The following is a 57671-nucleotide window of genomic DNA, read 5'->3' as shown; positions in this document are numbered from 1 at the left end:
AATAATTATGCAAGATACACCAAGCAATTCTAATACTACATTTGATGCCATTGTGATTGGTTCTGGTATTAGTGGAGGATGGGCTGCTAAAGAACTGTGCCAAAAAGGCTTAAAAACAATAGTTTTAGAAAGAGGTAGGGATGTGGTACATATCAGAGATTATCCTACCGCAAATCTTAATCCTTGGGATTTTAATAATGGATTGCACCATACTAAAACAGATATGGATCAAAATCCAGTACAAAGCTTTGTTTCTGATGCCGGCGACCAGCATTTTTATGCAAGTGATAGCGATCATCCCTATCAGCAAGAAAAGTCATTCAATTGGATTAGAGGCTATCAAGTAGGGGGAAGATCGCTAGTGTGGGGTAGGCAATGTTATAGGTTAAGCGATTTAGATTTTGAAGCTAATTTAAAAGATGGGCATGGGGTAGATTGGCCCATTCGGTATAAAGATTTGGCTCCTTGGTATGATTATGTTGAGGAATTTATTGGTGTGAGTGGTCAGAAAGAAAACTTAAGTCAGTTACCAGATGGAAAGTTTTTACCGCCCATGGAACTGAACTGTATCGAAAACCATTTAAAGCTTTCGGTTCAAAAAAATAGTGACAAAGTGTTAACCATAGCAAGAGTAGCCAATTTAACTAAAGGTTGGGATGGAAGAGGTCCTTGCCAAAATCGTAATTTATGTACCAGAGGTTGTCCATTCGGAGGCTATTTTAGTAGCAATAGCTCTACCTTACCAGCTGCTGAAGCAACTGGTAATTTAACGCTTCGCCCTAACTCTATTGTAAAAGAAATTATTTATGATGACGAATTGAAAAAAGCTACTGGTGTGGTTGTAATTGATACGTTAACGCATGAGGTATTCACTTTTTATGCCAAAATCATATTTTTAAATGCTTCAACCATTGCAAGTGCAGCTATTTTATTAAATTCTAAATCTGAAAGATTTCCGAATGGTTTAGGCAATGATAGTTTACAAATTGGACATAACTTAATGGATCACCATTCTTCAGCTGGTGCTTATGGGGTACATACAGGTTATTTAGATAAATATTATAAAGGTAGAAGGCCAGCTGGATTTTTAATCCCGAGGTATAGAAATTTAAAAAACGAAAAGTCTGAATTGCCTTTTTTACGTGGCTATAATTTACAAGGCCATGGCGAGCGACAAGAGTGGCAAGACCGTTCGTATAATTTACCGGGTTTTGGAAAAGATTTTAAGGAGCAATTGACCAAGCCTGGGCCATGGACAGTTTGGATGGGTGGCTGGGGCGAATGTTTGCCTTATTATGATAATCAAGTAAATTTAGACTATACTAAATTAGATCAATGGGGATTACCAACGGTGAATATCAATTTTGCATTTAAAGAAAATGAAGCTGCTATGATGGAGGACATCAAAGAAACTGCTGGCAAAATACTAAAGGATGCAGGGTTTATTAATATAGAAACCTTTAATTATCATAAGCCTGGTGGCTCTACCGTGCATGAAATGGGTACGGTAAGAATGGGGCGTAATCCTAAAACATCCGTGCTCAATCAATTTAACCAAATGCATGAGGTGAAAAATGTGTTCATTACAGATGGAAGCTGTATGACTTCTTCATCTTGCCAAAACCCTTCATTAACTTATATGGCTTTAACAGCAAGAGCTTGTGATTTTGCTATCAAATCAATAAAAAATTATCCGATGTAATTTAGTCAATAGCAAAAATTTTTCTAATCCAATTATCGAGATTTGAGATCTCTTTTGGCTGATGAACTGTTTGATCAAGTAAAAAATATTTTGGGATTTCAATGTTGTTGATATCTATGATGTGAATTTGTTTTTCGTCATAAATTTCATCATTTTTTATCCATTTATTAGTTGTTACAAGCTTTTTACCAGAACCTAGCACATCAATTACTCTCATTGCCATTCCTGTTTGCTTTTCATTACTAACGTCTACTATGGCCTTAGATTTCAAGAACAAATTGATATATTCTTTACGGTTCATTGGCTTAAATTTAATTAGCTTCCAATCAATTTTAGCACCTTTAAGCCTTTCAATTAAATAATATCTTATTGGCATATAGAAATATGTTTTTAGCCTGATATTATTTTGTTCAGCGTATTCAATAAACCTTAGTAATCCCTTGTATCTTTCTGGTAGGTAAGAACCAAAGTAAAATAAATCATATTCATAATCAGCTGGTCTTGGAGCCATGCCAATTTTCTTAATTTCGTCGGTATAAAAAATGGGGCAATATTCTATATCATCATGCTCTTTAACATCTTTATAATCAAATGAAAATTTCGCATCGAATTCTGGCAAGATATTAATTTTAGAATCTACGTCAATAAAAGGACTATTAGTATTAGAATCCCATTGGTAGTTAATTGTTTTAAGACCTGGATTTAATTCTTTTACTTTTTGAACAAACCATAGTGGCATCTGAAAGCCTCGGATAACTAAAAAATAATCAAATTTCTTCTCTTTAATTTTTGATAAGATTTTTTTATAATAATATTCCTGATAGCTTTCTAACATATTTGGCGCTAGCCTGTTTACTATGCCATATTTAATGGATGTATCTCTTTCTGGGAAATAAGTAACAGATGAACAATAATCTTTAGTTAACTTGTGAATAACCTCTTGATGATAATGGTAAAACTTAACGCCTATGAAAAGGATTTTTTTTTGATTTAAAATATTTTCTGTCATAAAAATCTAAAATTGTTTGCGTATTAACTAAGAATAGAGATGATAAGTTTTAGAAATCAGTTTTATTTTAGTGATTATAAAAAAAAATAACCCAAAAATTGAGAATAAAATTATCTTTTAATCTGCTAATTAAAGACAAAAATCAGTTGATTTATTTATTTAAATAAACCTTTTGCTTTCATTTCCTCAATTGATTGCATATACTTATCTTCCTGCACTTCTTGCGTTTCGACCCATTCGGTAAATCGTTTTAAACCTTTTTTAAAATCAAATTTTGGTTCAAATCCTAGCTTACTTTTAATTTTGTTTAAATCTGCATAATTATGACGGATATCGCCAAGTCGATAATTTCCACTTATGTTAATAGGCACTTCAACCCCATAGTTGGATATTAAACCATTTGCCACCTCAATTACATCTGTAGGAATACCAGTTCCAACGTTAAAAACTTCATTATTTGCTTCATCTTTTTCAATACCCAAAATAGTGGCGTCAACAACATCATCAATAAATACAAAGTCTCTGGTCTCTTTTCCATCTTCAAAAATATTGATTGAATTACCATTTTTTATTTGTGTAGAGAATATCGAAAGAATACCTGTATATGGATTTTTTAATGATTGTCCTGGTCCATATACATTCTGGTAGCGGAAAGCAACAGGAGCAATGCCTAAGGTAGGGCAAACCGTCATGATCATTTGTTCCTGATTCTGTTTAGTGATGCCGTATACAGAAGATGGATGTATTTTGGATTCTTCATCTGTAGCAACCAACTCAAGAGCCGATGAGCCTTCATACTTTACTTCAAAGTCACCATCATCCATGTAGTTTGCAGTGCGGTGTTTAGGATAAACATATCCCAGTTCTTTACTCTTATATTTACCCTCTCCGTAAATTGACCTTGAGGACGCAATGACTATTTTTTTTACTTGATGCGGTTCGTTTGCCAATAAATCTAATAATATTGCAGTTCCGTTGATATTTACATCAACATATTTCTGAATTTCATACATGGACTGTCCAGTTCCAGTTTCTGCTGCATAATGAACAATAACATCTTGTCCTTTGATTGCTTGTTGCCAATCCTCTTTAGAAGTTACGGTTCCTTTAATAAAGTTAACTTTATCTTTTATGCTCAAAAATAATGGTGAAGCAATTTCCGCATTTTTACCATGGATTTGTACCGATAAGTTGTCTAAAACGCTTATTTTATGACCTTTATTTATTAATTTTAATGCTAAATTACTTCCGATGAATCCGGCTCCACCGGTGATGAGTATGTTGGACATTGCTTTTTATAATAGGGTTTATTGAAATAGAGTTTAGGGCGTTAAATCTGCGAAGATAAATAAATTAGAAGTTAATTTTAGTTAAAAAACACTTTTAAAGCTTTAGCTATTTATCTACAACTAATATTTTTCTCATTTTCTTTTTGATGCTATTGTATTTTGAGCATCATTTAAACAATAAAAAAGGTCTGTTCACAGTATATTGGTAATTAGACAAATCTATCTTAACGGAGATAAGATAGAAACAAGCTACTGCCTAAATTAGTTTTATCAATAGTACATAAATATTTAAAAATTTTTAAGGAATAGCAAATTGAAATAATGCTATAAATAAAAATTACTGTTTTACTTTAACAAAAATAGCTATTGAATTAATTTACCTGATTGCCCCAACTCCACTAACTAATGATTTAAATGTAGTGAAATCTGAAACGGCTTCTGCTGCATTTGATTTGTAAATATTATTAGAGTTTTTGATTATTAATGTATTTATATCTGAAGACATTTTATTGATAGTTAAAGCATCAGAATTATTAAATAATAAATTATTGTATACTTCAACAGTACCATAAGTATCATATAAATCTAAAAGTCTACCTTCAAAGTATTTGGGTAAACCAGTGTTTAAATTTCCAGTCGTATTGTTATAAACTTTAGCAGTTACTGCTGGCTTAAAACTATCCATAGCTTTTAAAAAGGGAGGTACTTGTAGCTCAAAAGCTCCATATCGAGTTGAATTCCAAACTATATTATTATAAATCTCAACACTGCCTTCTTTGGTAAAGCTGCACAGCCAAGCTCTTACAACATTACCTTGGTGATTGGTGCATTTATTGTCGAAAACCTTCCCATTTCCTATGAGATGAAAGATCCCATTATGATTGTTTTGTTTCGAATTAACGTTGTCAATGATGTTATTTGAAAATTCGTAATCCTCAGCTGCTGCTAAATAAACTCCATTAGATAATGTTGGACTGTTAGTTATAGCACATCCACTCATTTTAAAATTTTTAATTAAACCTGAATAGCCGTCATTTGTATGTCCGCCAGAAGATGCAAAAAAAGTACCTACATTATTCGCTTTAATGTTGATGAGCTGGATGTTATTAGAAAAACTTGATGGAGTTCCATCATATTTTTTATTGATGTGAAAAACTATGGCAACATCACCAATATTATTTAATGTAATATCTTTTAACACTAAATCATTAGCGTTGGTATAAATGTTAAATGCCCTATAAGTACTGTTCTCTATAGATAAACCATTTAAAGATAAAGCATTAACATTTGTTAAACTTACATTTCCACCCTCAATTTTAACATCGTAGGCATCAATATTGCAATTGCTTATATTTTCAAATTGAAAATAACTATAAGTGCCTGGTTTTATTCTGAAATTTTTATCACTTTCATTTTTAATTACCAAAGCGCCTGAACCCGTACCAATTTCTGTAGCTTGTGCAGCTGGTGGTTTCACAATGGTTGGTAATGTAATGGTAGGTTCTGGCAATGGTTCTGTTTTTGCCTTTTTACAAGATGAGCAACTCACCAATAAAAATAAACTTAATGCCAAAAAATTTTTAGGGAAAACTTTTGAAAACATGCTGATACAATTTAGATGAAAGTTTGTTTTAATAAATATTAATTTTTTTTAAACATATAAATATTTATCCACATTTCAATAAAAGATTGTTAATGAGGTAAGTTAAAATTTGTTAAAATGATAAAAATTGTTGTTTTAACATTTGAATAGTATATTCGTAAATATTTTCATCCCAATAATGATCAAAAAAATCGCTCTGATATCTAGCTTTTTTGTAATTGCTATGGTATTAATTTCTTGTCAAGAGGAATCACAAATTGCACATCCTGCAAAAAAAATCACTTTAAATAGCCAATTCGGTATCAATGCTTTTGAATGGGATTTTTTACAAGATCCAGTTAATCCAGCAGATGGTAGCAAAATTTTTGAACCAAAAATGAACTTGATGACCTCTTTTGGTCAGTTTAGGCATTATTTAGATTGGGAAAAGTTAGAGTACACATTAGGTAATTATACCTTTAACCCAACAAGGAGTGGCGGTTGGAATTTAGATGTAATCTATGAAAGGTGCAAAAAAGAAGGCATTGAGCCATTGGTTTGTATCAAAACCATACCGAATTGGTTGTATAAATCTTATCCAGTAAGTGAACAGACTAATGAAAATTTGCCTTTAGAATATCCTGCAGATCGTCTTTTACCAGCATCTTATATAAAAATAGCTAAAGTTGGCTTTCAGTTTGCAGCCAGATATGGAGCAAACAAGGATATCAATAGTAATCTTGTTCAAATTGACACCAGCTTAAGATGGCCAGGTGACAATGCGAACATAAAAAAAATAGGCTTAAATACAGTAAAATATATTGAATGTAACAACGAGCCTGATAAATGGTGGAGAGGTCGTCCTGCAGAGCAATCTCCGGAGGAATATGCAGCAAACTTATCGGCCTTTTATGATGGGCACATGGGCAAGTTAGGTAAAAATGTAGGTGTGAAAACAGCTGATCCGAAAATGATGGTGGTAATGGGTGGATTAGCAACTCCAGATGTAGAGTATGTTAAAGCTATGGTTGAATGGTGCCGAAAAAATAGAGGCTTAAAAGCAGATGGCAGTGTAAATCTTTGTTTTGATGTTATCAATTATCATTTGTACGCGAATAATAATAACAATTGGTTTGTAAAACTATTTAAAAAGCATAGAGGACAAGCACCTGAAAATTCTGATATAGCTCAAATTGCAAATAATTTTGTAAAATACGCTCGTTCCATCAATAACAATATGGAAGTGTGGAATACGGAATCGGGTTATGATATTGATTTGACTAGTCCGCAAAAGGCAATTGCCATAAAAGAAAAATCAGCGTTGCTTACCCAAGCAGATTGGACTTTAAGGTCTAGTTTGTTGTATGCTCGTCATGGGATCAACAGGGCTTTTTATTATATGTTTACAGATTTAAACCCTCCTACAGGCAGATTTGCCTCATCAGGTTTTGTAGAAGGCGATAAACGTAGACCCGTAGCAGATTATTTTTATCAAGTGAAAAACTTAATGGGCAATTACCATTATGAAAGTACCATCAATAAAGATCCATTTGTGGATGTTTATGCCTTAGGGGATAAAAAGATGTACGTATTGGCAGTGCCTGATGAAGTGGGTAGAGAAGAAGAATTTACCTTAAATGTTTTCGGTGCTACAAAAGCAGACATTTTTACGCTAAAACCTGGGAATGATCAAATGGATGTAAAAAGGGTAAACGTGGTGGATGGTAAAATTAAATTAACGGTAACTGAAACCCCAATTTTTGTAAGGGCTTTGAAAAAGTAATTTCAGCGCTTAAGCTAGCTGAGCAATAAAATAGATGAGTTTGACTTCAATAATCACTGTAAATTTTAATCAACCAAACGTAACAATAGATTTTTTAAAGTCGGTTAAAACGCATACGCAAGAAAATGAAGTAGAAGTAATTTTAGTTGACAATGGTAGCAATGAAGACTGCGAAGCACAATTTAAAGCAGTTTATCCAAATGTAATTTATATACGTTCGACAAAAAATTTAGGTTTTGCTGGAGGTAATAATTTAGGCGTTGCCAAAGCCAAAGGAGAATATTTACTCTTTTTAAATAATGATACTGAAATTACCCCTGGATTAATTGAAGTACTTGTTGCAGAAATGGTAAAAAACCCAACAATAGGATTGATTTCTCCCTTGATTTTGTATTATGATGAGCCGACAATAATTCAATACGCAGGTTTTACACCCATGAATTATTTAACCTGCAGAAATAATGAAATTGGACATAAAGAAGTAAATCAAAATCAATATTTAAAAGATAGCCGAGAAACAGGTTATTGCCATGGTGCAGCAATGATGTGCAAAAGGGCTGATTTAGCTATTGTTGGCTTAATGCCTGATCAGTTTTTTTTATATTATGAGGAAATTGATTGGTGCGAAAGGTTTAAAAAAGCAGGAAAAAAAATCTGGTTTACCGGGAAAACAAAAATTTACCATAAAGAATCGATGAGTGTAGGTAAAGAGAGTAAAATTAAAACCTACTTTATGACGCGAAATCGCTTATTGTTCATTAGAAGAAATACCTCTTTTTTTAATACCATACTTTTCACCATTTATTATACCTTCATTGCTTCTCCCAAACAAATATTGGTTTATTTGGTCAAAGGTCGTACAGATTTAATTAAATATGTATTCAAAGGTTTAATCTGGAATTTTACCCACCACAAAAACAGCAAAAACTTAGGTTTTAAAATTTAAAATTAATGATCATCATATTCTGGATTGCCTTATTTTTAATCGTTTATACTTTTGTTGGGTATGGATTTTTACTCTATATTTTGATCAAAATCAAACGAATGTTTAAAAAACCGTTTGTATTTAAAACCGATCAATTATTGCCTTCTGTTACTATTCTTATTGCGGCATGGAATGAAGAAGACATGATCGTAAAAAAGATTGAAAATACACTAGCAATTGATTATCCGAAAGAAAAGCTTCAAATTATTTTTGTAACGGATGGATCTACAGACCGTACGCCAGAACTCATTAAGCCTTATCAGGAAGTTGTATTACTTCATAACAATGCCAGAGACGGTAAAATGGCAGCAATTAAAAGAGCAATACCATTTGTTGATGGGGAAATTATGGTGTTTACCGATGCCAATACATTTTTAAATGATCAGGCAATTAAAAATTTGGTTAAACATTATCAAAATGAAAAAGTTGGCGCAGTAGCTGGAGAGAAAAAAGTATTTATCCCAACGGTTGCAGATGCAAGTTCGGCTGGCGAAGGATTTTATTGGAAGTATGAATCTTTACTTAAAAAGTGGGATTATGAATTATATTCTAATGTGGGTGCCGCAGGCGAATTATTTAGTATTAGAAAAGCACTTTACCAACCAGTAGAAAGTGATACCATTATTGATGATCACATGATTGCGATGCGAATTGCCGAAAATGGTTATTTAATTGCTTATGAACCTGAAGCTTATGCCATGGAAACAGCATCGGCAAATACCAAAGAAGAACTGAAGAGAAAAATTAGAATTGCTGCAGGTGGTATGCAGTCGATCTTTAGATTGGGTAAGGCTGCTAACCCTTTCAATTATCCCGTTTTAACTTTTCAATATATTTCGCATCGGGTTTTAAGGTGGACTATTGTTCCCTTTTTACTAATGTTGGTGTTGATATTGAATCTTTTAATCGTTTTAAATACGGATTTATTAGGCTATCAATTGCTACTTGTTGCGCAAGTGTTATTTTATATTTTAAGTTTAATAGGATGGTTTTTTGAAAGCAGAAACCTGAAAATAAAAGCATTTTTTATTCCCTATTATTTCTGTTTAATGAATTATGCAGTAATTGCAGGCATTGGTAGATACATCAGTAAAAGCCAAAGTGCAGCCTGGGAAAGATCTAAGAGAAAAGTTTAACTACATGATATAATTATGGATAATTACTTCATCACCCAACCCCCATACACTAGAGCAATTAAACCGTCATTTATTAAAAAATGGGTTGGTAAAGGTCTAAGATATTTAAAATTAGGTGATTTAACACCTTTGATAGATCCTTTTAGAGACATGAATAATGTGGAGCAAAGAATGAACTATTATCATTTAGTTAACCAAATTATAGCTGCCAATGTAAAAGGCGATTTAGTAGAACTGGGTGCATTTACTGGTTTTTCTGCCATGTTGTTCCAAAATGTATTGCAGCAAAATCAATCTGATAAAAAATTACACCTGTATGATTCCTTTGAAATTCAATTTTCTGAACATGGAGATATTCAGGAGATCTTAAAAGCCAATTTTCTAAAGGCTGGCCTTAATTTACCTACGCTACATAAAGGTTATTTTCAAGATACTCTGCCTACACAATTGCCAGAGGAGATTGCGTTTGTGCACATAGATTGTGGGCATGGTGGAGATAAATTTGAACATAGAGATATCATGATTTACTGCTTGACAGAAGTTTATCCTAAAATGACAAAGGGTGCAATTTGTTTGCTAACCGATTACATTGATAGAAATCAATTTCCTAACGGCTTTGATTGTAATCCTGGGGTTTATTTGGGAGCTAGCTCGTTTTTAAAAGATAAACCAGAAAAAATGGTTGCGCTTTATGGCAATCAACTACATCATGCTTATTTTAAAAAAGAATAAAGCTAAATAAAATTCGATATGCTTGAGAGTCCGTCATGCTCAGCTCGACTGGGCATCGTAATGCATAAGTAGGATATGAAAAACAAAGAATAGCTACTGCATTAGGATCCCCACCTGCGTGGGGATGACGCAGAAGTTAGGGATTCGTCATGCTCAGGGGTAATTTATTTCATAAAAATCATTATAAATGACGCTAAATTTAAAGCGATTTGTCATTCTGAGTGCAGCGAAGGATCTCATAAATAAATTCAAACTATGAGATTCCTCCGAAGTCGCCTGCCTGCCGGCAGGCAGGGAATGACAAAACTAGGAGTTTAGAATTTTAAAAAAATTTGATTTATAAACCTTAACAAATAATGTCAATGGTAGCTTCCCGAAGTAAATTCGGGACAAGCTTTCTGGGCATCGTAATTCTTGAGTAAGATATGAAAAACAAAGAATAGCTACCGCATTAGGATCCCCACCTGCGTGGGGATGACGCAGAAGTTAGGATTCGTCATGCTCAGGGGTAATTTATTTCATAAAAATCAATATCAATGAAGTTAATTTAGCTCGTTATGTCATCCAGAGTGCAGCGAAGGATCTCTTAAATAAATTCAAACTATGAGATTCCTCCGAATTCGCTTGCCTGCCGGCAAGCTACTATTAGGGCACAAGTATTCAATTTTCACTCAGCCTCTTTGCCGGCGGGCATCAAACTTTTGAAGCATCAAAAGTATGCAAAAATGCTTATCAATCCATCAATGTGCCTTTTCACAAGCCTCCGCTCATCAAAAAAACAGCGGCACTTTGTTTTGTTCGGTAGTGAAAAATTAAAGTATCTGCCAAATTGAACACAAAACCACTGCGTTTTAGGTTTGCTAGTGCATTTTTTTCTGTTGTGCTACTGTTTTTTTGATTTGGCTGGCACTGAGGATTGACGGTCGTCCTTGGCTCTAGCTTCTACTTTTATCAATGTAGCCTTGTATAGTTCAATATTCCAGCGCACAAAAATGTGTCCTAATAGTAGCTGACGGCAGGGAATGACAAAACTAGGAGTTTAGAATTTTAAAAAAATTTGATTTATAAACCTTAACAAATAATGTCAATGGTGGCTTACCGAATTAAATTCGGGACAAATTTTATGGGCAGCGTAATGCGTAAGTAGGATATGAAAAACAAAGAATAGCTACCGCATTAGGATCCCCACCTGCGTGGGGATGACGGGAAAAAGAGGAGTTGGTCATGCTCAATTAATAAATAAACTCCGTCATGCTCAGTTCGACTGGGCATCGTAATGCTTAAGTAGGATATGAAAAATAAAGAATAGCTACCGCATTAGGATCCCCACCTGCGTGGGGATGACGCGAAAAAGAGGAGTTCGTCATGCTCAATTAATAAATAAACTCCGTCATGCTCAGTTCGACTGGGCATCGTAATGCTTAAGTAGGATATGAAAAACAAGAATAGCTAACGCATTAGTATCGCCACCTGCGTGGGGATGAAGTGTAAGAAGAGAATTTTGTCATGCACAGGGGTAATTTATTTCATAAAAATCAATATGAGTGACGTTAATTTAGCTCGTTTTGTCATCCAGAGTGCAGCGAAGGATCTCTTAAATAAATTCAAACTATTAGATTCCTCCGAAGTCGCCTGCCTGCCGGCAGGCAGGGAATGACAAAACTAGGAGTTTAGAATTTTTAAAAAATTTGATTTATAGATACTTAACAAATAATGTCAATGGTAGCTTCCCGAAGTAAATTCGGGACAAGCTTTCTGGGCATCGTAATGCTTAAGTAGGATATGAAAAATAAAGAATAGCTACCGCATTAGGATCCCCACCTGCGTGGGGGTGACGCGAAGAAGAGAGTCCGTCATGTTCAGCTCGTTCCGATAGCTATCGGAAGGTCATCATAATATTCTAATACGTCCAAAAATTAATTTCTTGCACTAAACTACTTACTGCTATACTTGCAACATAATGTTTTTCTACTAAAAAACTAAGCAAGTTAAAAGTTTCGTTTTTTCTAGTGATTTGATTTGGTAAGCAATTTATTTCTGGTAATTCCTCAATCAAACCTTCGCCTGTAGCTTTTAGTATCGCTTCTTTTCTAGTCCATAAGCCATAAAAGCAAGTAAGCTGATCTTGAGAGTTTTTTATTAAAACAGTCTCATTTGGATGAAAGCAGTCTGCCAAAAGCGAAGTAAAACTAAAATCTTGTTTCATCAACTCCACATCAACACCTACTGGTAAGGAACCTACTGCAATTAGTATCAAGTTATTGCTATGGCTCACATTAAACTCTAAGCCTTGCACAATCGGTTTTTGATTTGCCGCTTTATCATATTGAATTTCATTTTGCGGCACATTTAAAAAGCTTGACAAAATTTTCTGAGTGATATATTTGCGAACGATATAGCTATCGCGGTCTTTTTTATGCCTAAACCTGTTGCTTTTTAAAATTTCACGTTCTGTTAAAAAATCTTTGTAAATCGCTTCTATTTTTTGAAAATGCTCATCAACAGCAATTTTAAAAATGTGCAAACCCCCATTTAATTTTTCAGCCAGTAGCTGATACGCTGTTTTCCAAACGATATTTTCTTTTAATGGTAAACACTCCATATACAATACTTGTTATTTTTGATTTAAAGTGCGTTGCAAAATTTCTGCAAACATTTTAACATTGGGCTCAAAAAGAAAAGTTTTGTGATCTCCAGGTACTTCGTGAACTGATACGCCCTTTTTAGCATAAGAATTCCAACCTAAGTATTTTAAATCATCTAAAAAATATAAACGTTTTTTTACTCTAAACAAATCTACGTGTATGGGTAGGGGTTTCAACTTGTAGTTATTGTAAGCGATGTCGTAACTTTTAGAAAGTTTTTCTTTATTTGATAACACATCATCAGGCGTTTTGTTATTAATATTGAAAAATTTATTAAATCTAGTTGAAATGCCATTGAACTGATAGCTAATGGTTTCTAAAGGATATTCTATAAAAGATTTCGAAAAAAAGAGTGGTTTATGAATTTGTCTGGTAAATTTTTTCATCAATTCATCAGCCTTGCTCTTATAAAGTTCTTTACCCGTAGCATTGGTGTCTAAAAGCCCTAACATTTTAATTTCTTTACCCATTTGCATTAATTTACCAGCCATTTCGTAAGCAAGTAATCCACCAAAAGAGTATCCTGCTAAGGCATACGGGCCAGTTGGGTTATGCGCTAAAATTTCAGCAAGATAAATGTCTGCCAATTCTTCCATGGTGTAGCCAAATTCTCTATCTTCATCTAAACCAATAGCTTGCATGCCATAAACTGGCTGTTCTTTATCTACATATTTACTAAGCAGATTAAATATGAGCACATTTAAGCCTGCTCCATGAATGAGATAGATGGGGATTTTATTGCCAGTTTTTTTAATGGGCACTAGCGAATTCCATTTAATTTCTTTTTCATCAACAATTAGCATTTTAGCCAAACTTCTAATAGTAGAATTTTCGAAAAGTGTAGCCAAAGGTAATTTGCGTTTGGTTTGCTGCTCAATCTCCATCATTACACTAACGGCTAATAAAGAATGCCCACCAATTTCAAAGAAGTCATCATCTGGCTTTAAATTTTCGAGCTTTAAAACTTTAGACCAAATATTTGCTACCAATAATTCATTTTTACTTAAAGTAGGTTGATGGTCATCGTCATTTTCAGTTTTTATAGTTGGATAGGGCAGTTTATTTCTATCAATTTTACCATTTGGTGTTAGCGGAAATTCAGTCAAAGCAATGTATTGATCGGGGATCATAAAACTTGGCAATAACTCATTGAGTGCTGTTTTCCAATGATTTGTTATTTTTTTATCAATAATAGATGGCTCATTATCATTTATTTTCTTGTTGTGATTTAAAATTAGGTAAGCCACTAGCCTTTGCTGTTCGTTTAAATCTGTTTTTGCGGTTACCACAACTTGTTTCACATCAGGTTGTTTGGCAAGTGCAGCTTCAATTTCTTCCAATTCTATTCTGTAACCACGAATTTTTACCTGATGGTCAATTCTGCCTAAACACTGAATTTCACCATTGGGTAGATATTTTCCTAAATCGCCAGTTCCATACATTTTTTGCCCTTCAACATCACTAAAAGGATCAAAAATAAATTTTTCAGCAGTTAGTTCAGGTCTGTTCAAATAACCATCAGCAACCCCTTCGCCAGCAATAAATATTTCGCCAATAGTATTTACGGGAAGCTGCTTTTGATGTTCGTCAAGAATATAGATGGCGGTATTATTTACAGGTTTACCAATGGTGATCAATTCATCAGTAATACTTACTTGCTTAATGGTAGAATAAATGGTTGTTTCTGTAGGTCCATATAAATTCCACAGTGCTTTTGTTTTTTGCAGTATTTGATGCGCCAATTGTTTTGTTAAAGCCTCGCCAGCTGTAAATGCAGTAATTGGATATTGTTTTTCCCAACCAGCGCTCAATAACATTTTCCACCTTGATGGTGTGGCTTGAAGAATGGTAATGTTTTCTTTTTCTATCAATTCTAGCAGTAATCGTCCATCTTTTCCATCTTCTGCTGTGGCAATAACTACAGTAGCCCCTGCTAATAAAGGCAAAAAGATTTCTACCGCGGCAATATCAAACGAAATGGTGGTTAAGGCTAGAAATTTATCTGCTGTTTTTACACCAGGTTGATTTTTTATACTTGTGATTAAATTAGCAAGATTTTTATGAGTGGTTTTGGTACCCTTTGGTTTTCCGGTAGTGCCAGATGTGTAAATGATGTTAGAAATCTGTTTTAGATTGATATTAATGGTAAAATGAAGCGCTTCTTGCGCTAATTCTTGCCAAATGTTTTCAATGTAAAGTTCATTTTGGCTTGCATTAAATTGATGGGCATATTTTTTATTTAATAGCAATAATTTTGCGCCAGCATCGGCTAGCATAAATTCAATTCTATCTTTTGGGTAAGATGGATCTAAAGGCAAATAAGCAGCTCCAGCTTTTAAAATGCCTAAAAGCATTACCACCATGTGTATAGACCTATCAGTAGATAAAGCAACGATATCTCCGCTACCAACCCCATTTTTAACTAAAATTTGAGCTAGCTGATTTGATTTTTCCAGCAGTTGCTGATAGGTAAGCGTTTCATTTTTAAACTTAACAGCAGTTTTACTTTTATTTGCTACACAAGATTCATTAATGATAGCAACAATATCCCCGCCTGTATAATTACGCGTTACTTGCTGCTGTATTGGTAGTTTTAGTTCCGAATTAGTTGCTGCAAACTCAACAGCACTTTCGGGGTTTTTAACAAAATCTTGCAATAATTTTTCAAAATCAGTAACCCAATGTTTAATGGTACTTTCCTTAAATAATTGAGTATTGTAATTCCATTCTAAAATTAAAGTTTCTTGGCTGCCTGTGGCGTTTAAAAAAAGTTCAAATGTTTCATAGGCTCTATGGGCCGAGCCCAACTCTAATGCTAATCCATTAAATTCTACGGCTTGATCCATTCCCATGTCTATATTAAAAACAACAGGTACTAAAGGTATTCGAGCAGGATCTCTCTTAAAATTGAGTTTCTTTAACAGTTGCCCAAAACTGAGTTGCTGATGCTCATAAGCATCTAAAAAACTAGTTTTGCTTTCTTTTAGGTACGATAATAATGTATGCGAGCCATCTATTTTACTACGTATGGGGATGATATTTACGCAATGTCCAACCAATTCATAATTTGCGGTTGCGAGTTGTCCGGCTGCGGGTAAACCAACCACAATATCACTTTGATGTGTTATTTGTGACAAAAAAACTTCAAAAAGGCCAAGCATGGTATTTACCAAACTACAGCCTGCTTTAGCTCCAGCTAATTTTATTTGTTTAACTAATGCTGAATCTAATTTATGGTCTATTCGGTTTGCTTGATAAGTTCTACTTTTACCTCGCTCAAAATCTGTAGGTAAATTTAAGGATGGAATAGGGCCAGCGAATTTTTTTAACCAAAATTGTTCTGTTGCTTTAAATTGCTCACCTTGTAAATAGTTAAATTGTTCTTTGGCATAACTACTGATTTGATTTACGGGAGGTAGTGTTGGTTCTTCATTATTTTGGTAAGCATTATAAGCTTTACTTAGGTTTTCTAAAATGATGCCAATAGACCAGCCATCGCCAATAATATGATGAATAACTAGCGTGAAAAAATACTCATGTTCATCTTTTTTATGAAGGTAGAATCGAAATAATGGCTCATTTACCAAATCAAATGGTTGTAACATTTGACTTTTTAAGAAATTACTGATTGTATGCTCCTGCTCTTCGTCGGTCTCATTGCTAAGATCGTGATAAACCAGCTCAAAAGCTAAAGCTTTATAAATGATAAAATGAGCCCCATTTGCACTAACAGTACTTCTTAGGGCTTCGTGCCTATGAACAACGGTTGATAAAGCTTTTTTAAAGTTTGGGAGAGAAAAATCTCCTTTAAATGCTAACGTGACAGATTCATTATAGGCCAAATTAGCCTCCACTCCGCCAATTAAGCAAGATAACCAGATTTCTCTTTGAGACTCATTGATTACAATTATTTTATCAATTTCCCTTTCAATTTCAAAAGGGTTATAATCTACTGCAATGAGGTTTTGAGGTAGCGTTTGATCTGTTTCCATCAATTAATTTTATCTCCTAATTGTAAATATTGATGTTCATTTGATGGATCTTTGATAAACCAAGCCGGATTGCCTTCTTTATCTTTACCTAGTTTAGCGCCAGCAAAAGGAGGGTTGCTCGAATCGATTACTACAGCTAAAGGATTATAATTTTGATTGGGTTGATGAAGTGATGGGAAAAATCCTGCTTCAATCATTTCGTCTAAACTTTGTACAAAAGCATTGATGATCATTTCGATATCATCATTCGAAGTAGCCTCTGTAATAAAGCACGGGAAACCATCTAAAATGTGAATTCCTTTTATTCTTAAAAGCACAAACAGCAATTCGCTGTAAGGCAATTCTTGATGATATTTTAATTTCCACAACGATCCATAATTTGCAATAAACATGGGTAGTTGCCTTTTTTCTATGGCTTCGTTTAGTTTTTTGCTCAGATATTCTCCCTTAGTATTTAAACTTTTTTGCAACTCAGGTCCCTTTTCTTTCATGTATTTAAGAGAGGCGTAAGCAGAAGCTAAAGCTAATGGGTGCCGAACAAATGTACCTGCAAAATAGGTTACCCCAATTTCTGGAATAGATTCATCACCATAGTTCCAATTGCCGCCGTCAAGAGCGTCCATCAAATAACTATCGCCTGCAATAACGCCAATAGGAATACCTCCGCCAACAACTTTTCCATAAGCTGCCAAATCTGCTTTGATATTAAATATTGCTTGCGCTCCACCAGGGTGAAATCTAAAACCAGTAATCACTTCATCAAAAATCAGTACCGCTCCAGTTGCTTTTGTAATTGTTCTCAATTCTTTTAAAAATTCAATTGGTACAAATTCTGGTCGCCTGCTCTGAATTGGCTCCACTAAAACAGCAGCAATTTCATCTCCACGCTCTTTGATGATGGCAAGAGTTTCGGGAGTGCCGTAGTCTAGTATTAAAATATTTTGTACCGCTTCTGGCATAATTCCAGCAGCAGCAGGAAATGATTTTAGTTTTTTTGTACCTCTTACTAAAACCTCGTCAATTATACCATGATATGAGCCACTAAACGCAACAATTAGCGAACGGCTAGTTACTGTTCGGGCAATTCTTATGCAACCTAAAACAGCTTCTGAGCCAGTGCTGCATAAAGCTGCTCGTTCAAAACTAGTAAAATCACAAATTAATTTACTTACTTCTGATGCCAGTTCATGTTGGGGCCCAACTTCATAACCTTTTTCTATTTGCTCATGCATAGCCTCTTTGATTACATCAGGTTGATAGCCCAACATATTAGATCCAAATCCATTAAGCGCATCTAAGTATTGATTGCCATCTATATCCCACAATTTGCTCCCTTTAGATTTGTTAATCACGATAGGGTATACCAATTCTTTTGTAACGGGTTTAAAGCCCGAAACTACTCTAGGATCGGCCATAAATGACCTACTTGAAGCTGCATATTGTTTACTCTTAAAAGTTTTTTTGTTATAGCGTAAAGTAAGATCTTTTAAAAAAGAAACTTGTTTATCATTTAAGGTTGATGCCAATCGCTCTATTTTTGGTGTAGCGCCAAATGGTTTTTTAATTTCTGCTTTTTCTTCTTCTGAAAGCTCGCTAATAGAAGAACGATCAGTAACAGTTTGTAGAACTGGTATTGGTACATGAGCAGTAGGATTGATTTGGGCTGATGCATGGTTAGGATTTTGGCCCTGCATGAGCATCACTTGTTTACTTAAGATGTTTAACTGCTGTGCAATTAAGCCCAAAGCACTATTGTCGGTAGTTATAGCTGGTAATGACTGATTTGGCAAATGATCAATTGTTGAACTAACCTCTGCTAACGTAGCAAAATGCGATTGTGGTAAATTTTTATCTAGATAAGCAACTAAACTGGCAATGCTTGAAAACTCTTCGTTTAGTTGCCTAAAAGTTATCGGTAAGTTAAACTGGCGCTTTATTGATGTGGCTACTTGAGTTAGCAATAACGAATCGAACCCTATTTCTAGGAAATTACTTTCTGATGCTACATCATTCATGTCAATACCCGATGCATCTTCTAGTACTTTTTTAACTTGTTGAGTAAGGGCGTCTATTCTCATGTGCGTATAATTTTTTGGAGCATTAATTTCTACAGGAATAATCGGAGAAGGAATTTCCTGAGTTAATATTTCTTGAGTTGGTTTTGGCTCAAGCCAATATTTTTGTCTCTCAAATTGATAGGTAGGTAGGTCAATAATTGACTGTTCTTTACAGAGAGCTTTCCAATCCACACTTATGCCATTGGCCCATAAATGACCCAATGTATTTAAGATAGATTCTAGTGCGTCCTTCTGCGGATCTAAGCTCGAAATAGCTTTCAATGTTTGGCCTTTAAATGCAGCAATCTGTTTAATCAAACTTGAAGTTACTAAGCCAGGGCCAACCTCTAAAAATAGGGGTTGGTGATAAGATAATGCGGTTGATATGGCAGCTAAAAACAATACTGGTTTGCGTAAATGAGCAGTCCAATAAGCTATGCTAATCGCTTCGCTATCACTTAAAATCTTACCAGTAACGGTAGAAATAACAGGAATATTTGGCTTGTTTAATTTAACCTCGGCTACAATCTTTTGATAATCATCTAAAACAGGATCCATCATTGCCGAATGGAAAGCATGACTGGTGAACAAAGGCTTATTGATGATTTCCTTTTGAGATAGTTGTTTTGCCAATCGTTCTATTTGAGCAGTTGGCCCAGCAACCACTACTAATTTTTGACTATTGATGGCTGCAATACTTAAATCGCCAGTAAGTAAATTGTTTACTACTGCAGCTTCAGCTCTTACAGAAAGCATGCTACCTTTTGGTAAATCGCTGATTAATGCCCCTCTAGTGGCTACAAGTTTCAATGCATCAATTAAGCTAAATATACCAGCTAAATGGGCTGCTACATACTCACCAACACTGTGTCCGCATAAAAGGGTAGGATTTATGCCCCAACTAATCCACAGTTGTGCCAATGCGTATTCAGTTACAAATAAAGCGGGTTGGGTGTATTTGGTTTCTTTTAATAGGTTAACTGCGGTGTCACTTTCTTCTTTGGCAAAAATAATCTCCTTGATGTTGAGTTTAAGGTAGGGAGTTAAAATTAATGCACATTCATCAACTGCTGCACGGTAAATAGGCTCATTTTCGTAAAGAGACCAGCCCATGTTTAAATACTGTGCTCCCTGACCAGGAAAAGTAAAGACAATTTCGCCAGAGATTTCTCTTAATAAATTCGGATTAAATGAACCGATAGAGTTAGTTAATAAGCTATCACCCAGTTGCGAAGAACTTACGGCTACTGTAAATGCCCGATGCTTATAATCAGCTTTGCTATGATATAAAGTGTATGCAACAGCAGCTAAGGATGGATTTAGATCGTCTTGTAAATAATTTCCTAATGCCTTGCGATATGAATCTAAACTATCTTCTGAATTTGCAGACCAAGCGATCAATTGAAATGGTTTATCAGAAACAGGGGGTGTAGCTTCTGGATTTTCATAGGCTTCCAAAACCACATGTACATTGGTGCCACCAACTCCAAATGAACTTACTCCTGCTATTCTTTTGTCGTCATTCCAATTGGCCAATTTGGTGTTTACATAAAATGGACTGTTAACAAAATCTATATGCTGATTAGGAATTTTGTAACCTAAAGTGGGTGGTATTACTTTGTTTGCTAAGGCAAGGCAAGTTTTTATAAATCCAGCTACACCAGCAGCTTGTGTTAAATGCCCAAAATTACTTTTGATAGCGCCAATGGCACAATATTGGTTTTTGTTTTGTTCTCCAAACGCTGTTGTTAAACCTTCAAACTCTATCGGATCGCCAATTGGAGTACCGGTGCCATGGGCCTCAATATAGGTAATTTCGCTAGGATCAACACCTGCATTTGCAATGGCTTCGCTAATAGCATGAGCTTGTCCGCTAGAGCTTGGCGCAGTAAAACTACCTTTGCCAGCACCATCATTATTTACGCCAACACCTTTAATAATGGCATAAATATGATCTCGATCTTGCTGTGCAGTCGATAATGTTTTTAAAAGAACAACTCCAGCGCCATCGCTAAAAACAGTTCCAGTAGCCTCATTGTTAAAAGGCGCACAATGGCCATCTGCACTGAGTATACTCCCTTCTTGGTATAGGTGCCCACTATTTATGGGAGATGTAATGCTTGCTCCACCCGCCAATGCTGCATCGCATTGCCCTGCACGTAAACTATTAACTGCTTCGGCTATAGCCAACAATGAAGTAGAACAGGCCGAATTAACACTAACTGCCGGGCCATGAAGGTTTAAGTGATAGGCTGTTCTAGAGGCAATATAATCTTTTTCATTAACCGAATGTACCTGTAACTTACCCTGATTTTCAATTAAATCAGGATGTGCCAATACATTGTTTTCATAATAGGTATTGGTTCCTGCTCCTGCAAAAACGCCGATTTTGCCAGTATAGTTTTGATGAAGGTGTCCAGTTTTTTCTAGTGCCTCATGTGCAATTTCTAAAAATATGCGTTGCTGAGGATCCATCAATGCGGCCAACTTGGGATTGATCCCAAAAAAAGCAGGGTCGAAATGGTCAGCTTGATCAATAATGCCCCTTGCATTTACATAAAATGGATCGTTTTTTAATTCATCAGGAATTTCTTTCGCAATCTCCTCTGGTTTAAAAAAGGTAGTCGTTTCTTTACCATTAATTAATACATCCCATAACTCGTTGATGTTGTTAGCGCCTGGAAATCTACCTGCCATCCCAATTACCGCAATAGGGGCATTGTTGTCTAGTTCTCGCTGGTTTTGAACTTGTTTTTGTGAAGTTTGAGGGGTTAAAAACTTTGTTAAGCCTTGTATAGTTGGACTTTGGTATAATTTGGTAACAGGAATGGCATATTGATGTAATTCACGCAGAGCAATCAACACCTTTTTTGCCATCAGCGAATTGCCGCCTAACTCAAAAAAGTTATCGGTAGTGCCTACTCTGTTTACATGGAGTGCGGCTTTCCAAACGGCAGCTACATTTTTCTCAATTTCGGTTTTTGGATGTACATAGGCATTGGAAAGTAACATGGAAGCATCAGGAACGAGCAAAGCTTTTTTATCAACCTTTCCATTTTTTGTTAAGGGTAATTCGCTTAATGTTACAAATAATTGCGGAACCATGTAATCAGGCAAATGTTCCTGAAGGTAAGTTCTAATTTTTTGCTGATTAGAGTCTTTGTTGTTCGGTACATAAAAAGCCACCAAACGTTTGCCGCCATCTCCATCATCAGTAGCGATAACTGTGCAAGCCTTGGCCAAACCAGAATTTACTACCGAAATTTCAACTTCTCCCAATTCTATCCGATATCCCCTAATTTTAACCTGATCATCAGCTCTGCCCAAATAACTTAAATTTCCGTCGGCTTGCCAAGCACAAATATCTCCAGTTTTATAAAGTCTACCCTGCTGTAAATTACTTTCAATAAATCTTGACCCTGTTAAATCTGGTTTATTGATGTATCCACGTGCAACTTGAGCACCACCAATATGCAACTCGCCACTTTCGCCAATGGGTTTTGGTTGTCCATCATCGCCTAATACCAAAGCAGTCGTATTGGCAAAAGGCGTTCCGATAGCTATTTTCTGTTTTAAGTTGCCTGAAGGAGAAAAAGCATAAAAAGTACAACCAATTGTGCACTCTGTTGGCCCATATTCGTTGTAAATGGTAAGGTTTTGGTTTTCGTTTAGGTTAACAATGTTTTCTGGTTTTAATTCCTCTCCTCCAACTACTAATTTGTTGGTTAAAAATAAATTATCACCATATTTTAAATTTAGTAAACCCAAATGAGCAGGTGTAATTTTAATAAAATCATATGGCGCATGGGCTATTAAGTTTGGGTCTTCGAAAATATCTACACCTGTTTTAGTGCTAATTACGATTTTTTTTCCTGTGATTAAGGGTAAGAACAATGCAGTAATTGATGCATCGAAAGTAAATGGCATATAAAAATAAGTGCCACTTTTTAATTGGTCTGTAAATAATGATTGACTAAAAAGTAAATAATTCACAATATTTCTATGCTCAATCATTACCCCCTTTGGTAAGCCTGTAGAACCTGAGGTGTAAATTACATAAGCCAAGCTGTAATCATTTACATTTGTATGTGGTACTGAGGTTGGATAAGCCGAGATTACTGCTAAATCTTTGTTGAGGTTTACAGGTATAATATTGGTGCTTATTGCCGGAAGTGCCGTATGATCGATTAAACAAATTTTCATACCAGTATCTTCCAAAAGATAATTGATACGGTCTGCTGGGAAATTTGGATCTATAGGAACATACGCAGCTCCAGCTTTTAAAATGCCCAAAATGCCTACTACCATGTTAAATCCAGGCGCTAAGAAAACGCCTACTAATGCATCATTACACGCCCCAAGTTCAAGTAAATGATGTGCAAGTTGATTGCTTTTGGTGTGCAATGTTGCATATGTCATCTCTAAACCACCGTACACAAGCGCAATGGAATTATCATTTTTTAAGGCACCGTTTATCAGAAGATCATTTAATGTTTGACCAATTGGATATGGCACACTTGGGCCATAGCATGTTTTAGCACTTATTTGAGGTGAGAGCTCATTAGACGGTTTACCGCTTATCATAAATATAACAATAGGGATATTTTGTTACTTATTTATTCTAATAAAGCAAAATATACGGTTTTTAAATCATCTATCAGCACGGATTTGCTTGTATTTCGTTGCAAGATAATTAATTTCGCTTCAATTAACAATTAAATCGTGTTAAAGATGGTAGTTTAGGGCTATTGTATTGTGGTTTTTTTCATTTACTTTCGTGATAAAAAAAATACCCAATCAGTACAATTACATTGCAGCTGATTTAACGATATTTAAATTAATCCCTAAATAAAAATATAATAAATGAAAATAGCTGTAATAGGTACCGGTTACGTAGGACTGGTAACAGGTACTTGTCTGTCTGAGACGGGCAATGATGTAATTTGCGTTGATATCAACGAAGCGAAAGTTAAGAAAATGCAAAATGGCGAAGTGCCAATTTACGAACCTGGATTGGATCTTCTTTTTCACCGTAATATTGCGCAAAAGAGATTAACTTTTACTACAGACTTAGCTGCTGCAGTTAAAGATGCACAGATTATTTTTATGGCATTACCAACTCCTCCGGGTGGCGATGGTGCTGCAGATTTATCTTATATTTTAGGTGCTGCAAAAGATATTTCGAAATTAATAACCGATTATAAAGTGATTGTGAACAAATCTACGGTGCCAGTAGGTACTGCAGATAAAGTGAGTGCAGTTTTTGCCGAAAATACAAATGTTGAGGTTGATGTAGTTTCTAACCCAGAGTTTTTAAGAGAAGGTGTAGCGGTAGATGATTTCATGAAACCTGATCGTGTTGTTTTGGGTACAAAAAGTGAAAGAGCTAAAAAACTAATGACCGAATTATATGGTCCTTATGTTCGTCAAGGTAATCCAATTTTATTTATGGATGAACGTTCTTCTGAATTAACAAAATATGCCGCAAACTCATTTTTAGCTACCAAAATCACTTTTATGAATGAGGTAGCGAACCTTTGTGAAATGGTTGGTGCAGATGTTGATGCGGTACGCCGTGGCATTGGTTCTGATGAGCGAATTGGTAAGCGTTTCCTTTTTCCCGGCATTGGTTACGGAGGCTCATGTTTCCCGAAAGATGTACAGGCATTGGTAAAAGCAGCAGATGAAAGTAAATATGATTTCCAGATTCTTAAATCGGTAATGGAAGTTAACGAGAGACAGAAAACCATCTTGGTAGACAAAATTCTTAAATACTATAAAAACGATATCAAAGGCAAACATTTTGCACTGTGGGGTTTGGCATTTAAGCCAGAAACTGATGATATTCGTGAAGCACCAGCCTTGTATATTATTGATGCATTGGTTAAACACGGCGCTACATTAAGCGTTTTCGATCCAGAAGGAATGGAGAATGTTAAAAATATCATTGGAGATAAAGTAGTGTACGTAGATAATCAATATGAGGCTTTGAAAGATGCTGATGCATTGTTAATAGCAACAGAATGGTCAGTTTTCCGTAACCCAGATTTTGATAGAATGGATGAAATTTTAAAGAACAAAATCATTTTTGATGGTCGTAACCTTTATGATTTAGAAAAAATGGTTGACATGGGTTATTATTACAACAGTATTGGTAGAAAATTAATTGGATCAAATGAAAGGTAAAAGAGTATTGATTACAGGTGCAGCCGGATTTTTAGGTTCACATCTTTGCGATAGATTTATTAAGGAAGGCTTTCATGTGATAGCCATGGATAACCTGATTACAGGTGATTTAGCTAACATCGAACACTTGTTTAAATTAGAAAATTTCGAGTTTCACCACCATGATGTTTCTAAGTTTGTTCACATTGCAGGTGAGCTAGATTATATCCTACATTTCGCTTCGCCAGCAAGCCCGATAGATTATTTAAAAATTCCAATCCAAACTTTAAAAGTGGGCTCATTAGGAACACACAATTTATTAGGGCTAGCCAGATCTAAAGGTGCTAGAATGCTAATAGCATCAACCTCTGAGGTATATGGTGATCCAAACGTTAATCCGCAACCAGAAGAATATTGGGGCAATGTAAATCCAGTTGGCCCACGTGGGGTATATGATGAGGCCAAACGTTTTCAGGAAGCGATCACTATGGCTTACCATACTTTTCACGGTGTGGAAACGAGAATTGTGAGGATCTTTAATACCTACGGCCCCCGCATGCGACTAAATGATGGAAGAGTATTGCCAGCTTTTATTGGTCAGGCCATACGTGGCGAAGATTTAACAGTTTTCGGTGATGGTAGCCAAACTCGCTCATTTTGCTATGTAGATGATTTGGTTGAAGGTATTTATCGTTTATTATTTAGCGATTATGCTCAGCCAGTTAACATTGGTAATCCAGATGAAATTACCATTCAACAGTTTTGCGAAGAGATCATTAAATTAACGGGTACAGACCAAAAAATTGTCTATAGAGAATTACCGCAAGATGATCCGAAGCAACGTAGACCAGATATAGAAAAGGCAACTCGATTATTAGGTTGGACACCAAAAGTAGCTAGAGCAGAAGGTTTAAAAATAACTTACGATTATTTCAAATCGCTGTCTCAAGAAGCATTGGCTAAAATTGAGCATAAAGACTTTACTACATTTAATAAATAGTAAAATTTTAAATCTTATTAGCAAGGAGACGTTTCGAAAGAAAGTCTCCTTTTTTGCTTTAAAACCTCCTACAATACATATTTAACAGATTAACAACAGATTGTCGATTTGTTAAAATTAAAACATAATAACGTAATTAGTAGTTAAGGGCTATTGTGATCTAGCTTGTACACACCTACTTTTGTAATGTGAAATTTTTACCATAACGTAAAGTTGTAATTACTGTTAATAATAAGTTTCGCAACAACCAATTTGATAGTTAATTTAATCATTAAAATTTCAGCTATCAACCAAAAATATAAATGGAAAAACTAAAGCAGATCTATTATAGAGCAAGGTATCACGGCCCTTTTCAAGATTGGAAAGTGAACAAAGGAAATTTTAAAGGAAGAATTGTTTTGTTTCTTTTTAGAATTGCTTCCTTTGTAAGAAAAAATCCTGTATTAACTGTTTTATTTATTTGGTATTTAGCCCTTTATAGAATTATCATTGAATGGATATTTAATATTGAAATTAATTGGCACGTTAGAGCAGGTAAAAGCCTTAAATTAAATCACGGACATGGTTCTGTAATTGAAGCGAGTACGGTATTTGGTAACAACTGCACCATTCGCCATTTAACAACAATTAGTAATAAATTATTGCCAGATGGTACCTATAGTTTATCACCTCGTATTGGTAACAATGTTGATATTGGTGTAAATGCCATCATTTTAGGCGATATTGAAATAGGCGACAATGCAATTATTGGAGCCGGAGCCGTAGTAACTAAAAGCGTGCCGCCAAATTGTGTAATGGTAGGTAATCCGGCAAGGCTATTAAAAAAAGTTTACAGCCAACACTCTATCAACTAGTTGTTTAATAAACTAAGCTAAACTTATTTGGTCAATAGTAGCATTGGTAATCAAAAGTAAATCTTTTGGATTAAGCTCAATTTCAATGGCTACTTCACCTGATCCAACCATTATAGTTTGATAATTTAACAGTTCAGCATCCATAAAAATTGCAATGTTAGCTGTTAAACCAATAGCGCAAACTCCAGTTGGTGGATAACCAATCATTTCTGCCAACTCATTTTTATCTGCTACTTCTAGTTTATTCACCTTTGCCAATTGGGCTAATTTTGCAAAGTCTAATTTTTTATGGCAAGAACAAACTGCCATAATGTATTTATCCTTTGTTTTTGCTCTCAAAAAAACCGATTTCGTGATACGACCTATTTCATAGCCTAATGCTTCCGCAAAATCCAAAGGCGAGTGGATCGGTTTGTCAAAAGTTGCGTGTTTAATTTCTTTATAATTAAGCTGCGCTTCAGTTAATTTATCTTTAATTTTTGGATGCATTTTTATTCTTTTTTTGTGCCAAAATTAATCTTGCCAAAATTTTTCTGGTAAGCTTGTTCTAAAACTTTATCTCCTTCTAAAAAAGGCCAGTCTGTTTCTACCATGTACCTAATGGCTAATAAAGGTACTGGCGATTGTAAAGGTCTAAAGCTAGAGTTTCTTAATCCTCCTTGTTGGCAATTTTCATAAAATTGTCCAATCATCATTCCTTGTTTTACAAATTCTGGTTTTAGTTTTAATTGTACACCATCAATAATATCAAGTACCTGATTTTCATTTAAAGTAGGAAATAATATGGTAATTGCTTTAAATTTCTCATCTTTTTTATTGGTAGGATTCATCGTTATAAAAAGTTCCTTCAAATCTCTAATAAGCGAAATAATTAGCTCTTGTTTTGGATCTGGTGCATCAAAAACACCAACTTTAAAATATTCTTTTTCCTCTGCATATTGTACATAAGGGCAAACAGCGCCAGTACGACCTAAGTTTGCATTAGATTTTGCTAAAAAATTAGCTACCCAATCAGAAAATAATTCCAATTCTTTTTGATAAGTAAGGTAAGTTTCTGGTATGTTTTTTTTACCAATTTCTTTTAGGTTAAAGAGTTTAATTGACGAAGCATTTTCTGTAATCACGGCAAAATAATTTAAGGATGATTGATTTTGTGAATTATTATTCTAATTCAACGTTTAAATAGGAATAACCAAAGATATTGTTTACTTTTTAGCTTATGAATTTTAAACAAATATTTATTTAAAACAAACAGTAGCCCGTTTTGTTAATTAAAAAGAAATTTAGTTGTATCTTAACATCAATTATATTTTTTCAATAACATTCTCCTACTATACGTTCAATACGCCTCTATTTATGGTTAATTATTTTGGTGAAAAGACCATTCCGTTTCTTATTAAGCAACAAGCTCAACAATTACCAAATCAAGTTGCCATTCAGCATCATGCTAAAAAAATTTCTTATAGTGATTTAACGCTAGCTTCAGATCAGCTCGCTGCTTGTTTTTTAAGTAAAGGGTACAAACCGAATGATATTGTAGCGGTAGCAATGGATAGATCCATTGAAATGTCTGTCTGTCTGTTAGCCTTACTCAAAGCAGAAATTACCTATGTTCCAATAGATCCAACACTTCCTGTAGATCGGATTTCGTTTTTAATGGAAGATTCTGGTGCTCGTACCATCATTACTGCAAATGCTTATTCAGCAACTTACAGCGCTTTTCCGTTGCTTTTGTTTGATGAATTATGGGCGGTTAGAACGCAACACCATTATGTACCGAAAATATTTAATTTAGCTCATTTAGTTTACATCATTTATACCTCTGGCTCAACAGGCTTACCAAAAGGAGTAGGCATTAGCCATCAAAGTTTATTAAATTTATTATTACACCGTTTAACAGAACCTGGCGTAACTTACACAGATAATATGCTGGGTTTAACTACCATGTCTTTTGATATTTCTGAGGAAGAACTCTATCTACCATTAATTGCAGGGGCCAAGTTAACTATAGTTGATCAGGATGTGGTTAGAGATGGTTTCGCATTGCTGGAGATTGTTAAAAAGGAAAAAATAACCTTAATGCAAGCAACGCCCTACATTTGGCAAATGATGATTGAAGCTGGTTGGAAAGAAAAACTACCAATCGTTGCTTTTTGCGGTGGCGAAGCTTTAACTAAACAATTAGCTGAGCAATTATTGGCTAGATGTAAGGCGCTATGGAATATGTACGGGCCTACCGAAACCACCATCTGTGCTTTGGCAAAGCAGTTAAGTATTGATGATGAGTTAATCAGCATTGGCAAACCCATTACAAATACGGAAATTTATATACTAAATGAAAGTCTTGATGCGGTAGATAAAGGAACCGAGGGCGAATTATATATTGGTGGTTTAGGTGTGGCCAATGGCTATATCAGCAGACCAGCTTTAACTGCCGAAAAATTTATACCAAATCCTTTTTTAATGCCAAAGCAGCTGATGTATGCAACTGGAGATTTGGTTAAACAATTGCCAAATGGTGATTTACAGTTTATTGGAAGAAAAGATACACAGGTTAAAATTAGGGGCTATCGCATTGAAACAGAAGAAATTGATTTTCAGCTTAAAGCCCAACCATTGATTAAAGATGCTTTGGTGATGGTACACCAAGATAAAGTAGAGAATGCTAGATTAGTAGCCTATTATACGCTCAAAAATCCACAGAATAAATTAACAGCTGTAGCAATTGAGACAATATTAAAAGAGAATTTAGAGAAATTGCTTCCGGCATATATGGTGCCTGTAGATTACGTATTACTGCCAAATATGCCCTTGTTGCCAAGTGGTAAAATTGACAGGAAGTCTTTACCTAAACCACTCATTAAAAATAATACCTCCAACTATGTTGCCCCATCTACTCCAAATGAAGAAATTGTAGCTCAAATTTGGATGCAAAATACTGGCATCAATAAAATTGGGGTTGATGATGATTTTTTTGAATTAGGTGGTACTTCACTTATTGCGTTAAAAACAAAAATTCAGATTGAGAAAAAATTAGCTAAGCGACTTTCTCCATCTATACTCTTTAAGTATCCTACCATCAAACAATTGGTAAATGCCATAGAAAACAATGCTGCAGAAGAATTTAAATCCTTAATACCTATCCAACCAAATGGAGATAAAGTGCCGCTGTACATTGTCCATGGTATTGGTTTAAATGTATTGGGTTATAGAAGCATGGTTGCTCACCTCAAAGCCGATCAACCTGTTTATGGTTTGCAAGCTTTTGATGATGACAACGAGAAAACTATTTACAACAATATTGAAAGTATAGCTGAATTTTATAACAGTGAAGTATTAAAGCATAATCCCACTGGGCCTTATGCAATTGGTGGTTATTCTATAGGCGGCATAATTGCTTTCGAAATGGTTAAACAATTAAAAGCAAAAGGCAAAGAGGTAAAACTATTGGCCATGTTTGATACCAATGTTCAAATACCAACCCATCAATTTCAATTTGGAAAAAAAATAGCTGTTAAATCATTGCGCCAGTTCGAAAAGCTAAAGTTTAGGTTAAAATCAATCAAAAAGGCACCAACAAAAAATATTAGTTATTTAATTCAATCTAACATAGATGGCGTTAGAAAATTAATTAATAAACAAACAGATTTTCCTAATTACCCAAAGTATATGCTTGTATTAATGAAGGAAATCATGAATGCCTTTTATAGATACAAATTGGTTCCAATCGCTGTTAAGATTGATGTTTTTAAAGCAAATAATCTTTATTTTATTGATGATCCTAAATATTTGGGATGGAATGATTATGCGCTTGAAGGTGTAAATGTTCACGATGTACCTGGTAATCATGCAGAGATCTTTAAGGCTCCTCATGATAAGGAATTAGCAATTAAGCTGCAATGCAGGTTAGATGAAATTAATGTAACTTAATAAGCTGAGCTAGATAATTAAACATTGGTTTTCAAGTTATAAATTAGGATTTGGGTTAGCTTTTTCCTCACACTGAATTTATTTTACTGCGTAGCTTTCCGCTTCACTACAGGTCAGGTTCTTTCGTGCTAAATAGATGCTGAAATAAATACGATAGCTATCGGATCAACATGGAGAGTCTACCAAAATAGACGTATTAAAGCGATAATTTCGTTGAGTAATTATCGAACTTAGGTAAATAAGCTACTTACGTAAATTGTATTAAATAAAAAAAGAGGGCATGGTCCCTACACCAAAATCCCTCTTATCTATTGTTTGTTTATTGTTATCTACCTTATGTGTTTTGCTAAACAATTAGTGCATTAACAAAATGTTGTTTAAAAAATCTTATCATCTTTTAAACAAAGCAAATAATAGATAAATCAATTAATATTTGTTTAACAAACTTCCTACATTTTGCTGCTAAAAACAATAGCCCATTAGGGCTATAAAATTGATTGATAAAGAGAGAGAATAAGGATTACATGTTATTGAACTTATTTAAAGCCTCAATTTTGTTTTGAACGTGTAATCTCTTATAAATATTTTTACAGTGATTTTTAACCGTATTTGCGCTTATATTTAATTTATCAGATATTTCTTTATAAAGTAAACCCTTACTGAGCAAATTTAAAACCTCTAACTCTCTTTTGCTTAAGCCAAAATCATTTGTTTCTGGTTTATGGTACAAGCTAATTACTTTTCGAGCAATGTATGGGCTCATTGGCGAACCACCTTGGTGTAGTTCTATAATTGCGTTCTGAATTTCTTGAGTGGTAGATCCTTTTACAATATATCCTGAAGCTCCTGCCCTTAAAGCATTAAATATATTTTCACTATTCTGAAAACTGGTGCACATTAAAAATTGAGTATCGGGTACTGTACTTCTAACTTTTTCTATAAACTCAATCCCAGACATGTCAACTAATTGAATATCTACAAGAGCAATGTCTGGTGGATTAATTTCAATTTGCAACAAAGCATCTTCAGCCGAACTGTAAACGCCGATAATATTAAATTCTTCATTTTGTTCAATTGCTTGAACCAATGAGTTTCGATAATTCTCGTGATCTTCAATAATGGTAATAGAAATCATTTGCTTAGAACATTAGGGATGTTTAATCTTCTAAAGATAAGACCAATTATTTAAAAGTGAATGATTTAATTTAATAGTTAATAGATATTTTAACTTATTTTAAAGATTTTTAACTATTAATAAAAAATATTTATGTTAATTTAAACTTTTAAAAAGAGCTTAAATCATTTTTGGATAGGTTTTTGTTTTAATCATCATGTTAAATCCCATGTGCTTTATTTACTATTAGTGATAGGGAAATGATTATTAATTTTTAATTAATATTTACATAAATTAAAACATTTAATACACAATATTAGTTTAGATGCCAAATACGCTGTCAATTTATAACATTATGCCTCCAGAATTCCTCTTAGTTTTAATTATTATTGTTTTAATTTTTGCTGGAATTATCTATTTTTTGATTAAAAAAAACAACAAACTTAAAGAAAAATCGAAAGCTGTGTACTTAGAACAGCAGCAGTTTATCAGAAAAGAGCGACAAAGAATTAGCGGAGAAATACACGATGATATAGGTTCTGGCTTATTCTCTATACAATTGTTTGCAGATTTAGCTAGTAAAAAAAGAACAGATATTGCAGAGCTTAAGCAAATAAGCGGTATGGTAAATGAAATGTCTGAAAAAATTAATGAAATTATTTGGAGTACAAATACGGAAAGCGATAATTTAGAAAATTTATTGTACTACATCGAGCATCAAACCATTAAATTATTTGAGTATACAGAAATTAACTACGAGCCTAATTTTCCAATGGATGTAGATAATTTGATAATTAACAGTCAAAGTAGAAGAAACATTTATTTATTAGTTAAAGAAATTGTTTACAACGCAATTAAACATGCTAAAGCTACTAATGTTTACCTTAATGCAACAATTAGCAATGGCTTGTTAATTTTCGAAATTAAAGACAATGGTGTTGGCTTTAACCCAGGTGAAGTTAGACAAAATGCTAGAGGTTTAAAAAATATTAAAGCTCGTATCCAAAGCTTAAATGGCAATTTAGTAGTAGAAAATTACAAGGGTACTATTGTAATGGTTAAAATTCCTTTAAACAAAGCTTTAGCCTCTACTTACGCTGGCTAGGCAGCACAATGCAAGCGTTGCAAAATTTCATATTCCTAATGTGTTTAGCTTTTAATTAAACTACGGATTAATCTTTCTCTAATTTATCTTGTCATAAGATTGTAATTGGAAATTGTCATGAGAAAAATTCGCAGTTTTTACATCAGTATTTTTGCTTTTAGTTTGGCATTGGTGTTTTCATCATTTGTTAGAGTTTCAAATGATAGAGAAAAGTTTAATTTGCCTTATAAACAAGCCGGATTAACGCCACAACAAGCAGCCGCTCATTTATTAAGTAGATTTACGTATGGCGCAAAACCTGGCGATGTAGCCGATGTGCTAAAAATTGGCTTAGAAAAATGGCTAAATCAACAATTTGAAGGTAATTTAAAAGATGATGATTTAACTGCCAAACTAAAAGTTTTTGATGCAATAAACCTAAGCAATACCGAAGTAGAAAATTTATATCCGCGTAATGCGCAATTGGTGCGTTTCGCAGTTAGAGATGGTGCAGTGCATAAAGATTCAGTAAACGGAAAGGCCTATAGAAATTTGCTTGCCGCTTACATGAAAGAAAAGGGTTACAGACCGCAGCAAGACTTATATCGCCAATTTATCAATCAAAAAATATTAAGGGCAACTTATACCAATAATCAGTTTCGCGAATTGATGACAGATTTTTGGTTCAATCATTTTAATGTAGCATTAAGTAAAAATCAGTGTGCTTCTTATGTGCCTGCTTATGAGCGAGATGTTATTCGTCCGAATGTGTTTGGTAGTTTCGAAAACCTAGTTTTAAGTACGGCTAAATCTCCAGCAATGCTGATGTATTTAGACAATTTTACAAGTTCTGGCACTAATGTTCCCATGAGTTTGCCCGATGATATGATGATGGGAAATGCTAAAAATGCAGCAAATCCTCAACAGAAAAAAGCTAGAGCAGCTGCATTACAAAAAATGCAAGCCAATAAAAAGAAAAACGCTAAATCTGGCTTAAACGAAAATTACGCTCGTGAGGTAATGGAGTTGCACACCATGGGGGTTGATGGTGGTTATACGCAAAGCGATGTAACCCAAGCAGCTCGTATTTTAACTGGGTGGACATTGGCGCCAATGGGCGATAATGGTTATGGCGCACCAATAAAAAAGATGATTGAAAACATCGGCGAAGCCAATTTAGCAAAAAGAGGTTTTGTACGCGAAGGAGATTTTATGTTTGTGCCTAACAGACATGATAATGGAGAGAAAACTGTTTTAGGTAAAAAATTTCCGGCTGGCGGAGGTTATGAAGAAGGTGTAACATTATTAAAAATGTTAGCCCACCATAAAGCAACTGCTCAATTTATTTCTGGCAAAATTGCAACACGTTTTGTAAGTGATCATCCGCCTAAAAGTTTGATAGATCAAATGGCGAAAACATTTACTAATAGCAAAGGCGATATTGCAGCAGTTTTAACCGCCATGGTAAATTCACCCGAATTTTGGTCGACAAATGCCTTAAGAGAAAAAACAAAATCACCTTTTGAATTGGCCATAAGTGCAGTAAGAAGTTTAGATGCAAAAATTAATCAACCTTACCAATTGTATACTTGGATTAATAAAATGGGCCAACAAATGTATTATTACCAAGCGCCAACTGGTTTTCCAGACCGCGGACAATACTGGATCAATACGGGTTCATTGTTAAACAGAATGAACTTTGGTTTGGCTTTGGCTTCACAAAAAATACCGGGCATCAGTTTTAATTTGGCGGCAATGAATAATAACCACGAGCCAGAAAGTGCCGAAGCTGCATTAAAAATATACAGCAAATTATTAATGCCTGAGCGAAAACTTGAGGAAACCATTGCAAGGTTAAAGCCAATGTTAAATGATCCCAATTTGGAAAATAAAGTAATGCAAGCGGCAGAAAAAACTGCACCGCCAATGCAAATGAACACCATGGCTAACGAAGATGCCAATATTATGGATGATGCAGAAAAGATGAAAAAAGGTAAAAAAGCCTTAGCCAATGCTAATCCCACCCAAAAAGCAGGCACAGTAAATATGCTTTCGCAAGTTGTTGGGGTAATTATAGGTTCACCAGAGTTTCAACGTAAATAGATCAGATCATGACATCAAGAAGAGGATTTTTAAAAGCAGGCGGCTTAGCCCTATTCGGAATTGGATTAAGCGGCGGTATGCCAAGTTTTTTGGCTGATGCTGTTGCGGGAACCACAACACCGGCTTTGTTCAAGAAAAGAAAAATCATGGTTTGTATTTTTCAACGCGGAGCGATGGATGGATTAATGGCAGTAACGCCATTTACCGATCAATATTTAAAAGCAGCCAGGCCAAGTATATTTATGAGTGCTGCACAGGGTGGAAAAAATAAACCGTTGATAGATTTAGACGGCAAGTTTGGCTTACATCCATCAATGACTGCCTTTGAGCCGATGTTTAGAGAAAAACGCATGGCAATTGTACACGGAATTGGTTCGCCAAATAACACGCGTTCACATTTTGATGCACAAGATTTTATGGAATCCGGTACGCCGTTTAAAAAAGGTACGGCTAGTGGTTGGTTAAACCGTGCAGTTGGTTTGTTAGGTCACGATGCAGCAACTCCTTTTCAAGGTGTAAGTTTAACTACTTCATTACCTAGGTCTTTTTATGGAGATCATCCGGCAGTTGCCATTAACAATTTAGCAGATTTTAACATTCAATTGAAAGGAAATCAAGCTGGTGCTAATTTGGCATCTAAAAGTTTCGAAGATTTATACGATCAAACTTCATCTGGTTTATTAAAAAATACGGGCAAAGAAAGTTTTGATGCCATTAAAATGCTACAAAAAACCGATACCAAGAATTACAAACCAGAATACAATGCGGTTTATCCGAATACGGCTTTGGGTAACTCGCTAAAACAAATTGCCCAACTCATAAAAATGGATGTGGGTATGGAAGTGGCTTTCACCGAATCTGGTGGTTGGGATACGCACTTTAACCAAGGTACAGATACTGGTATTTTTGCCCGTAATGTTAACGATTTGAGCAATAGCATGATGGCATTTTGGACTGATATGGGTAAATACCAAGATGAAGTTACAGTAATGACCATGACTGAATTTGGAAGAACAGTTGCACAGAATGGAACTGGAGGAACTGACCATGGCCGTGCTTCATGTAATTTTATTTTAGGTAATTCGGTTAACGGTGGCTTGGTACATGGAGTAGTAAATCCATTGGTAAAAGAAAATTTAGAAGATGGTAGAGACTTAGCCGTAACTACCGATTTTAGGGCAGTGTTTAGCGAAGTAGCAGATAAACATTTGGGTATTAGCAATGATCAAGTATTATTTCCAGATTGGCAGGGCAAGCAAATAGGGGTGATGAAATAAAGCCCCACCCAACCTCCCCCGAGGGGAGGAGTAGTGTTAAATGAGAAGTTATACTTTGAGTTTTTATGAAGATTGAAAGAGGCTGTATCATAAATCATTTTTTAAAAAACTAAACAAATTTAATTTTACATACTGTCACGCTGAGCGTAGTCTAAGCGCACTAAAAGGTCTTCGACTACGCTCAGACTGACAAAAATGAATGAAGATTGAATTGAAAGTCTTAGCGAGACGCTAAGACTAGTTGAGATATGCTGCCGTCTTTTCGAAAGAGCTTTTCGCGACTGAGAAAACTTTTAAATGTATTTTTAATTCTAAACTTATGTTAGCGATTAATTCTTAAACGCTGCCAAGTTTCATGTTTCATTTCAAATTTGGTTTCGTCAGAACCGTGTTTCCCAACTATTTTCCAGCCTGCTTTAGTGTAAAAATGCTCTGCTCTGGTATTAAAAGCTGTACCTAGCCAAACAGTTTTTTGGGTTTGTTCAAAATACCAATCTAACATTTCATTATGCAATAATTGGCCGATACCTTTTCCTTCAAAATTGGGGTCTATATATAATGCCCAAATGTTGTAATTAAGAAGATCAACAATTGCAAAACCCAAAATTTGATTATCCATTTCACACACCCAACCTTTTCCTCTAAAGGTAATAAAGTTAATGCAATCTTCATCTGTAACAAGATTAGGGTCTGTTAATGTATTTTCTGTTACCGAGTTTCTTACAATTTGAATTTGTTTTACATCATCGATTACAGCTGGTCGAATTATCATATTAATTCAGGTTTCGGTAAATAATCTTACTTATCGTTAGGGTCGAAGTTGATCATCCATTCAATTCCATATTTGTCTCTAAACATTCCGAAATAGGTGTCTAAACCACTAGCTTCAAATGGCATTTCAACTGTACCACCTGCAGAAAGACCATTGAACAATTTTTCGGCTTCTGCTTTACTTTCGGCGCTTATCGAAATTTTACTTCTATTTTCATTTTCGTTGGTTCGCCCCATAATTTCTGGAACATCATTGGCTAAAAGAAAGTTTTTACCAATGGGTAAAGCAATGTGCATCAGCTTATCGGCTTCATGTGCTGCTACAGGAAATTCATCACTAGCAATGTCTTTAAAACGGATGATCCTAGTAAATTCTCCTCCAAATACTGATTTGTAAAAATTGAAAGCTTCTTCGGCATTGCCATTAAAGTTGATGTGTGGATTGATCAGAGGCATAGTTTGTTAGTTAAAAGTGGTTTTATTAAGATATTAATAGACTGATTTACATTTTTTTAAGCTTTAATCGATAAACTAATATAATGAAAAGTTTCGGCGGTTGAAGAAAACAGCTGATAAGGGAAAAGGTGCTGTTATCGGCTGTTTGTCTTAATATTGCCCTGTTACTGGAACTTTAAATGTCTTGATAATTGGGTCAGAAAAAGTTTTCCTCTCATATCTTGGCGTAATAATAGTGTCTGTGTATAGTTGGTTTTCGTAAATATTTGTTTCCCAAATTACGGAGATCTTAATATTAGCATCAATACTTTGAAATTGATTATCGTTTGAAAGTCCGATGTGAAAAATACCTTGTGTTCTGTCTGAATTTTTGCCATACGCTGCTATTCCTTTTCCCTTGTCAAATTGCATAAATGATTGGCGTCCCATAAAAAGTTGGGCATTGTTGTCGTCAGTAATAAACCAATAACCAACATCTTCCCCCATTGTCGGCATAGCTAAACTTGAAATTGTTCCTATTGCAAGTACTGCAAGTGGTCCACCACCAAAAATAGTTGCTGCATCAGAAGCAATATTTTTTACTGTATTTACATTTTTTGCCCAAGCAGCTGATGCTTCTTTACCAACACCAATCCAATATAACCAAGAAACAATTTTTTTGGTCTTGTAAGTTGATATTTCATTTTGTGGCAAGGTAACTCGAACAGTTTTAAAGTTCTTATAGTCGAGATTGTTAATTGAATGAACTCTTTCTGTTTTGTCAATAATCATTTCTTCCGAAAGCTCTGTTTTTACTAACTTTTTTATCGATTTTTGAACGTATGTTGTGTCATAACCAACAACAACGTCTTTGGTATAAGTATTATAAGTTGTTTCTTGTTTGGTTTCCCAAGTAACTGTCGAATTGAAATTTTTTGTTTCATTCGATGCAGGAATTCGTTGAATTTTAATTTTACAAATTCTTCCACCTAAAGCAGAGTTCTTAAATCTAAAAGTGTAAACACCTTGCTTTGTTACTAAAATAGATTTGTTTTCAACTTTTTTAGTTTTGTAATCTGAAAATTTTGAATTGCTCGGATATTCTATGATTTCAATTTCTTTCAATTCTTTGTCGTCCATTTCTTGAAAATTGAAAATAATTTTGTCGCCAGTTGCAAATCCGAAATAGAGTTCTTCTTCGTTTCCACCACGAAGTTTTATTGTTTGGTCCGTTACGTCAATTGGTTCTTGTCCGAAAGAAACTGCGGAACAAAAAAGTAGTCCGAAAAAAATAGTAAAAATTTTTGTCATTTTTATGATGCTGTATCGTTAGGGTGTTGTCGGGCAATGTTGCCACCAACTCGTAAATATGCGAAACTGCCATTTGTAAAATGTGTCTTCGCTATACCTTAAAGTACTGTTTTTAATTTTAAATAGTTTCGTTTTTAAATGTGTATAAACCCTTATACACGCTTCCATTAATTAAATCTTGGGATGATTTTTAATGCAAAAAGGATGTTGATGTACTAAAGTAAGCAACAGTTGGGGAGATTTGCAAATATTTACTTTTTTAATTTTTTATTGCTATTTGATTTTGGTTTCATTTTATGCATAAATTAGCTTTGATGTTTATTCGCAGCTGGCAATTTTAAATGCGCTCATCATTTTACATAGTTGCAATGTTTTTTGTAATTTAAACCTGATTGGCAGCGGTAGTTTTTTATAGCCGAAGGCAAAAAACTTTAGCAGAAAGCAGGACTATCGTAACCTAAGAATTACTGCCACTGTTTTTCTAATAATTTTCTTTAGTAGTAGCTCTTTTAGCAGAGATCTCTCCTCGTACCTCGTTCGAGATGACGGGCTCTTAAATAATATTGCTCTTGGATTTAGTCTTTCCGCTTTCTTCTTTAGTCTTTCCTGTAACTTATTTGATGATTGTTGCGTAACAAACTAGCATTTCTTACCTTTCTCTCTTAAACTAAACTTTAATTTATAGAATGAAACCATGATGAGCATGCAGCTTTTAAAGTGCAATTAATATGCTCATTTTAGCTTCATAACCATTAAAAAACAAATTATATAAAGATGAAAACTACCCAAAAATCTCGCTTGTTGCTTTTTATAGCCACTATGCTAAGCAGCAGTTTTGCTTTTTCGCAAAGTAAAGAAGCATTTGTTGCCAATGTTACTAAAGAAGCAACCGAAAACTCGCAATTAGAAAAATTGGCTCATGAGCTATTAGATGTTGTTGGTCCGCGATTGGTGGGTACACCGCAAATGAAACAAGCTGGAGATTGGGCAGTTAAAAAATATGGCGAGTGGGGCATCTCATCTCGTATGGAAAATTGGGGAGAATGGCGTGGATGGGAGAGAGGCATCACGCACATCGATTTAATGAGCCCACGTTTAAGAAGTTTAGAAGGCACACAATTGGCTTGGAGCCCATCTACAGCAAAAGGAAAACCGATTAATGCCGAAGCAATTGTATTGCCAGTAGTTGCAGATTCGATGGCTTTTGTAAAATGGTTGCCAATGGTAAAAGGCAAACTGGTATTAATTTCTCAAGCTCAAATTTCTGGTAGACCAGATAAAAACTACGAAGATTTTGCCACTAAAGATGGTTTGGCGAAATTTAAAAAAGATAAACAGGATGCAGCAAATGCTTGGAGAGATCGTTTATCAAAAACTGGTTTAAATGCGAAGAATTTGGCTTTAGCTATTGAAAAAGCTGGTGCTGCAGGAATCATTATTAACAATTGGAGTGCTGGTTGGGGAGTAGATAAGGTTTTTGGTGCAAACACTACCAAAATTCCAACGCTAAATTTATCTCTTGAAGATTATGGTTTGGTTTATCGTTTAGTAGAATATGGTTCTAAACCGATGTTAAGAATTACATCTGAATCTAAAGAATTAGGTGTAGTGCCAACATTTAATACTTTCGCAGAAATTAAAGGGAGCGAAAAACCAAATGAATATGTAATGCTTTCGGCTCACTTCGATTCGTGGGATGCTTCTAGCGGTGCTACAGATAACGGAACGGGTACCATTATGATGATGGAAACCATGCGTTTATTAAAGAAATTTTATCCTAATCCAAAACGTACAATTTTAGTTGGGCATTGGGCTAGCGAAGAACAAGGCTTAAACGGATCGAGAGCTTTTGTAGAAGATCATCCAGAAATTATAAACAACTTACAGGCTTTGTTTAATCAGGATAATGGAACGGGTAGAGTGGTAAATATTGGCGGAGCTGGCTTTGCAAAAGCGAAAGATTTTTTACCACGTTGGTTAGCTGCGGTACCAGATACCATCAGAAATCAGATTAAAACAAACTACCCAGGCACACCAAGTGGTGGTGGTTCTGATAATGCATCGTTTGTTGCTGCTGGTGCTTTAGGGTTTTCTTTAGGTGCTTTACCATGGGATTATTTCTCGTACACTTGGCACACCAATAGAGATACTTATGATAAAATTGTTTTTGATGAGGTAAGAAACAACGCCATTTTAGCAGCAATTTTGGTTTATATGGCTAGCGAAGATCCTGAAAAAACTTCTACAGAGAAAGCGCCAATGCCAGTAAATCCAAGAACAAATCAGCCTGGCATTTGGCCAACTCCCGTTAAAGCAAACCGTAAAGGTGGGTTAAACTAAGAGCTACATTTTAAACACCACATAGGCACATAGATTTTTATTATATGTGCCTATGTGGTAAAATAATAATGACTAAAAACCATGTTTAAAAAATTACTATCTACAACTTTATTTCTTTTAACCTTCTATTTTGCCATTGGGCAGCAACCAAATTATCCACCAAAGGCGATGCAAGAGTTTAGGGCAGCTTGGATAGCCTCGGTAGCAAATATCAACTGGCCAAGTAAACCAGGTTTAACTACTGCCGAGCAGCAAAAAGAAGCCATTGTATTGTTAGATTTGTTGAAAGGTCTAAATTTTAATGCCGCAATTTTGCAAATTCGTCCTCAGGCAGATGCCTTGTATAAAAGTGATCTAGAACCTTGGTCGTTTTTTTTAACGGGCACACAAGGTAAAGCACCAGACCCATATTATGATCCTTTGAGTTTTTGGGTAGAGGCAGCGCATGATCGTGGAATGGAATTGCATGTATGGTTAAATCCGTATAGAGCGCATCATTTAAGTGGTGGCGAAGAAAGTGCAAATTCAATAGTTAAGGCTAAACCAGAATTGGTGGTAAAATTAAAGGATGGTCAATATTGGATGGATCCTTCCCTTAAAGGCGTTCAAGATCAATCTGTTGCGGTAGTAAAAGATATTGTAAAACGATATGATATTGATGGCGTTCACTTCGATGATTATTTTTATCCTTATGATTCGTACAATGGTGGAGCCGATTTTCCAGACGATAAAAGTTGGGCTGCTTACCAACAAAATGGTGGTAAATTAAGTAGGGGAGATTGGCGAAGGGAAAGTGTAAATAATTTTATTGAGCGGGTTTACAAAGTAATTAAAGCCGAAAAGAAACAGGTTAAATTTGGCTTAAGTCCGTTTGGAATTTGGCGACCAGGTTATCCAGAATCTATTGAAGGTTATGACCAGTATGATAAACTGTATGCAGATGCCAAGTTGTGGTTAAACAAAGGTTGGATAGATTATTTCACCCCTCAATTGTATTGGAAAGTAAATGTAATTCCTCAAAGTTTTCCGGTTTTGTTAAATTGGTGGCAAAGTGAAAATACCAAAGGCAGGCATTTGTGGCCTGGTATGAGTATAAGTTTAGGTGGCGATGATAAAAATGTGGATGAAATTATTAACCAGATTATGATTACAAGAGGGATAGTGCCGCAAAGCAAGGGTGCGGTACATTGGAGTATTGCTGGTTTAATTAAGCACGAAAAGTTAAGAAAAGGTTTAATTGATGGGCCATACCAAAAACAAGCAATTGTACCGCCAAGTAAGTGGTTAGATGATAAAAAACCTTTAAAACCTGAAGTAAGTTTATCGCCAGTTGGCAACATGTTGCAAATAAAATGGAGCCATAATGAACCAAGTGATGTATTTAGATGGGTGGTTTATTATAAATATGGCAACAAATGGAATTATCGGATCATGAACAGAAATGATCAATTGTTAGATGTGCTGACGGCTGTTTTAGCTGCCAATGGTAAAGACAGAAATAATTTATCTGCAATTGCAGTTACAGCCGTTGATAGAACAGGTAATGAAAGTGATTTTGTTGAATATCCAATTCTTGAACAAACCAAATAATGAAACAACATTCAAAAGAACAGGTTGAAGCAACAGCAAATTCGATAGTTAACCATTTCATACCTAAAGATCCAAACGAAACGAAATTGAGTTTTCATTTCACTATTCCTCCAGCTTCTAATTATAAAGTTAATTATGAAAAGGATGCAAAGGGAAATTGGAATTTTAAGGGTTACGAAATGGATGAGGTAAAATAGCTAAAAATTTTCTACCATCAATTAAACCGCTATTCCCTCACGTTATCCTATCGGTTGGTGTCTCACCGACCGAAATGTTGGTGGTTAGTTTTAAAATCATAAATATTATTATGGTTAAAATTTGAAAAGCAATTGCAGTAGATCTTATGAAGGGTTCTGTCCCGCCATTCGCTTCAATCTTTTTGTGCTTTACGAGTGTCATCCCATGAATATAAAAACAATGCTAGGTTCATCGGACGATTACTATGGCAAAACAAAAAGTATTTCCGCTGCTGTCGGGTTTAGATACCAGGGTTTTTGCTAATATTAAGGTTTGGGTGTTTAACACCTTCCATAGCATTGCAAGCTCGTGTTTTATAAACCTGCCTGTCTGGCAGGCAGGTGGGTTTGTAACGAAAATCCTTTTTTGTAACGTCATTTCGAACGAGCTTTTTGCGAGGAGAAATCTGTTCGTTGCCAGTACCATCCTGCATATTCGGTTAGAATTAAAAAGTGCTTCGAGAGTACAGAAAAAATAGTAGCAAAAAGCCCGGCTAACAGAAATCTCTTGCGTTGGCGTCCCCGACAACGCTCAAATTAATAACATCATTAACGATCAGGCTTACAAATAGTAAAAATAAGGGATAAATTACCTTAAGCGATTGCTTAAAGTTCATTACACAAATCATAGTTACTAAGCGGTATTAAAGCTGATACAATTTGTTTTCTTATAAGCTTTGACAACTTTTATAGCAAGAAGGAAAGAAAGTTGTCAAAGCTGAAAACAAAAGATTGGTTATGTTTCCCAAACCAGTTTTAACGTCGATTTTTGAAAATGAATTAAACCGCAATACCTTCGCGTTTCATGATATAATCGAAAATACCTTCAATTGGTTTTTGCAATATTTTTCCGGCTTTAATATTATTTTTGGCCAAGGCTTGTTTAAGCTCATCTTGGTAATAATAAGCAATAGAGCCTACAAAATGGCACTCCAAAGTTTTGTGTTCTTTGTAGTGGCAAATGTTAGTGTCAATAAATTCCTGAAAACCAGCTAACAAAATTTCCTGTATAAATGGATGCGCTTTATGGCCAATCATAAAGCGGCTAAAAGTTGCTAAATAAGAGTTAGGGAAGGGCTTTTGATAGATATTTTGAATTACCGTCTCTTTCTTCGCTTCAAATTGTGTTTCAAATTCAGTTCGCAAATCGGCTGGCATAGTGCCATACAAATAAGATGCCAGCACTTTTTTGCCAAAATATGTTCCAGAACCTTCATCGCCTAAAACATAACCTAAGCCATGTTTGCCATCGTGTACGTTTTGTCCATCATAATAAGTAATGTTAGATCCAGTTCCTAAAATACAAGTTAAGCCTTTTTTATCTCCGCAAGTAGCATAAGCCGATCCAATTAAATCGTGATCTACGCTTATAAATGCATTGGTAAAAAAGGTTGATAAACCGTTTGAAATAATTTCATGTTTATCAGGAGAAGAACAACCAGAGCCAAAAAAGTAAACCTCTTTTATGGTATTCGCATAGGCGGAAAGATCTTTATTTTTCGAAAGAATCCTTACCACATCATTGGCATTTACAAAATAAGGATTAATGCCTTGCGTACTGAAAGTAAGGGTATGTCCCGGACTATAAGCCATCCAATCTGTCTTAGACGAACCGCTATCTGCAACTAAAATCATGCACTAAAATAGTAAATTATTGGATATTTAATGTTCCACTTAACTCTTTAAGTGAAATTTCTGCCAGCTTAGCCTGATATTGAATTTCTAAATATCTGCTTTGTGCATTCAAGGCGTTTCTTTGTGCCTCTCTTAATTCTAATGGTGCAATGCTCCCTAGTCTATATTTTTCTAATGTGATGTCTAAATTTTCATCTGCGATATCAACATTGCCTTTTTCTAGTTTTACTAAGCCTAAAAATGTACTATAAGTTTGGTATGCTGTGGTTAACTGGGCAATAATTTCTTGCCTTGTTCTTTCAATAGTAAGTTCAGAAGAGTTAACTGCAATTTTTGCGTTCCTTTCATTTTGGCGTTGCAAAAAGCCATTAAATATCGGAATGCTTGCAGTTAAGCCATAAGTAAAACCATTAGATCTTGATCTGATACTGAAACCTGTAGGGTTGGCATTTCTATTAAAATCGTAACCACTATTTACCATTACCAATGGATAGCGATTTCCCTTAACGACCTTTAAATTAAGCTCAGCTATTTTTTTGCTAATTACTGCACTTTGTAATTCTGGATTTAGCATTTCGGTTTTAGTGGCCATGTCTGTATATTCCAAATTCTCATCAATGCTCATATCGTTAGGCACTACAAATTGCGTAAGTGGGTTTCTGGCTAATAACTGATTTAAAGTAACCTGATAATTGCTCAACAAGTTTTTTTGTTGCAAATAAGTAGATGTATCAGTATTGTAATCAACTTTTGCAGCAAGCACATCTAATTTAGAACCTCTACCAATTTGAAGCTTATTGTCGGCAATGCGTAACCTATAGGTAGAAACATTAATTGCACTATCTGATGCGGTTACCAACTGTTGTTGTTTGGCTACATTAAAATAAGCACTTACTACATCTGTAATGGTGGTTAAAATCTGAGATTTAGCAACTATTTTTCCTTGTTCTTCCAATGCTTTTAACCTATCGTAATTGGCAAACATGCTAAAGCCGTCAAAAATTGTCCAGTCTAAACCAACTCCATAACCCATATTGGTGCTTCTTGCGCCATCTACAATTCTTTGTATTCCGGTAGATTGTGTTTGTACGGTGTTTTGTCTACTTCCGCCAGTATTAAATGTACCCGCAACAATTGGTAAAATACCTGCATTCCCTAAGTTTACATTGTTTTTTGCGATGTTAGCTTCGTTATTAATCAATTTAATATCGTAGTTGTTTTTTAACGCAATTGTGATGGCTTCTTGCAAGGTTAAAACCTCTTGTGCAAAAACAGTCGTATTGCTAAGCCATAGGGCGATAAAAAATATAAAATACTTCAGTTTCATGTTAAATTTTATTTTGCTCTGCCTTTTCATCAGCTTCCGCCGATGCCAATGAATCTGTCAAATCTTTATTTTCTTTGTGCTCTTTACTCCACTTAGAATAAATTGCAGGGATAACGAATAATGTTAAAACCAAAGAGAAAATAGTTCCACCAATAATTACGGTTCCCATACTCATTCTACTTCTTGCAGCTGCACCTAAAGCCATGGCAATAGGCAAAGCACCTACAGCAATGGTAATACTAGTCATTAAAATTGGTCGTAGTCTACTAACCGATGCTTCTCTAATTGCTTCTTCAACTGTTGCCCCTTTTTCTTTTAATTGGTTGGCAAACTCTACAATTAAAATTCCGTTTTTGGTTACCAAACCGATCAGCATAATTGTGCCAATCTGACTAAAGATATTCCAGGTTTGGCCACATAACCACAGCGATAAAAATGCTCCAGCAACTGCCATTGGTACGGTTAAAATAATGATAATTGGATCTTTAAAACTTTCAAACTGTGCCGATAGAATTAAATAAACCAACAATAAAGCTAAGCCAAATGCAAATAAAGTATTTGATGAACTTTCTCTAAAATCTCTAGATTCGCCACTTAAATCTGTACTAAATGTTTCATCCAATACTTTTGCAGCAATTTCATCCATTACTTCAATACCATCGCCAATACTTTTGCCGGGTGCTAAACTTGCAGAAACGGTAGCAGAAATAAAACGGTTGTTTCTGTACAATTGCGGTGGGCTACTTTCTTCTTTAGCCGTAACTAAATTATCTAGTTGAATTAAAACTCCTTTATCGTTTCTTACATAAACAGAACTTAAATCTAAAGGATCTTTACGGTCGCTCACATCATATTGCCCAATTACTTGATATTGCTTACCATTCATGAAAAAGTAAGAAAACCTTTGGCCACTTAAGCCTAGTTGTAAGGTTTGCGCAATATCGATAATTGAAACGCCTAAATTTCTGGCTTTATCTCTATCAATTGTTAAATTGATTTCTGGTTTGTTAAATTTTAAGTTTACATCAGAAGTGGTAAATGTTGGGTTTTTAGAAACCTCATCCATAAACACAGGCACTTTTTCTCGCAGTTTTTCGAAATTTTGTGCTTGTATAATGTAACTTATAGGTAAGCCACCTCTTCTGCCAACAGAAATAGTAGGTTGTTGTGTTACAGTAACTTTACCTTCGGTATATTTCCTAGTGGTTTTTGTTAACTGGTCGGCAATTTCTTTTTGACTTCGATCTCTATCTCCTGGGTCGGTTAATGCCATTCTTACAAAACCAGAATTCGTAGCTCCAGCTCCCCCAAAACCTGGCGAAGTAATGGTAATCAGCACTCGTTTTTCTGGAACAGAGTCAGTAACCATTTGCGCAACTTTGCCCATAAAACGGTCTGTAAATGCAAATGATGATCCCTCTGGTGTACTGATGTTCATGTTAATCGCACTTCTATCATCATAAGGTGCAGTTTCTTTCTGCAACAAATTCCAAAATAGCGCAATTAAGCCAACGCAAACCACAAGTATCGGAATAGCTAACCATCTTTTTGCCAAAAACTTATCTAAATTAGCTTTGTAAGCATCGTTTAATTTAACAAAATAAGGCTCTGTAAATTTGTAAAAGCGACTAGGCTCATGCCCGCCTTTTTTCATCAAATAAGCATTAAGCATTGGTGTTAACGTTAGCGATACAAAGGCCGATATCAAAACCGCTGCACCAATAACAACCCCAAACTCTCGAAACAGCCGTCCCACAAATCCTTCTAAAAATATTACGGGTAAAAATACCGCCGCAAGTGTAATAGAAATTGAAATTACAGCGAAGAAAATTTCATTAGAACCTTTAATAGCTGCTTCAATAGGCGATAAACCTTCTTCCACTTTCTTAAAGATATTTTCCGTTACCACGATACCATCATCCACCACTAAACCAGTTGCTAAAACTATGGCTAGTAACGTAAGTACATTAATAGAGTAACCAAAAATGTACATGATAAAAAACGTAGCAACTAACGAAACCGGAATGTCAATTAGTGGTCTAAAAGCAATTGCCCAATCTCTAAAAAACAAATAGATAATTAAAATTACCAGTACCAAGGCAATTAATATAGTTTCGGCAACTTCGGTAACCGACCTTTTGATAAACAAAGTGCTATCAATAGAAACATTAAGTTTAATGTCTTCTGGCATATCCGCAACGAGCTTTTCGTAGCGTTTATTAAATTCTTTACTAATTTCTAGATAATTAGCGCCAGGCTGTGGCAAAATAGCAACCGCAACCATTGGTTTGCCCGATTCTCTTAACACCGTCTCTTCGTTTTCAGAACCTAAATCAACTTGAGCAACATCTTGTAGCTTAACCACATTTAAACTGTCGTTTTTGATAATCAGATTTCTAAATTCTTCTGGTGTGGTTAATTTACCTAAGGTTTTTACAGTTAATTCTGTTGTTGCACCTGTTAATTTCCCAGAGGGAAGTTCTACATTTTCGCTATTTAGCGAGGCGATAATATCTTGTGTGGTTAAGCCAAAAGACGATAATCGATTTGGATCTATACGAACACGCATCGCATACTTTCTTTGGCCTTGTATCTGCACACCACTTACACCAGGTATGGTTTGAATTCTATCAGCAATTACATTTTCAGCAAAATCACTTAGCTCAGTAACCGATCTTTTATCACTCTGTATGGTCATCGAAATGATGTTGTCAGAGTTTGCATCGGCTTTGGTTACCGTTGGTAAGCCATCAATATCTGTAGGTAAATTTCTTGAAGCTTGTGATACTTTGTCCCTCACATCATTTGCTGCTTCATCAATATCCTTACCCAAATTAAATTCAACCGTAATATTACTCGAACCCTGATTACTTGATGAAGATATATTTCTAATCCCATCAATAGAGTTAATGGATTTTTCTAATGGCTCAGTAATTTGAGATTCAATGATATCAGAATTTGCGCCAGGATAGGAGGTTCTAACCGAAACAACAGTTGGATCAATAGATGGATATTCTCTAATTCCAAGAAAATTATAGCCTATTATTCCGAACAGAACAATTACAAGGTTCATTACAATAGCAAGAACCGGTCTTTTTATACTCGTGGTCGAAATGCTCATTGCTTAGGTTTTACAATGTTAACCTTAACTGGTGCATCTGGTTTTAAAGACATAGATCCTGTAGTTAAAACAGTATCGCCAACTTTTAAACCCGATGTAATTAAAATGCTTTCTGCTGTACGCGTGCCCGCTTCTACAGGTACTTGTTGTGCTTTACCGTCTCTGGTAACGTAAACAACTTTACCTTTTAATACTGGTATAATTGCTTCGGTAGGTACAAGTATGGCTTCGTTTATAGTGGTTAAAGCAAGTTTAACTTGGGCAAACGAACCTGGTAAAAGCTCGCCATTAGGGTTTGGAGCCAATGCTCTAATTTGTAAGGTTCTGGTGTCCTGACTAATTCCTGGTTCAACAGCAAATACTTTACCAGTGTAGGTTTTGCTAGATGCATCAGTTTTAAATGATATGGTAGAGTTTAGTTTGATTAAACTTACATATTTCTCAGGTACTGAAAAGGTTACCTTAACAGGATTGATGCTCATTAAATTGGCAATCTGTGTAGTTGGCGTTAAATATTCTCCAACAGATATATTTCTTAAACCTATTTTTCCGCTAAATGGTGCAATAATAGAGGTTCTTGCCAATTGTGCTCTAATCAATTGTGTTTGCGATTGAAACGATTGAAAAGCAGCTAGTGAAGTATCATATTCTTCCTGACTTATAGCGCCTTTTTGCAACAACTGTTTTGCTCTACCTTCACTTGTAGCCGAAAGATTTTGTTTGGTTTGCGCATCACGTAATTGAGCCTGAATATCTCTATCGTTAATCTTTACCAAAAGCGTTCCTTTACTCACATTTGTACCTTCTTTAAAATAGATGCCAGTAACTAAACCAGCAACCTCGCTTCTTAAAGCAACAGATTCATTGGGCTCTATTGTGCCAGAAATTTCTAAGTTGCTATTAAATGGTTGGGTTGCTACCACAATTCCTTCTACCACTATGCCCGGTCCGCCAGCACCACCTTTTGCTCCTGCAGCTCCTTTTCCAGGGCCACCATCGCCAGACAATTTTTTATTTTCGGTTATTCTGTAATAAATTAAATAGGCTAATCCCAACGCAAGGATGATATAAAAAATATATCTTTTTTTCATGTGTATTTTTGATTGTAACGTGCAAAATTATTCAATTGTTTGAGTTTAAATTTGATGTACTTAATATGTTACACCTTAAATTTTATTTTTGAGTGTTAAAAAAATTAGAAATTATAATTTTGTGAATTACATTTTCAACTATGTTTATGAAATAATCTTTATTTAGTAAATTAAATATCGATTACTCATCCATAAAAAATAATAACCAATGAAAAAATCAATCTTAGGATTAGTAGTCCTACTTTCAATTACCATGACCGCAAAATCTCAAGTAAAAATAAACTTCGAAGTAAGTTTTAAAGAACCACAAGCACATTATGCAGAAGTACAAATGGAACTTGCTGGTGTTGCAGCAAAAACTTATGTGGATGTGAAAATGCCAGTTTGGACACCAGGTTCTTATTTGGTGCGTGAATTTGCAAAAAGCGTAGAAGATTTTGGAGCAACAGTTAATGGCAAAGCTGTAAAAACCGAAAAAGTAAATAAAAATACTTGGAGAGTTTATAACGCAAAGGCCAATGCGGTAAAAATCAATTATCGTGTTTATGCTTTTGAGGTTTCAGTTCGTACTGCTTTTATAGATGATTCTCATGCTTTTTTATCTCCTGCAAGTATTTTTATGTTTCCTGACGGGATGATTAAGAATCCAAGTACTGTAAAAATTATCCCTTTTGGTAAGTGGGATCAAGTAAGTACTGGTTTAGAACCTGTAGCTGGTCAGAAATTTACTTATGCCGCACCTGATTTTGATATTTTGTTTGATAGCCCTATTGAAGTGGGTAACCAAGAAATTTTTGAATTTAATGCAGCAGGTGTTAGACATGAAGTTGCCATGTACGGCGGAGGCAATTACGATAAGGAAAAATTAAAAGTTGATATGGCTAAAATAGTTGAACAAGAAACAGCTGTTTTTGGCGAAAATCCAAACAAACACTACACGTTTATTGTGCATAATTACGCACAAGGTGGAGGTGGTTTAGAGCATTTAAACTCTACCGTTTTAGGAGCAACAAGAAATGCTTACACCAGCGATAGAGGATATGCTGGGTTTTTAAATTTGGTAGCCCACGAGTATTTTCACCTGTGGAATGTGAAAAGATTACGCCCTATTGCTTTAGGTCCGTTTGATTACGAAAATGAGAATTATACCACCAACCTTTGGATTGCAGAAGGTTTCACTTCCTATTACCCAACAAAAATGATGTTAAGAGCTGGTTTTACAACACCAGAGGGATTTGTTACGAGTAACCTTGGCGCAATTGGTACCGTAATGAATACGCCAGGTTCTAAAATTAATTCTGCCGCCGAATCTAGTTTCAATGCTTGGATTAACCCAGCTTATCGCCCTTCAGAAAACTCGAACAATACATTTATTTCTTATTACACCAAAGGACAAGTTGTTGGTTTAATGATGGATTTAGAAATTGTAAATGCTACAAAAGGGGCTAAAAGTTTAGACGATGTAATGAAAGCGATGTATTTACAATGCAAAACCTTAAAAAGAGGATATACAGATGCAGAGTTTAAAGCCATGGTAGAAAAAATAAGTGGTATCAGTTTTACTAATTTTTGGAATAAATACGTAACCGGAACAGATGATGTAGAATTTGCTAAATATTTCGCTTATGCAGGTATCGATGTGGTAAATGAGAATGAAGGCAAAAGCGTACCTTATTTAGGTGCTACTGCGGCAAGAGCATCGGCTGGAACAGGAAAGGTTTTTGTTGGTAGTGTTAAAAGAAGTTCGGGCGCTTGGAATGGCGGATTAAATGTTAATGATGAAGTTACAGCAATTGACGGCGCACCAGCAGAAATGGCTTTTGATAAAATGAGCCAAATCAGCAATAAAAAAGTTGGCGATGTTGTAAATGTAAGCATTGTGAGAGATGGTATTAAAAGAGATTTAGCGATTACATTAACCGCCAATCCAGATGTGAGATTTAAAAGTACCATTAAAAATGATGCAACACCAGCTCAATTAGTGGTTCGCAAAAAATGGATGGGAATATAATTTCAGTTTTCAGTTAACAGTTTTCAGTTAAAAATAATCAGATGAGATTAAGAAGCTGTATCAGAAGTTAATATCAAATACTGATAACGAAATTAAAATTTGTATGTTTTTTCAATTCATACTTTAGATTTAATTTTTATTCACTTTTGTCAGTCTGAGCGTAGTCGAAGACCTTTTAGTGCGCTTCGACTACGCTCAGTGTGACAGTATGTAAAATTAAATTTGGTTAGTTTTTTAAAAAAAATGATTTATGATACAACCTCTTTTATTTAAGCATAAATTAAAACGTAAAACCTAATTCATTTTATGATGTATCTTTAAACATCATTACCAATGTAAATCTTATGAAAAATTTCTCTTTAATAGCTATTGTTAGTTTTCTTTTATTTTCATGTGCTCCAAAAATTAAGGCCACCAAAATTGATACTGCTCAATCAACTATTAAAACGGGGGCAGAACAAACCAGCTTGTATTTGCCTTTATTAAAAGGTAAAAGGGTAGCCATTTTAGCCAATCAAACTTCTGTTATAGGCAAATCTCATTTGGTAGATAGCTTGCAGAAATTGGGCATCAACATTGTTAAGGTTTTTGGTCCAGAGCATGGTTTTAGAGGTAACGCTAGTGCTGGTGCAAAAATAGCTGATGAAAAAGATGAGCGAACAGGTATTCCCATTATTTCATTATATGGTAAAAAGAATAAACCTAGCGCAGCAGATTTAGCAGATGTAGATATTTTAATTTACGATTTGCAAGATGTTGGCGTTCGTTTTTATACCAATATTAATGCCTTGGCAAGGTTAATGGAGGCTTGCGAAGCCAATAAAAAGCAATTGTTAATTTTAGATCGCCCTAACCCGAATGGTTACTTAATTGATGGACCTATTTTAGATATGAAATACAAATCTGGCATTGGTATGTTTCCAATTCCGATGTCGCATGGTTTAACAGTGGGTGAATTTGCACAAATGGTTAACGGCGAAGGTTGGCTAACCAATAAAGTTAAAGCAGATATTAAGATAATTCCGGTGGCAAACTACAACCACGATATGCGTTATGTTTTGCCAGTTGCACCATCACCAAATTTAAATACAGAACAATCTATTTTGTTATATCCGAGTGTTTGTATGTTCGAAGGAGTTTACGTAAACCATGGCAGAGGTACATATAATCCTTTCACTGTTTTGGGCAGCCCAGCTTATAAAGGGATTTATAGTTTTAGCTTTACGCCTAAAAGCATCAAAGGCATGGCCGAGGCTCCAATTTTTATGGATGAAGTTTGTTATGGCATCGACTTACGTAATTATGATGTAGAACTTTTAAGAAAAAGCAAAAAAATTAATTTTAGTTGGATTAAGGAGCTCTACAAAGCACATCCTCAAAAAGAAAAGTTTTTTGAATCGAAGTTTAGCAATCAAATGAATAATATCGAAATACAAATTGGGCGTGGAGATTTTAGACAACAAATTATTGATGATGTGCCAATTGAAACGATAAGAGCAGGTTGGGAACCAGGTTTAAAAGCTTATAAAAAAATGAGATTGAAGTATGTGCTTTATCCTTAATCGAAATCAGACTTACGAAGTTTTTGAAACTTCGTAAGTCATTAATTACTTTATCCTTAGCAAGAATTCAATAGCAAAATTTTTTCGATGACATAAAAAATCCCGTTTGGCAATTAAACCTAACGGGATTTTATAGTTTTTAGTAAATTACTAGAAAGTAAATCTTACACCTAAACCAACATCACCACTGTAAAAATCAGTATCAGGAGTTAATCTTAAAGTTGGGATCCAATCTAAAGATAAGTTAATAGGAGCGCCTTTAAATTTATAATCTAAACCTAAAACACCATTTACTCCTAAATAAATATCGCTTTCATCATTAAATTTATTTTTCACAGAACCAACACTTGCACCAGCACCATAGTACCAGTTTAAACCAGGAGCTCCACCAATTGGGTTATAAACTTCATATAATCCTGTTAATTGCGCCCAACTAAAATTTCTGTTGCTTCTAAAGTTACCAATCAATTCAAGCATTGCATTGTTGCTTAAGCCAGTTTTAAAGGTAATACCGTTATAGCTACCAAAACGACCACCAATTGCATTTTTGTAATCCTGAGCTTTTACATCAGATGTACTCATTGCAAAAATTGCAACGCCAGTAAGTAGAGTAAATAATAATTTTTTCATAATGTTATGTTAATATTTAATAATGGTATCAGCATAGCAACTTTTATGCCGTTAAGTTGTGCGCAACAAAAAATATATTTAAAAACTAAATTTTAAGAAGAGCTAAATTCTACAAAATTACTATGCATGCAGAATAAATTTAAAATCCGTTGGACTACAAAATATAATTTATTAGATTTGAGAAACGACAGTTAAGCCTTCAGCTTTGCTGTTAATTTGGCCAAATTTAAATCATAACCTTATGTCAGGAAATATCACAAGAGTATTCGATCTATTAAAACATAACCTCGAAAATTTCCCGAAGGATGAATTTGTAAGTGGAAAAATTAATGGTAAATGGAGTAAATATAGTACTGCTCAATTTTGTAAAGAAGTAGATTGGTTAAGTTGCGCATTAACTACAAAAGGTGTAGCAAAAGGTTCTCGAGTTGCGGTAATGTCGGCAAATAGACCCGAGTGGAACATTTGCGACTATGCAATTATGCAGTTGGGCGCCTATCAAATTCCGCTATACCCAACTTTAGCAGAGCATGATATTAAATTTATTATAGAAAATGCAGAGATTACAATTGTATTTGTTGGAGATGAAAACCTCTTTCAGAAACTAACTGCAGTAAATAAAATATTAACTAGTCCCATTCAAATATATACTTTTAATAAGGTAGAAGGAGCTTCGCATTGGCAAGAGTTAATAGAAATGGGTAAAAATGTTCAGGTTGATTTAGATCAGTATAAAAATGCAGTAGCTGCTGAAGATATTTTAACGATAATCTATACATCTGGAACAACAGGTACACCGAAAGGAGTGGTGCTAACCCATCATAATTTGGTTAATAATTTCATCAAATCTTCAGTTCTACTGCCCCCTGGATTAGAAAAAGCACTTAGTTTTTTACCCCTTTCTCACATATTTGAGCGAATGATATCCTATTTATATGCCTATGGTAATGTAAGTGTTTATTATGCCGAAAGCATGGATACAATTGTTGCAGATATTCAGGAAGTAAAACCAAATGCATTTTCTACAGTGCCACGCTTGCTAGAAAAAGTGTATGATAAAATAATGGAAAAAGGTAAAGACTTAAAGGGAATTAAACGTGGTATTTTCTTTTGGTCTTTGGCATTGGCCGAAAAATACGACCATAACAGCAGTTGGTGGTATAATTTTAAATTATGGATTGCCCGAAAATTGGTGTTTAAAAAATGGCAAGAAGCATTAGGTGGCAACATCGTGGTAATTGTTTCTGGTGGCGCTGCTTTAAATCCACGTTTAAATCGTATTTTTTGGGCAGCTGCAATGCCAATTTTTGAAGGTTATGGATTAACTGAAACATCTCCAGTAATTACTGTAAATCATTTTGCCTCAACCATGTTTGGTACTGTAGGTGCTGTAATTGAGGGCGTAGAAATAAAAATTGCCGAAGACGGAGAGATTTTAGCCCGTGGTCATAACATTATGAAAGGTTATTACAAACGTGATGATTTAACTGCCGAATGTATAGATCAAGATGGCTGGTTCCATACTGGCGATATTGGACAAATTGTAGAAGGAAAATTTTTAAAAATTACCGATCGTAAAAAGGAAATTTTTAAAACAGCGGGTGGTAAATACATTGCACCGCAAATGTTAGAAAACAAGTACAAAGAATCTCCGCTAATTGAGCAGGTAATGGTCCTAGGTGAGAATATGAAATTTCCAGCTGCTTTAATTGTGCCAACATTTCCGGCTCTAAAAGCTTGGTGTGAGTATAAAGGAGTAAAATATACTAGCAACGAAGAAATGTGCCAAAATGAAGAGGTTATAGAGAAATATAATCAGATTATCATTACATTAGGATCAGAGTTTGGTAAATGGGAACAAGTAAAAAGGTTTGCCTTACTACCAAAAGAGTTTAGTATTGATGGCGGAGAATTAACACCTAAGTTAAGCCTAAAAAGAAAAAATATTTTAGAAAAAAATAAAGATATTATCGATAAAATTTACAAAGATGCAGAAAGTCACAAAGGATAAAATTTACTTGACCCTAACGGGATTAGTATTTGCTTGCAGTTTATTATTTAGTTGTGCTGGCAAGCATTTGGGTAAAAATAACAGTGGCGAGTATAAAAACGGCATGGTGGTATCGGCAAGTGAAATTGCTTCTCAAGTTGGTGTAGATATTTTAAAAAAAGGCGGTAATGCTGTAGATGCCGCAGTTGCGGTGCAGTTTGCTTTAGCGGTTGTTTATCCAAATGCAGGTAATTTAGGTGGTGGTGGTTTTATGGTTTATCGTTCTGCCAAAGGCGAAACAAGTACGCTAGATTTTAGAGAAAAAGCTGCTTCGGCTGCTAGCAGAGATATGTATTTAGATGCAGCTGGTAATCCGATAGTAGAAAAAAGTTTATACGGACAATTAGCTGCTGGTGTGCCAGGCTCTGTTGCTGGCATGGAAGAAGCACATCAAAAATATGGAAAACTGAAATGGGAAGATCTAGTAAATCCTTCAATTGCGCTTGCCACTAATGGTTTTAAGTTAACCACCAGACAGGCCAATGAATTAAATGGATTAAAAAATAGATTTAGTAAATTAAATCCGCTAGGTACAGCTTTAGTTAAAGATACCAAATGGGTAGCAGAAGATGTTTTGGTGCAAACTGAATTAGCAAATACGTTAAAAGCAATCGCAAAAGAAGGAAGAAAAGGTTTTTATGAAGGGGCAGTTGCAGATTCTATAGTTGCAGAAATGAAGCGTGGTGGAGGCATAATTGCTAAACAAGATTTAATTGATTACAAAGCAATCTGGCGTAAACCAGTGACAGGAACTTATAGGGGTTATGATGTGGTTACCATGCCTCCGCCATCAAGCGGCGGAATTGCATTGATACAATTACTTAAATCTGTAGAGCCTTTTCCTTTGAGTAGATGGGGTTTTAATTCAGATTCTACCGTACAAGTCATGATTGAAGCTGAAAGAAGAGTTTATGCAGATAGGGCAGCTCATTTGGGTGATCCTGATTTTTACAAAGTACCACAGCAAAAATTGATTGATGATGCCTACATTAAACAACGCATGAGTACTTTTAATTGGAAAATGGCAAGTACAAGTACATCGGTAAGTGCAGGCCAAATTGCTCCATCCGAGCACGAAGAAACAACTCATTTTTCTATTGTAGACAAAGAAGGTAACGCAGT

Annotated in this window: 37 protein-coding genes (2 of these 37 running past the window's edge); 20 read left to right on the top strand and 17 right to left on the bottom strand. The window is 35.0% G+C overall.

Annotation, left to right across the window (positions count from 1 at the left end; genetic code table 11):
* Both FA045_RS12145 and FA045_RS12140 read left to right on the top strand, forming a co-directional pair.
* Positions 1–5, top strand: partial view of a gluconate 2-dehydrogenase subunit 3 family protein gene (locus FA045_RS12145; protein ID WP_136877346.1) — the final stretch only. 571 nt of this gene lie to the left of the window's left edge; the window shows 5 of its 576 coding nt (coding positions 572–576); the start codon falls outside the window, past its left edge; it ends in the stop codon at positions 3–5.
* Between the two features lie 2 nt (positions 6–7).
* Entirely contained in the window at positions 8–1702 is a 1695-nt protein-coding gene (locus tag FA045_RS12140) for a GMC oxidoreductase (RefSeq protein WP_136877345.1), read from the top strand.
* A gap of 1 nt (position 1703) precedes the next feature.
* Here the strand turns inward: FA045_RS12140 and FA045_RS12135 are convergent, their stop codons facing one another.
* The 3 genes from FA045_RS12135 to FA045_RS12125 all read right to left on the bottom strand — a co-directional run bounded on the left by FA045_RS12135 (position 1704) and on the right by FA045_RS12125 (position 5603).
* On the bottom strand, positions 1704–2711 hold the full coding sequence (locus FA045_RS12135) for a CgeB family protein (RefSeq protein ID WP_136877344.1): 1008 nt from the start codon (positions 2709–2711) through the stop codon (positions 1704–1706).
* Positions 2712–2866: 155 nt separating this feature from the next.
* Positions 2867–4000, bottom strand: a complete 1134-nt coding sequence (locus FA045_RS12130) for an NAD-dependent epimerase/dehydratase family protein (RefSeq protein WP_136877343.1) — start codon at positions 3998–4000, stop codon at positions 2867–2869.
* 376 nt (positions 4001–4376) lie between these two features.
* Positions 4377–5603, bottom strand: coding sequence for a hypothetical protein (locus FA045_RS12125; protein ID WP_136877342.1), 1227 nt, complete (start codon positions 5601–5603; stop codon positions 4377–4379).
* 178 nt (positions 5604–5781) lie between these two features.
* Between FA045_RS12125 and FA045_RS12120 the strand changes: the two genes are divergently transcribed.
* From FA045_RS12120 to FA045_RS12105, 4 genes are read left to right on the top strand one after another with little or no spacing between them, the layout of a single operon-like run.
* Positions 5782–7365, top strand: coding sequence for a hypothetical protein (locus FA045_RS12120; protein WP_225871334.1), 1584 nt, complete (start codon positions 5782–5784; stop codon positions 7363–7365).
* Positions 7366–7399: 34 nt separating this feature from the next.
* Positions 7400–8311: a glycosyltransferase family 2 protein gene (locus FA045_RS12115; protein WP_136877341.1), complete on the top strand. Its 912-nt coding sequence runs from the start codon at positions 7400–7402 to the stop codon at positions 8309–8311.
* A 5-nt stretch (positions 8312–8316) separates the two neighbouring features.
* Positions 8317–9486, top strand: a complete 1170-nt coding sequence (locus FA045_RS12110; protein ID WP_136877340.1) for a glycosyltransferase family 2 protein — start codon at positions 8317–8319, stop codon at positions 9484–9486.
* A 15-nt stretch (positions 9487–9501) separates the two neighbouring features.
* On the top strand, positions 9502–10218 hold the full coding sequence (locus FA045_RS12105; protein WP_136877339.1) for a TylF/MycF/NovP-related O-methyltransferase: 717 nt from the start codon (positions 9502–9504) through the stop codon (positions 10216–10218).
* 1900 nt (positions 10219–12118) lie between these two features.
* Here the strand turns inward: FA045_RS12105 and FA045_RS12100 are convergent.
* From FA045_RS12100 to FA045_RS12090, 3 genes are read right to left on the bottom strand one after another with little or no spacing between them, the layout of a single operon-like run.
* On the bottom strand, positions 12119–12820 hold the full coding sequence (locus tag FA045_RS12100; protein WP_136877338.1) for a 4'-phosphopantetheinyl transferase family protein: 702 nt from the start codon (positions 12818–12820) through the stop codon (positions 12119–12121).
* 12 nt (positions 12821–12832) lie between these two features.
* Complete coding sequence (locus tag FA045_RS12095; protein ID WP_136877337.1) at positions 12833–16855, bottom strand: non-ribosomal peptide synthetase; 4023 nt, start codon at positions 16853–16855, stop codon at positions 12833–12835.
* Positions 16855–23496, bottom strand: a complete 6642-nt coding sequence (locus FA045_RS12090; protein ID WP_136877336.1) for a polyketide synthase — start codon at positions 23494–23496, stop codon at positions 16855–16857. Before FA045_RS12090 ends, FA045_RS12095 begins: the two co-directional genes overlap by 1 nt.
* A 279-nt stretch (positions 23497–23775) precedes the next feature.
* On the opposite strand from FA045_RS12090, the gene FA045_RS12085 reads away from it, so the two are divergent.
* From FA045_RS12085 to FA045_RS12075, 3 genes are all read left to right on the top strand, one after another.
* Positions 23776–25098 (top strand): UDP-glucose dehydrogenase family protein, encoded by a 1323-nt coding sequence (locus FA045_RS12085; protein WP_136877335.1) that lies wholly within the window; start codon positions 23776–23778, stop codon positions 25096–25098.
* Positions 25088–26077, top strand: coding sequence for a UDP-glucuronic acid decarboxylase family protein (locus FA045_RS12080; RefSeq protein ID WP_136877334.1), 990 nt, complete (start codon positions 25088–25090; stop codon positions 26075–26077). The genes FA045_RS12085 and FA045_RS12080 overlap by 11 nt, the downstream gene beginning before the upstream one ends.
* Before the next feature lie 302 nt (positions 26078–26379).
* Positions 26380–26931 carry a serine acetyltransferase gene (locus tag FA045_RS12075; protein ID WP_136877333.1) on the top strand — a complete coding sequence of 184 codons (552 nt, stop codon included), beginning with the start codon at positions 26380–26382 and terminating at the stop codon, positions 26929–26931.
* A gap of 12 nt (positions 26932–26943) precedes the next feature.
* Here the strand turns inward: FA045_RS12075 and FA045_RS12070 are convergent, their stop codons facing one another.
* Both FA045_RS12070 and FA045_RS12065 read right to left on the bottom strand, forming a co-directional pair.
* On the bottom strand, positions 26944–27420 hold the full coding sequence (locus FA045_RS12070) for an aminoacyl-tRNA deacylase (RefSeq protein ID WP_136877332.1): 477 nt from the start codon (positions 27418–27420) through the stop codon (positions 26944–26946).
* 2 nt (positions 27421–27422) lie between these two features.
* A complete protein-coding gene (locus tag FA045_RS12065) occupies positions 27423–28055 on the bottom strand; it encodes a DUF6875 domain-containing protein (protein ID WP_136877331.1) in 633 nt (210 codons plus the stop codon).
* Between the two features lie 232 nt (positions 28056–28287).
* Here FA045_RS12065 and FA045_RS12060 point away from each other — a divergent pair, with 232 nt between their 5' ends.
* Positions 28288–30861 carry a non-ribosomal peptide synthetase gene (locus FA045_RS12060; protein ID WP_136877330.1) on the top strand — a complete coding sequence of 858 codons (2574 nt, stop codon included), beginning with the start codon at positions 28288–28290 and terminating at the stop codon, positions 30859–30861.
* Positions 30862–31381: 520 nt separating this feature from the next.
* Here the strand turns inward: FA045_RS12060 and FA045_RS12055 are convergent.
* The gene (locus tag FA045_RS12055) at positions 31382–31996 is read right to left on the bottom strand and encodes a response regulator (protein WP_136877329.1); all 615 of its coding nucleotides are present in this window, start codon (positions 31994–31996) and stop codon (positions 31382–31384) included.
* Positions 31997–32330: 334 nt separating this feature from the next.
* On the opposite strand from FA045_RS12055, the gene FA045_RS12050 reads away from it, so the two are divergent.
* The 3 genes from FA045_RS12050 (at position 32331) to FA045_RS12040 (ending at position 36439) form a co-directional block, all read left to right on the top strand.
* On the top strand, positions 32331–33080 hold the full coding sequence (locus FA045_RS12050) for a sensor histidine kinase (protein ID WP_169305055.1): 750 nt from the start codon (positions 32331–32333) through the stop codon (positions 33078–33080).
* Between the two features lie 117 nt (positions 33081–33197).
* Entirely contained in the window at positions 33198–35162 is a 1965-nt protein-coding gene (locus FA045_RS12045; protein WP_136877327.1) for a DUF1800 domain-containing protein, read from the top strand.
* An 8-nt stretch (positions 35163–35170) separates the two neighbouring features.
* The gene (locus tag FA045_RS12040; protein WP_136877326.1) at positions 35171–36439 is read left to right on the top strand and encodes a DUF1501 domain-containing protein; all 1269 of its coding nucleotides are present in this window, start codon (positions 35171–35173) and stop codon (positions 36437–36439) included.
* A 322-nt stretch (positions 36440–36761) separates the two neighbouring features.
* Here FA045_RS12040 and FA045_RS12035 read toward each other — a convergent pair whose 3' ends face one another.
* The 3 genes from FA045_RS12035 to FA045_RS12025 form a co-directional block, all read right to left on the bottom strand.
* Positions 36762–37211, bottom strand: a complete 450-nt coding sequence (locus FA045_RS12035; protein WP_136877325.1) for a GNAT family N-acetyltransferase — start codon at positions 37209–37211, stop codon at positions 36762–36764.
* Positions 37212–37237: 26 nt separating this feature from the next.
* Positions 37238–37666: a VOC family protein gene (locus FA045_RS12030; protein WP_136877324.1), complete on the bottom strand. Its 429-nt coding sequence runs from the start codon at positions 37664–37666 to the stop codon at positions 37238–37240.
* Positions 37667–37816: 150 nt separating this feature from the next.
* Entirely contained in the window at positions 37817–38956 is a 1140-nt protein-coding gene (locus tag FA045_RS12025; protein WP_136877323.1) for a hypothetical protein, read from the bottom strand.
* Between the two features lie 774 nt (positions 38957–39730).
* Between FA045_RS12025 and FA045_RS12020 the strand changes: the two genes are divergently transcribed.
* The 3 genes from FA045_RS12020 (at position 39731) to FA045_RS12010 (ending at position 43083) form a co-directional block, all read left to right on the top strand.
* Complete coding sequence (locus FA045_RS12020; protein WP_136877322.1) at positions 39731–41296, top strand: M20/M25/M40 family metallo-hydrolase; 1566 nt, start codon at positions 39731–39733, stop codon at positions 41294–41296.
* 81 nt (positions 41297–41377) lie between these two features.
* A complete protein-coding gene (locus FA045_RS12015) occupies positions 41378–42886 on the top strand; it encodes a glycoside hydrolase family 10 protein (RefSeq protein WP_136877321.1) in 1509 nt (502 codons plus the stop codon).
* The gene (locus FA045_RS12010; RefSeq protein ID WP_136877320.1) at positions 42886–43083 is read left to right on the top strand and encodes a hypothetical protein; all 198 of its coding nucleotides are present in this window, start codon (positions 42886–42888) and stop codon (positions 43081–43083) included. The genes FA045_RS12015 and FA045_RS12010 overlap by 1 nt, the downstream gene beginning before the upstream one ends.
* Positions 43084–43902: 819 nt before the next feature.
* Here FA045_RS12010 and FA045_RS12005 read toward each other — a convergent pair.
* Genes FA045_RS12005 through FA045_RS11990 form a run of 4 tightly spaced genes read right to left on the bottom strand, consistent with a single transcriptional unit; the run spans position 43903 to position 50296 of the window.
* A complete protein-coding gene (locus tag FA045_RS12005; RefSeq protein ID WP_225871333.1) occupies positions 43903–44757 on the bottom strand; it encodes an N-acetylglucosamine kinase in 855 nt (284 codons plus the stop codon).
* A gap of 16 nt (positions 44758–44773) precedes the next feature.
* Positions 44774–46084 (bottom strand): TolC family protein, encoded by a 1311-nt coding sequence (locus tag FA045_RS12000; protein ID WP_136877319.1) that lies wholly within the window; start codon positions 46082–46084, stop codon positions 44774–44776.
* A gap of 1 nt (position 46085) precedes the next feature.
* Positions 46086–49205, bottom strand: a complete 3120-nt coding sequence (locus FA045_RS11995; RefSeq protein WP_136877318.1) for an efflux RND transporter permease subunit — start codon at positions 49203–49205, stop codon at positions 46086–46088.
* Positions 49202–50296, bottom strand: coding sequence for an efflux RND transporter periplasmic adaptor subunit (locus FA045_RS11990; protein ID WP_136877317.1), 1095 nt, complete (start codon positions 50294–50296; stop codon positions 49202–49204). Before FA045_RS11990 ends, FA045_RS11995 begins: the two co-directional genes overlap by 4 nt.
* A 208-nt stretch (positions 50297–50504) precedes the next feature.
* Between FA045_RS11990 and FA045_RS11985 the strand changes: the two genes are divergently transcribed.
* The gene (locus FA045_RS11985) at positions 50505–52307 is read left to right on the top strand and encodes a M61 family metallopeptidase (RefSeq protein ID WP_225871332.1); all 1803 of its coding nucleotides are present in this window, start codon (positions 50505–50507) and stop codon (positions 52305–52307) included.
* Positions 52308–52651: 344 nt separating this feature from the next.
* Positions 52652–53869: an exo-beta-N-acetylmuramidase NamZ family protein gene (locus FA045_RS11980; protein ID WP_136877316.1), complete on the top strand. Its 1218-nt coding sequence runs from the start codon at positions 52652–52654 to the stop codon at positions 53867–53869.
* Between the two features lie 150 nt (positions 53870–54019).
* Here FA045_RS11980 and FA045_RS11975 read toward each other — a convergent pair whose 3' ends face one another.
* Positions 54020–54499 (bottom strand): hypothetical protein, encoded by a 480-nt coding sequence (locus FA045_RS11975; protein ID WP_225871331.1) that lies wholly within the window; start codon positions 54497–54499, stop codon positions 54020–54022.
* 241 nt (positions 54500–54740) lie between these two features.
* Between FA045_RS11975 and FA045_RS11970 the strand changes: the two genes are divergently transcribed.
* Positions 54741–56510 (top strand): AMP-dependent synthetase/ligase, encoded by a 1770-nt coding sequence (locus tag FA045_RS11970; RefSeq protein WP_136877315.1) that lies wholly within the window; start codon positions 54741–54743, stop codon positions 56508–56510.
* Positions 56488–57671, top strand: the 5' portion of a protein-coding gene (ggt, locus tag FA045_RS11965) for a gamma-glutamyltransferase (RefSeq protein WP_136877314.1). 532 nt of this gene lie beyond the right edge of the window; the window shows 1184 of its 1716 coding nt (coding positions 1–1184); its start codon is at positions 56488–56490; the stop codon falls past the right edge of the window. Before FA045_RS11970 ends, ggt begins: the two co-directional genes overlap by 23 nt.

Source organism: Pedobacter cryotolerans (genome assembly GCF_005116475.1).
In the GTDB taxonomy this organism is placed as follows: Bacteria; Bacteroidota; Bacteroidia; order Sphingobacteriales; family Sphingobacteriaceae; genus Pedobacter; species Pedobacter cryotolerans.
This window is presented reverse-complemented; position numbering and strand designations above follow the sequence as displayed.

Excerpts from the sequence above, each read along its gene's own strand:
- FA045_RS12140 (WP_136877345.1), top strand. The coding sequence starts at position 8 with ATGCAAGATACACCAAGCAATTCTAATACTACATTTGATGCCATTGTG.
- FA045_RS12135 (WP_136877344.1), bottom strand. The coding sequence starts at position 2,711 with ATGACAGAAAATATTTTAAATCAAAAAAAAATCCTTTTCATAGGCGTT.
- FA045_RS12130 (WP_136877343.1), bottom strand. The coding sequence starts at position 4,000 with ATGTCCAACATACTCATCACCGGTGGAGCCGGATTCATCGGAAGTAAT.
- FA045_RS12125 (WP_136877342.1), bottom strand. The coding sequence starts at position 5,603 with ATGTTTTCAAAAGTTTTCCCTAAAAATTTTTTGGCATTAAGTTTATTT.
- FA045_RS12120 (WP_225871334.1), top strand. The coding sequence starts at position 5,782 with ATGATCAAAAAAATCGCTCTGATATCTAGCTTTTTTGTAATTGCTATG.
- FA045_RS12115 (WP_136877341.1), top strand. The coding sequence starts at position 7,400 with ATGAGTTTGACTTCAATAATCACTGTAAATTTTAATCAACCAAACGTA.
- FA045_RS12110 (WP_136877340.1), top strand. The coding sequence starts at position 8,317 with ATGATCATCATATTCTGGATTGCCTTATTTTTAATCGTTTATACTTTT.
- FA045_RS12105 (WP_136877339.1), top strand. The coding sequence starts at position 9,502 with ATGGATAATTACTTCATCACCCAACCCCCATACACTAGAGCAATTAAA.
- FA045_RS12100 (WP_136877338.1), bottom strand. The coding sequence starts at position 12,820 with ATGGAGTGTTTACCATTAAAAGAAAATATCGTTTGGAAAACAGCGTAT.
- FA045_RS12095 (WP_136877337.1), bottom strand. The coding sequence starts at position 16,855 with ATGGAAACAGATCAAACGCTACCTCAAAACCTCATTGCAGTAGATTAT.
- FA045_RS12090 (WP_136877336.1), bottom strand. The coding sequence starts at position 23,496 with ATGATAAGCGGTAAACCGTCTAATGAGCTCTCACCTCAAATAAGTGCT.
- FA045_RS12085 (WP_136877335.1), top strand. The coding sequence starts at position 23,776 with ATGAAAATAGCTGTAATAGGTACCGGTTACGTAGGACTGGTAACAGGT.
- FA045_RS12080 (WP_136877334.1), top strand. The coding sequence starts at position 25,088 with ATGAAAGGTAAAAGAGTATTGATTACAGGTGCAGCCGGATTTTTAGGT.
- FA045_RS12075 (WP_136877333.1), top strand. The coding sequence starts at position 26,380 with ATGGAAAAACTAAAGCAGATCTATTATAGAGCAAGGTATCACGGCCCT.
- FA045_RS12070 (WP_136877332.1), bottom strand. The coding sequence starts at position 27,420 with ATGCATCCAAAAATTAAAGATAAATTAACTGAAGCGCAGCTTAATTAT.
- FA045_RS12060 (WP_136877330.1), top strand. The coding sequence starts at position 28,288 with ATGGTTAATTATTTTGGTGAAAAGACCATTCCGTTTCTTATTAAGCAA.
- FA045_RS12055 (WP_136877329.1), bottom strand. The coding sequence starts at position 31,996 with ATGATTTCTATTACCATTATTGAAGATCACGAGAATTATCGAAACTCA.
- FA045_RS12050 (WP_169305055.1), top strand. The coding sequence starts at position 32,331 with ATGCCTCCAGAATTCCTCTTAGTTTTAATTATTATTGTTTTAATTTTT.
- FA045_RS12045 (WP_136877327.1), top strand. The coding sequence starts at position 33,198 with ATGAGAAAAATTCGCAGTTTTTACATCAGTATTTTTGCTTTTAGTTTG.
- FA045_RS12040 (WP_136877326.1), top strand. The coding sequence starts at position 35,171 with ATGACATCAAGAAGAGGATTTTTAAAAGCAGGCGGCTTAGCCCTATTC.
- FA045_RS12035 (WP_136877325.1), bottom strand. The coding sequence starts at position 37,211 with ATGATAATTCGACCAGCTGTAATCGATGATGTAAAACAAATTCAAATT.
- FA045_RS12030 (WP_136877324.1), bottom strand. The coding sequence starts at position 37,666 with ATGCCTCTGATCAATCCACACATCAACTTTAATGGCAATGCCGAAGAA.
- FA045_RS12025 (WP_136877323.1), bottom strand. The coding sequence starts at position 38,956 with ATGACAAAAATTTTTACTATTTTTTTCGGACTACTTTTTTGTTCCGCA.
- FA045_RS12020 (WP_136877322.1), top strand. The coding sequence starts at position 39,731 with ATGAAAACTACCCAAAAATCTCGCTTGTTGCTTTTTATAGCCACTATG.
- FA045_RS12015 (WP_136877321.1), top strand. The coding sequence starts at position 41,378 with ATGTTTAAAAAATTACTATCTACAACTTTATTTCTTTTAACCTTCTAT.
- FA045_RS12010 (WP_136877320.1), top strand. The coding sequence starts at position 42,886 with ATGAAACAACATTCAAAAGAACAGGTTGAAGCAACAGCAAATTCGATA.
- FA045_RS12005 (WP_225871333.1), bottom strand. The coding sequence starts at position 44,757 with ATGATTTTAGTTGCAGATAGCGGTTCGTCTAAGACAGATTGGATGGCT.
- FA045_RS12000 (WP_136877319.1), bottom strand. The coding sequence starts at position 46,084 with ATGAAACTGAAGTATTTTATATTTTTTATCGCCCTATGGCTTAGCAAT.
- FA045_RS11995 (WP_136877318.1), bottom strand. The coding sequence starts at position 49,205 with ATGAGCATTTCGACCACGAGTATAAAAAGACCGGTTCTTGCTATTGTA.
- FA045_RS11990 (WP_136877317.1), bottom strand. The coding sequence starts at position 50,296 with ATGAAAAAAAGATATATTTTTTATATCATCCTTGCGTTGGGATTAGCC.
- FA045_RS11985 (WP_225871332.1), top strand. The coding sequence starts at position 50,505 with ATGAAAAAATCAATCTTAGGATTAGTAGTCCTACTTTCAATTACCATG.
- FA045_RS11980 (WP_136877316.1), top strand. The coding sequence starts at position 52,652 with ATGAAAAATTTCTCTTTAATAGCTATTGTTAGTTTTCTTTTATTTTCA.
- FA045_RS11975 (WP_225871331.1), bottom strand. The coding sequence starts at position 54,499 with ATGAAAAAATTATTATTTACTCTACTTACTGGCGTTGCAATTTTTGCA.
- FA045_RS11970 (WP_136877315.1), top strand. The coding sequence starts at position 54,741 with ATGTCAGGAAATATCACAAGAGTATTCGATCTATTAAAACATAACCTC.